This window comes from Nocardia sp. PLKS1-43, assembly GCF_059510335.1.
In genome coordinates, this window is the sequence record NZ_JCAJZQ010000020.1 from 1 (window position 1) to 56,787 (window position 56,787).

Sequence of the window (56,787 nt, forward strand, 5' to 3'; positions counted from 1 at the left end):
GCAGCAGCCCGCCAACGCGATCGCCAAAGCGTGTGCGCGGGAAGGTATTTCACCCGCCGACCTGGATGTGGTGGAGATCAACGAGGCGTTCGCCGCGGTCGGCGTGGCCTCGACGCGCAAGCTCGGCATCGACCCGGCCAAGGTGAACGTCAACGGCGGCGCGATCGCGATCGGTCATCCCCTGGGCATGTCGGGCGCCCGCATCGTGCTGCATCTGGCGCTGGAGCTGAAGCGCCGCGGCGGCGGGATCGGCGCGGCGGCGCTGTGCGGGGGCGGCGGTCAGGGTGACGCCCTGATCGTGAAGGTGTAATCCGGCACACTTCTTTCTCGGACAGCCGGGGTTCGTTCGGGTGGACCTCGGCTCGTCGGCCTTGTCGCGCGGGCGCGGCCGGCTCTCGATCCGGTGTGAGTTCCCAGATGTGGGAAGTTGCGAAATCTCTTCTCGTCGGCTGCCCCTAGGTTCGGACCGGCACGGTGTCGGGCGTGCGGGGGTGACTCCGGGGGCCGGACGCGACATGAGAGAGAAAAGGTTCAACTTTGATCAATACCCGAAAGTTCATTGCTGTCTGCGCTGCCGCCCTCGGGATTTGCGCGGGTACGGCAGCGCTCCTGCCGGCCACGGCCTCCGCCGCGGCGCCGTATGGCGGCCAGTGCGGCGCGGGCTTCGACGTCGTCGACAAGCATGAACTGAAGGCAGGCACGATCTTCCTCACCTACAACGGCAGGACCAACTGCGTGGCGACCGTGCGGGATCACCCGGGTGCCGCGATTCCGATGGGCGCGGCGGTCCGGCAGTCGAAGGACCACTCGGCGGTGGTGATCAACGACGGGCACAAGTTCACCGACTTCGCCTTCGCCAAGGTCGAGGCGCAGGGCAAGTGCATCGACTGGGGCGGCTACATCGGAGACGACCTCTGGCAGCAGTTCAACGTGCACTGCGGACGCTGAACCGTTTTCCTGAGAGAATCGGCACACCCACTACGAGGTGTCGTAGCCATTGGGCACAATGGGGAGTCATGGGCGAGATCTTCGACGTGAGCACCCTGGCCAAGCGGGTGCGGCTTTTCGGCATCCTCGAGGTGTGCGGGTGGGTGCTGCTGTTCGTCGGCATGTACTTCAAGCACGGGGTGACACCACCGGTCGAATGGCCGCTGATGGTGTTCGGCATGGTGCACGGGATCATCTTCCTGGCCTACGCGTTCAGCCTGCTGATGGCGTGGCGGGAGTTCGAGTGGCCGGGTCGCACGATCCTGCTCGGGCTCGTGTCGTCGGTGATCCCGTTCACCTCGGTCTGGTTCGAGCGGTGGGCCATCCGGTCGGGGCAGTTGGGCGAATTGAGCCCAACCCCGGCGCCTGCCGCCGCGGGCTCGTGACAAACTGGAAGCTGTGACTCGACCAGCTGCACGCCGTCCCTCGCCTGCCGTTGCCGCCGCCATGTCCGGTGCGGTGGATCTGTCCAGCTTGAAACAGCCTGCCGCCACGGATGTTCCGAGCGATCATGCCGTCACCGAGGCCAATTTCGAGACCCAGGTACTGCGGCGCTCGATGCAGGTGCCGGTGGTCGTGGTGCTGTATTCGCAGCGCAGCCCCGGCAGTGTGGAGCTGGTCAAGCTGTTCGAGCGGCTGGTCGGCGAGGCCGGTGGCGGCTGGGATCTGGCGACCGTCGAGGCCGAGCCGAATATGCGCATCGCGCAGGCGTTCGGTGTGCAGGGCATTCCGACGGTGATCGCGGTGGCCGGTGGTCAGCCGCTGGCCGATTTCCAGGGCGCCCAGCCCGAGCCGCAGGTTCGCCAGTGGCTCACCGCGGTGATGGACGCCGTTCGGGGGCAGCTGCCGGAGGGTGAGGGCAGTGCGCAGCCCGAACCCGAGGATCCGCGTTTCACCGCGGCGGAGGAGGCGCTGGACCGCGGTGACGTCGAGGGTGCGATCAGCGCCTACGAGGCGATTCTGGCCGCCGAACCGGCCAATGCCGAGGCCAAGGCCGCGCTGCGGCAGGTGCGCTTCTACGCCCGCACACAGGGGCTGCCGCAGGATGCGGTCGCCCGCGCCGATGCCGATCCCGCCGATATCGACGCCGCCTTCGCCGCCGCGGATATGGAACTGTTCGCCGGTGAGCCCGATGCGGCCTTCACCCGCCTGATCGACCTGATCAAGCGCACCGCGGGAGATGACCGCAATCGTGTGCGTACGCGGCTGGTGGAACTGTTCGAGCTGTTCGACACCGCGGACCCGGTGGTAGTCGCGGCCCGCCGGAAACTGGCGACCGCGCTGTACTGAGAGCCCGCCGGCCCGTCTCTCCGGAGTTCGGCGCGTCGTTGGGCGCGGGGACCTGGTGTCGGGCCGGCAGCAGGGTGATGGGGTTGCCTTATCTGGCGCGCCCAGTTACCCACGTTCGTGCGAATTCAGTTGTTGCGGGCACACGCAATGCGGTCCCGTTCCCGCGCCGGTGTGGCGTCGGATCAGGGGGTGGGCGGCGTTGCGCTCCGCGGCCGCGGCGGCCTGGCAAATTGGGTGAGATTTGTCACGATTTGTCGTCGCTGATGTCCGGCTGTTCCGGGGCGAGCCAGATCGCGCTGTTGGGGGCCAGGGTGATCGCGGCCGAGACCTGGTGGTCGTGCCAGGGGATTCCGGCGGTGTCTACGCCGCCGAGGTTGCCGATTCCGCTGCCGCCGTAGGGGATCGCGTCGGTGTTGAGGATTTCGTGCCAATGGCCCGGTCGCGGTAGACCGATGCGGTAGTCGCGGTGTTCGGAGCCGGAGAAGTTGTAGAGGCAGGCAATCGGCGAGCCATCGGTGGCGTAGCGCAGGAAGGCCACCACGTTGTGGTCGCGATCGTCGGCCTCGAGCCAGGCGTAGCCGCCGGGGGAGGTGTCCTGGGTCCACAGTGCCGGATGTGCTCGGTAGACGGCATTGAGATCGGCGACCAGGGTGTGGATGCCCGCGTGCAGCGGATTGTCCAATTCCTGCCAGTCCAGGCCGTGATCGTGGGACCACTCGCGGAACTGTCCGAAGTCCTGGCCCATGAACAGCAACTGTTTGCCAGGATGTGACCACATGTATGCCAGCAGGGCCCGCACGCCGCACGCCTTGGCGAAATCGTCGCCCGGCATGCGCGTCCACAGCGTGCCCTTGCCGTGCACGACCTCGTCGTGACTGATCGGCAGGACGTAGTTCTCGCTCCACGCGTAGACCGTGGAGAAGGTGATCTCGTTGTGATGCCAGCTGCGGTGCACCTGATCGCGGCCGAGATAACCGAGGGTGTCGTGCATCCAGCCCATGTTCCATTTCATGGAGAAGCCCAGGCCGCCGACGTCGGTGGGGCGGGTGACGCCCGGCCAGGTGGTGGATTCCTCGGCGATGGTGATCGCGCCCGGATGCAGCCGGTGCACCGTCGCGTTCATCTCCCGCAGGAATCGCTCGGCCTCCAGATTCTCCCGGCCGCCGTGGATATTGGGCTCCCAGCCCCCTTCGGGACGCGAATAGTCCAGGTAGAGCATGGAAGCCACGGCGTCCACGCGCAGGCCGTCGATGTGGAATTCGTCGAGCCAGTACAGCGCGTTGGCGACCAGGAAGTTGCGGACCTGGTTGCGGCCGAAGTCGAAAACGTAAGTGCCCCAATCCAATTGCTCGCCCCGGCGCGGGTCGGGGTGCTCGTAGAGGGGTGCGCCGTCGAAGCGGGCCAGGGCCCATTCGTCGCGTGGGAAGTGCGCCGGGACCCAGTCCAGGAGCACACCGATGCCCGCGGCGTGCAGGATGTCCACGAATGCGCGGAAGTCGTCGGGTGTGCCGAATCTGGCGGTCGGGGCGTAGTAGGAGGTGACCTGGTAGCCCCAGGATCCGCCGAACGGATGTTCGGCGATCGGCAGCAGTTCGACGTGGGTATAGCCTTGTGCGCGAACGTATTCGGCGAGTTGCGTGCCCGCCTCGCGGTAACCGGCCCCGGGTCGCCACGAGCCCAGGTGCACCTCGTAGATGCTCATCGGGGCACGGGCCGGGTCAGCCGTGCGGCGTGCGCGCATCCACTCCTGATCCAGCCAGCGGTGGGAACTTTCGGTGATGACCGAGGCCGTCGCGGGGGGCGCTTCGGTCGCGAAGGCGAGCGGGTCGGCGTGGTCGACGACGCCGCCGTGCGCGCCGTACACCCGGAACTTGTACTTCTCGCCCGGTCCGAGTCCGGGCAGGAACACCTCCCACACCCCCGAGCCGCCGAGGCGGCGCATGGGGGCGGTGTTACCGCTCCAGCCGTCGAAATCGCCGATCACGCTGACCCCGCGGGCATTCGGGGCCCACACGGCGAACGACGTGCCCGCCACTTCGCCGTCGAGGGTGGTGTACCGGCGCGGATGCGCGCCCAGGACCTCCCAGAGTCGTTCGTGCCTGCCCTCGCCGATCAGGTGCAGGTCCAGATCGCCGAGGGTGGGCAGGAATCGGTAGCCGTCCGCGTCCAGGACCGTGCGGCCGCCGGGGTAGGAGACCAGCAACCGGTAGTCCCAAAGGTCGGGGTACGGGACGACGCCCTCGAACAGGCCGTGTTCGACGTGCTTCAGCGGGTGGTCCTCGCCGCCGACGCGCGCGGATACCGAATTCGCATGCGGCCGAAGGGCTCTGACGACGGTGCCGTCGGGATGCGGATGTGCGCCCAGAACGGAGTGCGGGTCCGGGTGGGTGCCCGCGGCGAGCAGCAGCAGATCGCGCCGGTTCACCGGCGAAACCTCGGGTCGCGCTGCGGGTTCGGGTGCGCGGCGATCACCGGAACGTCCTGCGGTAGGCCAACTCGGTGCGGGCGGCCGCCGAGACCGGCGGCAGGGCGATGATGTGCGCGACCGCGCGAATCGGGTCCAGCCGGACGTAATTGGTTTGGCCCCAGTGATATTCCTCACCGGTGACCTCGTCCAGGACGACCGGATGGTCGTGCCATTCACGGCCGATCGCGGGCAGGTCTAGCGAGAGCATGCCGTCCTCGGCTCCGAACGGGTTCAGATTCACCACGATCAGCATCGCGTCGCCGGTGGCCGGATCCACCTTCGAGTAGGCCAGCAGGGCGTCGTTGTCCACGTGATGCACGTGCAGACAGCGCAACTGCTGCAACGCGGGGTGGGCGCGGCGGATCTCGTTGAGCCTGGTCAGCCAGGGCTCGAGCGATTCACCGCGCGCCGCGGCCTCGGTGAACGGGCGCGGACGCAACTCGTACTTCTCCGAGTCGAGGTACTCCTCGCTGCCCGGTCGCACGGCCTGATGTTCGAACAGTTCGAAACCCGAGTACACCCCCCAGGCCGGGCCCATCGTCGCGGCCAGCACCGCGCGGATGGCGAACATGCCAGGACCGCCGTGCTGCAGGCTCTCGTGCAGGATGTCGGGGGTGTTGACGAACAGGTTCGGCCGGGCCTCGTCGGCCTTGGCGGCCAGTTCCAGGGCGAATTCGGCGAGTTCGTGTTTGCCGGTGCGCCAGGTGAAATACGTGTAGGACTGGGTGAATCCGCGTCGGGCCAGGCCGTACATCCGGGCCGGGCGGGTGAACGCCTCGGACAGGAAGATCACGTCCGGGTCGGTGCGATGCACCTGTGCGATCAGCCATTCCCAGAAGTCGGCGGGCTTGGTGTGCGGGTTGTCGACGCGAAAGATGCTCACGCCCAGACCGATCCAGTACCGAACCACCCGCAGTACCTCGGCGTAGAGGCCGTCGGGGTCGTTGTCGAAGTTGATCGGGTAGATGTCCTGGTACTTCTTCGGTGGATTCTCCGCGAAGGCGATGGTCCCGTCGGGCAGGGTGGTGAACCATTCGGGATGTTCGGTGACCCACGGATGGTCCGGCGCGCACTGCAATGCCAGGTCCAGGGCGACCTCGAGGCCGAGTTGCCGTGCGACGCCTACGAATTCGGCGAAATCCGCGACATCGCCGAGGGCCGGATGGATCGCGTCGTGGCCGCCGTGCGCCGAGCCGATCGCCCACGGGGAGCCGACGTCGTCCGCCTCGCAGGTCAGAGAGTTGTTGCGGCCCTTGCGATTCACCTCGCCGATCGGGTGGATCGGCGGTAGGTACACCACGTCGAAACCCATCGCGGCGATGCGGTGCAGTTCCTTCGCGGCGGTGGCGAAGGTGCCGTGCACGGGATTGCCGTCGGCGTCCCGGCCGCCGGTGGAGCGGGGGAAGAATTCGTACCACGAGCCGTACAGGGCGCGACGGCGTTCCACCTGCACGGTGAATTGCGGTCCGCGGGTGACGAATTCGCGCAGCGGGTGCTCGCGCAGGATCTCGGCGACCTCGGCGCCGAAGGCGGGCGCCACCCGCGCGGGCAGCTGGTCGTCGCCGCGCAGGGCCGCCGCGGCGGCGCGCAGACGTTCCCACTGCTTCTTCGGAACCGCCTGTGCGGCACGGTCGAACAGCCGCGCGCCGAGTTCCAGATCGTTGGCCAGATCCGCTGCGCTCTGGCCGACGGCCAGTTTCGCCTCGACCGCCGCGCGCCACGAGGCGATCGGATCGCTCCAGCCCTCGATGCGATAAGTCCACGGGCCCGGCTCGGTGGGGGTGAATACGGCGTTGAACACATCGGGTTCGTAATCGGGGGACATCCGGATGCGCTGGGTGCGCGAGCCGCCCGGCGCGCGCACGGCCAGGGTCGCGGCGACGGCGTCGTGTCCCTCGCGCCAGACCACGGCGCGGACCGGGAACACCTCACCGACCACGGCCTTGGCCGGGTATCGCCCCGGTCCGAGGGCCGGGGCGGTGTCATCGATGGCGATGCGACCGGTCACGGCGTCAACCGTACCGGTAATCCGGACATGTTCGCGGCGATGGCGGCGGACGGGTGGCCGCCGGGTGGCGAGAAGCGATGTGGGACGGTAGGACCGAAGCGGAACGCTCGCCTCCTTTTCGGTGGCGGGCACGACGACGGCGAAAACACAGGAGGACCCACCATGACCGCAGTGCACGGCGTGTCGGTAGACATCCAGACTCCCGACGGCGTTGCCGATGCTTATGTGGCTCATCCCGACGACGGCGCCGCGCATCCGGGCGTGATCGTGTACCAGGACGCCTTCGGTCTGCGGCCCGCCCTGCGCGAGGTGGCCGACCGGATCGCTGCCAGCGGCTACACGGTTCTGGCGCCCAACGCGTTCTACCGGGCGGGCCGCGCACCGCTGTTCGACCTGCCGGACCCGATCGATCCGAAGTCACGCCCGGAGATCTTCGAAAAGATCCGGCCGCTGATGCAGGGGCTGACCCTCGATGTCGTGAAGTCCGATTCGGGCGCCTACCTGGATTGGCTGGCATCCTCCGAGCTGGTCGCCGACGGCCCCGTCGGTCTGACCGGATACTGCATGGGCGGGCGGCTGGTGCTGTTCACCGCGGCCTCGCACCCCGATCGCGTCGCGGCCGGGGGCTGCTTCCACACCGGCGGACTGGTCACCGACAGCCCCGACAGCGCACACCTGCTGCTCGAGCCGATCACCGCGGAGCTGTTCCTCGGGTACGCCGACAACGACCAGTCCGCGACCCCCGAGCAGATCGAGACGTTCGACAAGGCGCTGGACGCGGCCGGCATCACCCACACCACCGAGGTGTACGAGGGCGCGGTCCACGGCTACACCCAGGCCGACACCGAGGCATACAACGCCGAGGCGTCCGAGCGTCACTTCCGCGATCTGGTCGCGTTGCTCGATCGCACGCTGGGCTCGAAATAGTTTCCGGCGGGTCCCGGGCCGCCGCGCCGGTGGCGGCCAGGGACCCGATGAGTACAGGTCAGGGCCCCGCGGTGGCGCTGTACGGTGCCGCGCGCGGCTTGCTCGGCGTGTAGTTTCTACCCAATGAAGGCATTGCGTCGTTTCACCGTCCGTGCCCATCTGCCCGAGCGGCTGTCCGCGCTCGGCGAACTCGCCACGAATCTGCGCTGGTCCTGGCATGTCCCGACACAGGACGTGTTCGCCGAGCTCGATCCGCGGTTGTGGGTGGAGCTCGGGCGCGATCCGGTGCGGATGCTCGGCGAGGTGCCGGCCGAGCGGCTGGACGAGCTGGCCGCCGACGAGGACTATGTGCGCACGGTCGACGCCGCCGCGGCCGACCTGCGGGATTATCTGACCCGGCCGCGCTGGTTCGGCAGACAGGATCAGGGCCCGCGCTGCATCGCGTACTTCTCGATGGAGTTCGGCGTCACCGAAGTGCTGCCGAACTACTCCGGTGGATTGGGGATCCTGGCCGGGGATCATCTGAAAGCGGCCTCGGATCTGGGGCTTCCGCTGATCGGCGTCGGATTGCTCTACCGCTCCGGCTATTTCCGGCAGTCGTTGACCGCCGATGGGTGGCAGCGCGAACACTATCCGGACCTGGACCCGCAGGGGCTGCCGTTGCGGCTGCTGACCGCGGCGCGCCCGGAGGCGGCAGCGGAGCGCGGTCACGCCGGGGCCGCGCAAGCGCCGCCGACCGACACAGCCGACGGCTCGCCGGTGCTGGTGCACGTGCCGATGCCCGAGGGGCGGGTACTGCGGGCGCGGGTGTGGGTCGCTCAGGTGGGGCGAATCCCGTTGTTGCTGTTGGATTCCGATATCGCCGAGAACGATCCCGAGCTGCGCGCGGTCACCGACCGGTTGTACGGCGGTGATCAGGATCATCGGATCAAGCAGGAGATCCTGGCCGGGATCGGCGGGGTGCGTGCGGTGCGTGCCTACACGCGTGCGCACGGGCTGCTCGAGCCCGACGTGTTCCACATGAACGAGGGGCACGCCGGATTCCTGGGGATCGAGCGGATTCGCGAATTCATGGCCGGTGGACTGGATTTCGACTCGGCGCTGGCCGCGGTCCGGGCCGGTACGGTGTTCACCACGCACACCCCGGTGCCCGCGGGGATCGACCGGTTCGCCGGTGCGCTGGTCCGGCGGTACTTCGGCGGAGACCACGGTGAACGCGAATCTCCGTTGCTGCCTGGGGTTTCGGTGGACCGCATCGTGGCGTTGGGTCGCGAGGCCGATCCATCGGTGTTCAACATGGCCCATCTGGGGTTGCGGCTGGCTCAGCGCGCCAATGGTGTCTCGCGATTGCACGGTGAGGTCAGCCGGAGCATGTTCGCGCCGTTGTGGCCCGGATTCGATGCGGCCGAGGTGCCGATCGGCTCGGTCACCAACGGCGTGCACGCGCCGACCTGGGCCGCCCGCGAATGGATCGACAAGGCACGCGAATTCGTCGGCCCGGAACTGGTCGAGGAGGCGCGCGGCTGGGAACGGTTGCAGGACGTCGATCTGCGTGAGCTGTGGTCGACGCGGAACACGTTGCGCGGCATTCTCGTTGCCGAAGTGCGGCGCCGGGTGCGCGCCTCGTGGCTCGAGCGCGGTGCGGCTCCGGCTGAATTGGGCTGGGTGGATGAGGTTTTCGATCCGGGGGTGCTGACCGTCGGCTTCGCCCGGCGGGTGCCCACCTACAAGCGCCTGACGCTGATGCTGCGTGATCCGGAACGTTTGCGCGCGATGCTGACCGATCCCGATCGTCCGGTGCAGTTGGTGGTCGCCGGTAAGAGCCATCCGGCCGATGACGGCGGTAAGGGGCTGATCCAGCAGGTGGTGCGCTTCGCCGATGACGCCGGCGTGCGGCACCGCATCGTGTTCCTGCCCGACTACGACATGTCGATGGCCCGGTACCTGTACTGGGGATGCGATGTGTGGCTGAACAATCCGCTGCGCCCGCTCGAGGCCTGCGGCACGTCCGGGATGAAGGCCGCGCTCAACGGCGGTCTGAACCTGTCCATCCGGGACGGCTGGTGGGACGAGATGTACGACGGCGAGAACGGCTGGGCCATCCCCACCGCGGACGGAGTGCGCGACGATCACCGCCGCGACGATCTGGAGGCCGCGGCGCTGTACGAAACGATGGAACGTGCTGTGCTGCCGCGCTTCTACGAGCGTGACCACGACGGGGTGCCGGTGCGCTGGATGGAGATGGTCCGCCACACGCTACAGACACTCGGGCCCCAGGTGCTGGCCTCCCGGATGGTGCGGGACTACGCGGTGGGCTACTACGCTCCGGCGGCGGCCTCGTATGCCGCTGTGACACAGGACGATTTCGCCGGGGCGCGGGAGCTGGCCGACTATCGCCGCCGGGTCGAATCGGCCTGGCCGCAGGTGAAGGTGCTCCAGGTGGACAGTTCCGGCCTCGCCGACATCCCGGTCATCGGCAACGAACTGTCCCTGCGCGCCCGCATCGATCTCGCGGGCCTGGCCCCTGCCGATGTCACGGTTCAGGCGGTGCTGGGGCGGGTCGACACCGACGACGACCTGACCGAGGTCAGCACCGTCCAGATGACCCATGCCGGAAGCGATTCCGGCACGGAGTTCTACACTGTCGAGACGCCGGTTCCGCTGTCGGGCGCGGTCGGATTCACCGTCCGTGTTCTGCCGCATCACCGGTTGCTGTCCAGCCCGGCCGAACTCGGCTTGGTCGTCTCCCCGACCCCATAGGGCCGGTCCGCCTCTGCTTCCTCCGCCTCTCCGCGACTTCAGCGTGCCGTTGGGTGCCCGGGCCTCATGTTTCGGGGGCGGCGGTCGGGTCGCAGCGGGCTGTGTCCTGCTTGCGCAGCGTTCAACGGCGCATGGGTTGGGCCAGTAGGCGTTTGAGGATTTTGCCGGTGGCGTTGCGGGGAAGGGCGTCGAGGAAGACGACGTCGCGGGGGACCGAGAAGCGGCCGAGGCGGCGGCGGACGTAGGTACGGATCATGTCCGGGTCCAGGGCGAGGCCGTCGCGGGTGACGACGAAAGCGGCCAGCCGCTGGCCGAATTCGCGGTCGGGCACACCGACCACCGCGACCTCGCTGACCTGCGGCAGATGCGACAGCGCCTCCTCCACCGGCCGCGGGAAGACATTCTCTCCCCCGGAGATGATCATCTCGTCGTCGCGCCCGGCCACGAACAGCCGTCCCGAGGCGTCCAGATAGCCGACATCGCCCGTGTCGAGCATCCCGTCGGTCTCCGAGGGCGGGTCCGCGTCGGTGTAGCCGTCGAACAGCATGTGGTTGCCGATGTAGATGTGGCCGGTCGCGCCGATCGGCACGGGCCGCAGATCATCGTCCAGCACAGCGATTTTCGTGCCGAGCGGAGGGCGTCCGGCGGTGGTCGGAGCGATGCGCAGATCGGCCGGGTCGGCGATGCTCGCCCAGGACACCTCGGTGGATCCGTAGAAGTTGTAGAGGACGTCGCCGAAGCTGTCCATGAACTGCAGCACCGCTGCGCCGGGCAGCGGAGCGCCGCAGCTGGCCACCACGCGCAGACTCGAGGTGTCGTACTGTGCCCGCACCGAGGCGGGCAGATCCAGGATGCGGTGCACCATGACGGGCACGACGATCAGTGTGGTGACCCGGAATTCGGCGATCATGCGCAGGCAGTCCTGCGCGTCGAAATGTTCGGGCAGCACCACCGTCGCGCGCAGCGGGGTGCTGATCTGCAGGGCCGCCAGACCCCAGGTGTGGAACAGCGGCGCGGGGATCAGCATGGTCTCGTTCATCCGCAGCGGTATGCGCGACAGCACCGCCGCAACGGTGCCGAACCCCTTGGGATGCGGTCGCACCGCGCCTTTCGATCTCCCGCTGGTGCCCGAGGTCAGCACGACCAGCCGACCGTGCTCCGGTGGCTTGACGAACTCGCCGGTGCCCGAGGCGATCAGATGTTCGACCGTGGTGCGGCCGGGAAGCATGCCGTCGTCCACGGTGTGGTAGCACGGCAGGTCCGGCGGAAGGTAGCCGAGCAGGTCTTCCAGGTCCGGGTCGGCGAAAAGCATGGCCAGCCGCTGATTTTCGGCGATCTCGGCGATGCGCCCGGCCGGCAGCCCGGTGTTGAACAGCACCGCTTCCACGCCGAGTTTACTTGCCGCGGACATGATTTCGACCATCTCGGCGTGATTGCGGGACAGGACCCCGATGGCATCGCCGGCGCCCAGGCCGAGGTCGCCCAAGGCGCTCGCGAGGGCGTGGCTGCGGGTGTGAACCTCGCGGAACGTCCGCTCCCCGCGGCCGTCGATGATCGCGGTACGTCGCGGGGAGTGCGCGGCCGCGGCCGCATAGCCGCCCGCCAGCGTGAAACCCCAAGTGGCCAGGCCGCTGAGCTGTCTGATCGCCCGGTCCGGACGCAGCGTGCGCACCACGCCGGTGGCCAACATCTGCCGCGCGACCCCGGCCTGCAGCCGGATCGCGGAATTCTCGCCGTTGACCAGGATCGAGGTCGCGGCCCGGCCGGCGAGGTCGACGATGCGGTCGAGCCCGGCCCTGATCCATTCGACGACAGCCGCGTTCGACAACCCGCGCACCATCGGATGCACCCGGCCGGGGGCGAGGCAGGTGATGACGACGTTGGTACCGTCGGGCGCGTCGCGCAGCCGGATCGCGACGAAACTGCGCTGCGCCGGGCATTGCAGTTCGACTGTGTGCGCCTCGCGATTCAGGACCAAACGGACGTCGAGGACGCGGATCTCGGTGTCGGCACTGCCCACGCGCATGCGCCAACTCGGCGGGCCGTCGATGGTCTCCACCGGATCGCATGCCCCGATGCCGGGGAACAGCCGAGGATAGGTCTCCGGATCCGCGAGCGACTTCCACAGGACTCGGGGAGGGATTGCGAGATCGGCGCTCGCATCGACGATTTCGGTAACCACACGCTTGCACTTCTGGCTGGGCCGGGTCGACAACTCGGTTCGGCGGCTGACGTCTTTGTAACGGGCCGCGCACAACCGGTCAAGGAGAATTAAAAGTTAGGTGAATCGTGCGTTAAATTGCGGATAGGTTGCATGTGCACACAGGTTACAGATAACCCTCGGTGGGCGCGGTTGTCAACTGTTCGCTGGCGAGTCGCGGTGACTCGCCGAGGCGTCGAAAGCCGGTGTGCCGCAGCCCCGCCGCGCGGTCATCGACGCACGGGCTGCTGGGTCAGCACGCGTTTGAGAACGTTGCCGCTGGCGTTGCGGGGGAGCGCGTCGAGGAACGCGATGTCGCGCGGAACCCAGGCGCGCCCCAACCGGATCCGGATGTAATCGCGGATCGCGTCGGCGTCCAGCGCGAAGCCCGGCCGCGCGACGATGAACGCCGACAACCGCTGGCCCGATTCGCGGTCCGGTCCGCCCACCACCGCGCTATCGCTGACCTGCGGCAGATGTGCCAGGGCCTCCTCGACCGGGCGCGGGTAGACCCTCTCGCCGTCGCAGACGATCATTTCCTCCGCGCGTGCGACCACGAAAAGCCGTCCGGCCGCATCCACGTACCCCAGATCGCCGCTGTCGATCATGCCGTCGACCTCCTCCGGCGGCGGCGCGTCGAGATACCCCTCGATCAGCAGATGGTGGCCGATGAAGATGCGGCCGATGGCCCCCACCGGGAGCAGGCGCGACTCATGATCCAGCACAGCGAATTTCGCACCGAGCGGCGGGCTCCCGGCGGTGGTGGGCGAGACCCGCAGATCGGCCGGTTCGGCGATCGCGCCGAGCGAGATCTCGGTCGATCCGTAGATGGTGTAGAGGATTTCGCCGAAGGTCTCGGTGAACCGCAGCACCGTCGCCTCCGAAAGCGGTGCGCCGCCGCAGGTCACCACCTCCAGGCTGGACAGGTCGTAGCGTGCCCGCGCCGCGGCGGGCAGGTCCAGGATCTGCTCCACCATGATCGGCACGACGATCAGCGTGCGCACCCGGTGTTCGGCGATCAGGCGCAGGCACTCCTCGGCGTCGAACCGGTCCAGCAGCACCACCTTCGCGCGCAGCGGCAGGCTGATGTGCATGGCCGCCAGGCCCCAGGAGTGCGACAGCGATGCCGCGATCAGCATGGTCTCGTTCATGATGAACGGCAGGCGCGACAGCAGCGCGGCGATCGAGGAGAATCCGCGCGGCTGCGGGCGCACCGCCACCTTCGCCGGGCCGCTGGTGCCCGCCGTCAGCAGGATCTGCCGGCCGGGGTGGGCCGGTTTGCCGACATCGCCTCTGCCCGAGGCGATCAGCTCCTCCACCCCGATCTGGTCCGGCCGGGCCGGATCGCTGAACGTGCCGAAGTGCATCACGTCCGGCGGCACGTACGCCGTCAGATGTTCCAGCTCGGGATCGGCGAATATCGCTGCCATCCGGTGGGTTTCGGCGAGCGAGGCGATCCGCTGCGCGGACAGCCAGGTGGTCAGGAAGATGAGGTCGGCGCCGAGTTTGGCAACGGCCGTGACGATTTCGATCATCTCCAGGTGACTGCGGGCGAGCAGGCCGACGACATCGCCCGTGCCGATACCCTGTTCGGCCAGCGCGGCCGCGAGTCGCTGGGTGCGGGCGTGGATCTCGCCGAAGCTGCTCGCCCCGCGATCGTCCACCACGGCAACGCGTTTGGGTGAATGCCCGGCCATCGCCGCGTATCCGCCCGCGAGGGTGAATCCGTAGGTGGCCAGGCCGTTGATCTGTTTCACCATCCGGTCGGGCCGGATGCTGCGCATCACGCCGGTGGACAGGATCTGCATAGCGACCCCGGCCTGGGTGCGCACGGTGGAGTCCTCGCCGTTGAGCACCATCGACGTCGGCGCGCCGCGCACGAGATCGACCAGACGATGCAGTCCGAACGAGATCCATTCCGCCGCAGCGGCATTGGGGAGATTCGGCATGAGCGGGTGGACCCGGTCCGGGGCGACGCAGGTGATGGTGGCACGGGTGCGATCGGCACTGCCGGACAGCGCGACCGCGGCGAAACTGCGCCGCTCGGTGCACTGCAGCTCCAGGGCCCCCGCCGCGCGATCGCCGATCACCCGGACATCGAGCAGGTGAATTTCGGTGTCGCTGCCGCCGATCCGCATGCGCCACACGGGCTGTCCGTCGACGATGCCGTGCACATCGCACGCGCCGATGCCGGGAAATACCCGGGCGTAATTACGCGGATCGGTCAGCAGGTCCCACAGGACCCCGGGGGCGATCGCGAGATCGGCGCTCGCATCGACGATTTCAGTAACCACTCACTTTGCAATTCTCACGTGGCCGGTTCGACAGGCTCGGTTCGGCGGATAACGTATTTGTAACGGCCCGCTGTGGAACGGTCAATAACTTTGATATTCGAGGTGAATTCTGCATTTAATTGCCCGTCGGTTGCGTTCGTCGAATTTCGGTAGTGGTTCGGTGATCGCCGCGTCAGCCGTCTGTTCGCTGACCTGGAGCGGCGCCGCCGGAATCGATTGCCGTTGGTTCGCGGGACCGGAGATGCGGCGGCGTCACGCGGCATATAGCGTGCTCGAAAGGCACGTCCGTCCGGCCCATGTGGAGAAGCAGATGACAATCGACGCCCAGTCGGGTGCTGAGGGGCGTGTGGACGCCTACTTCGGGATCAGCAGGCTCGGATCGACCGTGAAGCGCGAGATCATGGCCGGGACCGTCACCTTCCTCGCGATGTCCTATGTGCTCGCGGTCAACCCCGCGGTGCTCGGTGATCACGGCACGTTGGGGGCCAAGGGAATTCCCACCCAGGCGGTGTTCACCGCGACCGCCGTCGCCGCGGTGGTCGGCACCCTGGTGATGGGGCTGTGGGCGCGCTACCCCATCGCGCTCGCGCCGGGGATGGGGCTGAACGCCTTCTTCGCCTACTCGGTGGTGCTCGGCATGGGCATCCACTGGCAGGTCGCGCTGTCGGGCACGCTGCTGTCGGGCGTGATCTTCTTCGTGCTCGCGATCACCAAGATCCGCGAGAGGATCATCGACGCCATCCCGATGCAGCTGAAACTGGCCGTCGGCGCGGGCATCGGCATGTTCGTGGCCTTCCTGGGCCTGAAGAACGCCGGGCTGGTGGTGGCCAGCGAGTCGACGTTCGTCCATCTGGGCGACTTCACCAAGGGCACCACCCTGCTGGCGCTGTTCGGCCTGCTGGTGACGGTGATCTTCCTGGTGCTGGGCTGGCACGGCGCGGTGCTGTACGGCATCGTCGCGACCACGATCGTGGGCATCGTCAGCGGGCTGGTCTCGCTGCCGCACGCGGTGGTGGCCATGCCGCACGGCCTGGACAAGACCTTCGGGCAGGCCATCGTCAATCTGCCGCACGCCTTCACCGGGCAGATGGCGATCGTCGTGTTGACCATGCTGTTCGTCGACTTCTTCGATGCCTCGGGCACGTTGATCGGCATCGCCAACCAGGCCGGGTTGCTCACTCCCGAGGGCAAGTTGCCGCGCGCGGCGCAGGCATTCGCCTCGGATTCGATCGGCACGGCGGCCGGTGCGATCATCGGCACGTCCACCACCACCGCCTACGTGGAATCCACCGCCGGCGTCAGCGCCGGGGGACGCACCGGCATCACGGCGGTTTCGACCGCCGGGTGGTTCCTGATCGCGATGTTCCTGTTTCCGGTCTTCGACGTCGTCGCGGGCGCGCCCTCGGTGACCGCCCCGGCCCTCATCGTCGTCGGCGTGCTCATGTCCCGGTCTCTGGGCGCCATCGACTGGGGCGAGCTGGAATACGCCATACCGGCGTTCATCACCGTGATCATGATGCCGCTGACCTACTCCATCGCCAACGGCATAGCCATGGGCCTGCTGTTCTATCCGATCGTGATGGTCGCCAAACGTCGCGGCCGGGAGGTCCACCCGGTCGTGTGGGTGTTGGCGGTGATCTTCCTGGCCTACTTCTTCTTCCTGGCCAACAGGTGATTTTCGCGATCGGGCGAACCGGCCGGCGCCCGATGTCGTGGTCTCGGCAGACGCGGTCCGCAACGCTGCTCCCGCCGACCATCGAGACCGATCGCGAGGATTCGAAATGACCGTCGACACCACCGCTCCACACGCTCCGCACATATCCGCCGTCGAGTCGCTGGGCACGGACATCGGCATGCTCGTGCTCCGGGTCGGCAGTGGTGGTCTGCTGTTCGTCACCGGAAGCGAGAAACTGCTCGGCTGGTTCCACGGCGCCGGATGGCAGCGGACCAATGAAAGTTTCGAACGGATGGGATACCAGCCGGGCAAGGTTTTCGGCACCCTCGCCGGGGTGTGTGAATTCACCGGCGGCGCCCTGCTCGTACTCGGGCTGCTGACCCCGCTGGCCGCGGCCGTCGTCATCGGGACCATGATCAACGCGGTGCACGTCACCTGGCCGCACGGCCTGGTCGCCGCCTCCTCGGCGGTGCTGCTGATCGTCGCGGCGACCGCCCTCGGCTTCGCCGGACCGGGGCGGATCTCATTGGACCACAACCGCTTTTGGGGTCGCCGGGGAATCGTCTGGGGCCTGGGAGCCGTCGCGCTCGGAGTCGTCGCCGCGGCGATAACCCTCCTGGTGAAGTAGGCCCTACTTCGCCGCGGCGTTCAACCGCCGCAGGGCCTTGACCACGACCTCCGGGTCCGCGGTCTCCCAGTAGGGCGGCAGCGAGGCGCGCAGGTAGGAGCCGTAGCGGGCGGTGGCCAGGCGGGAATCCAGGACGGCGACCACGCCGCGATCGTCGACGCTGCGCAGCAGGCGGCCGGTGCCCTGGGCCAGCAGCAGGGCGGCGTGGTTGGCCGCGATCGCCATGAAACCGTTGCCGCCGCGGGACTCCACCGCCTTCTGCCGGGCCACCAGCAGCGGATCGTCCGGGCGGGGGAACGGGATGCGGTCCAGGATCACCAGGCTCAGCGACGGGCCCGGGACATCCACGCCCTGCCACAGCGACAACGTGCCGAACAGCGAGGTCTCCGGATCGTCGGCGAATTTGCGCACCAGCGCGCCGGTGGCGTCCTCGCCCTGGCACAGGATCGGGGTGTCCAGGCGCTCGCGCAGGGCCTCGGTGGCCGCCTTGGCCGCGCGCATCGAGGAGAACAGGCCGAGCGTGCGTCCGCCCGCGGCGCGGATGAGCCGCTCGATCTCGTCCAGATACGCCGGGGCCAACCCGTCGCGCCCGGGGGCGGGCAGGTGTTTGGCGACGTACAGGATGCCGGACTTGGCATGGTCGAACGGCGAACCGACATCCAGCGAATTCCACCGCACGCTATCCGAATCCGACGGCGCCTCACCGCCGTTGGCCAGGGAGGCGTCCACCCGGTTCGCCGACTGCGCGGGCAGGCCCCAGGTGATCGCGAGCCCGTCGAACGAGCCGCCCACCTGCAGCGTGGCCGAGGTCAGCACCACCGTGGCGGTGCCGAACAGACGGCTTCGCAGCAGTCCGCCGACCGAGAGCGGGGCCATGTGCAGGGTGCGGCGGGCGATGCCGCGCAATTCGTCGGCGGCCAGCCAGATCACGTCCCGGCGTGCGGCCGGATCGGACTCCTCGAAGGTGGTCAGTGCACGCACCGCGGCGTCGTGCACCTCCTCCACCGCCGACAGGGCCATGTTGCGGGCGGCTACATCGTCCGGATCGCCTTGTGGCGCACCGGAACCCGGCGGCGCCAGGGCGGTGCGGGCGTTCCATGCCGCGTCGCGGATCAGCGCCAGCACCGGGCCCGCGCCGCCGGGCAGCTGATCCCAGCGGCCGGGCGGCAGATCCTCGAGCAGGTCGTGCCAGGCCTCCGCCGCGCCCTCGAGCCGATCGACCTCCTGCTCGTCGACGAGTTTGGCGCAGCGTTTGGCGGCCGCGCTGATGGCGCCCGTGGACAGCTCCGCGGTGGCGACGCCGGTGACCCGGTCGACGAGTTCGTGCGCCTCGTCGATCACCACGACGTCGTGTTCGGGCAGCACCTGCACACCGCTGATCGCGTCGATGGCCAGCAGTGCGTGATTGGTGACCACCACATCGGACTGGCCGGATTCGGCGCGGGCGCGCTCGGCGAAGCAGTCGGTGCCGAACGGGCAGCGCGACTTGCCCAGACATTCCCGGGACGACACGCTCACCTGCCGCCACGCCCGATCGGTGACGCCCGGGGCCACCTCGTCACGGTCGCCGGTCTCGGTGTCCGAGGCCCAGTCGTTGAGCCGTTGCACCTCGCGGCCCAGCCGCGAGATGGCGAACGCGTCGAAGAGTTCGGCCTCGGGTTCCTCGTCCGGAATCGCGCTGTTGATCTTGTTCAGGCACAGATAGTTGTTGCGGCCCTTGAGGATCGCGAATTTCGGCCGCCGGCCCAGCGGACCGGCCAGCGCCTCGGCCAGCCGCGGCAGATCCCGGTCCACCAGCTGTCGCTGCAACGCGATCGTCGCGGTGGAGACCACCACCGTGCGCCCGGTCTGCACCGCGTGCCGCAGGCTGGGCACCAGATAGGCCAGCGATTTGCCGGTACCCGTGCCGGCCTGCACGGCCAGATGCTCCTTGGTGTCGATCGAGTGCGCGACCGCGGCGGCCATGGTCTGCTGCCCCTTGCGCGCCTTACCGCCGAGCGCTTCGACGGCGGTCGTCAACAGGGTCGGCACGGGCGGGAGTTCGGGCACGCTGGCAGACTATCGCTGGACTACGACAAGTCCGTTGCCCGGCCCTCAGCTACGAATCCGGAATTCGGCCGAAGTTCCGGTGAAGGGGATGCGCTCGCCGCTGTGGCTTTCCGAATCGCCGTAGTAGCGGATCCGGTACCTGCCCTCGGGGGTGTCGGCCGGGCTGTTCCAGGTGATGGTGACCAGCGAACTCGAGGCCGGGCCGCGCTTCCAGCGGAAGGTGGTGGACCAGTCGCCGTCGTCGGCGACCGGGCGCCAGCGGCCCGCGTCGTAGCGTTGCACCATCAGGTACGTGCCGCCGCGATGCAGATCGCGGTTGGGGTGGGCGCCGGCGAATTCGACGACCACCTTCTGGCCCGCCCGGTAGGAATCTTCGGGTTCGGTGATCACATCGCCGAAATGTTTGCCCGCGGGCGGAAAGTCCGGCGGCAGCACGGTTTTCGCCGGTTTCTGCTGGTCGGCCAGATCGGGGGCGCAGATGCCGGGCGAGACGGGCTGCCCGTCTCGCATCGCGGTCGCCAGCCCGGACACCACCTGCTGCAGGGCCGGGAGTTCCCACCGCCCGAACAGCGTGCTGGCGCCCTCGTAGCGCTGCTCGTCGTACTCCTCGGGAGTGGTGATGTAGTGGATGTACGCGTTGGCGTACCCGGCGACCAGGACGTTCGGCAATTCCGCGCCCATGATCTCGGCCACCGTGCGCCGCAGGCGCAGACCTGCGGTGATGGTCACCTCACCGGGGATGCCGATCAGGAACAGCTCGCCGATCCGGACCAGCTGAACCGGTGCGATCGCCTGCACGTACGGTCCGCCGAAACGGTTCAGCAGGCTGCTCGGTGCGACGATCGTCTTGGGCGACTGCGCGTCCCGCAGCTTCGAGTTGAACCTGTACGCGATCCGGGACATCCAGTCCCACAACGGGTTACGTCCCTCGTGGAAGGTCTTCCAGTTGGTCGGGCCGTCGAAACTCGCACCGGCGAACGCGGATGCGCCCCCGGCGGGCTTGGCGGTGCGGTGTTCGGCGCCGTCGCCGGTGAACTCCGCGGAGACCGTCATCGCGGACAGATCGACGTGGATCAACCGGCAATCGATGTCCCCGGCCATGCGCGGCATGTATCCGTCGGAGAGTTTGGCGGCGGCCTCGTACTGCCGCAGGCCGATGATGCGGGTGTTCTCGACCTCGTCGTTGGTCGGGCCGTGACCGGGCGCGCCCTCCAGATTCGGCGAGACGTCGCCGGCATTGGTCTGCGCGAACGCCGCGACGAAATCCGGATCGTCCGAATCGATCAGATAGTCCACGCCCTCGACGACGCGTTCCCAGTGATAGGCCGCGTACCCCTTGTTGTCGCCGCTGATCAGCGTGTTGCGATTGGTCATCGAGGTGTTGTGCGCGGCGAACCAGTCGATCGCGCCGACCGGCTCGCCGTCGCGGTCGATGCGCAGCAGGGTGGTCTGCGGATCGATCGCGTCGGGGAAGAAATCCTTGTCCGCCTGCGGGTTTCGATCGAATGCCGCACGCGAGCGGTTGACGCTGGCATCGCGCAGTTCACCGTGCGCCAGGCGCAGGGTGGCCGGGGCCAGATCCTCGTGCGCGCGCTCGACCGCCTCCACGATGCCCTCGACGATCGCGCGGAACGTCGCGGGCCGGAACCCGTCGGTGGTGCGGTTGTAGAGCTGGTGATGCGAATAGCCGCCCGGCCCGCAGTGGGTGTGGGTGGCGGTGATCATCACGTTGGATTCGCTGTAGGTGTCGCCGAACCGGCCGGCCAGGCGGCGCAGCACCTCCTGGGTGATGCTGGAGAAGATCAGCGGCAGATCGTTGATGATCAGCAGCACCCGGTGATCGGTGATCGGATCGGCGAATACGAAGGCGCGCGAACGCAATCGGGTGTGGATGCCGGAACTCTTCTGATCGGCCATGCCGTATCCGAGCATCCCAGCCTCGGCCGGTTCGCCGGTGATATCGGCGATCGCGCGCCCGACCCGATGTCGGTCGGTCGAGTAGTTGGTGTCGGACATGACCTCGTCTTCCCTAGTGTTGGAACCGGCCTGTGGACCTGGTCCAGTCTTCAACACCGCCAAACTAGTCGTGCGAGGGGCTACCCGCAGAGCGAATGCCCACTCATGACTCGGCGTGTCCGGTGAGTTCGATTCCGGCGGTGCGCATCTGCCGCAGCGCGGTCTCGGTGGTAGCGGGTGAAACACCCGCGGTCAGGTCCAGCAGCACCCGGGTGCGCAGGCCCGCCGCGCGGGCGTCCAGGGCGGTGGCGCGCACGCAGTGATCGGTGGCGAGGCCGCAGATGTCGACGGTATCGATCCCCTTCTCGCGCAACCACTCCGCCAGTGGCCGGCCGGATTCGTCGGTGCCCTCGAAACCCGAATACGCCGCGGTGTACGCGCCTTTGGAGAACACTTCCTCGATCCGGGTGGTGTCCAGATCCGGGTGGAAGTCCGCGCCGGGCGTGCCGACGCGGCAGTGCGGCGGCCAGCTGTCCACGTAGTCGGGCTCGTCGGAGAAGTGCGCGCCGGGATCGATGTGGTAGTCGCGGGTCGCCACGATCGCGGCGTAGCCGCTCGCGCCGAGGTATTCGCTGATCCGCCCGGCGACCGCCGCGCCTCCGGTGACGGCCAGCGAACCGCCTTCGCAGAAATCGTTCTGCACGTCCACCACGATGAGTGCCCTGGTCATCTTTCGTACCTCGAATTCGCTTGCCGGTATGGGTGGGTCACCGCAGGAAGGTGGTCGGGATCGCCGGTTCGCCGGGCGAGAGCTTCAACCCCTCCCAGGGCAGGCTGACCAGGCCGGCGGCGACCAGGTCACGGCTGTCCGCCAGAGCCGGGCGGTCGTCGACGATCTTGCCGGCGCGCACCATCGGCGCCAGCAGCTCGCGCGCCTGGAAACCGTCGGTCTCCGGCGCGGGATCCGATGCGGGATAGACGATCTCCTCCACGATCGTGCCCGTCTGCCGGGACAGCCGCACCGCGCGCTTGGTGCCGCCGCGCGACTCCTTGTGGCTGCTGCGCTTGGCCACCGGCACCCCTTCGACCTCGACCAGTTTGTAGACCATTCCGGCGGTCGGCGCGCCCGATCCGGTCACCAGCGAGGTGCCGACACCGTAGGCGTCGACCGGCTCCGCGCGCAGTGCGGCGATCGCGTATTCGTCCAGATCGCCGGAGACCACGATGCGGGTGCGGGTCGCGCCGAGGGCGTCGAGCTGATCGCGCACCTGCCGGGCCAGTACCCCCAGATCGCCGGAATCGATGCGCACACCGCCCAATTCGGGCCCGGCCACCTCGATCGCGGTGGCCACGCCCTGGGTGATGTCGAAGGTGTCCACCAGCAGGGTGGTGCCGACGCCCAGCGCCTCGATCTGGCTGCGGAACGCCGCCGCCTCGTGCGCGCCGTCCGAACCACTGTGCAGCAGGGTGAACGCGTGCGCACTCGTGCCCGCGCCGGGAACCCCGTAGCGGCGCACCGCTTCCAGATTGGACGTCGCGTCGAATCCGGCCAGATAGGCCGCCCGCGCGCTGGACGGGGCGGCCAGCTCGTGGGTGCGCCGCGAGCCCATCTCGATCATCCGCCGTCCGGCCGCGGCGCTGACCATGCGCGCGGCCGCGGCCGCGATCGCGCTGTCGTGGTTGAGGATCGACAGGATCAGCGTTTCCAGCACGACGCATTCGGCGAAGGTGCCGCGCACCGAGAGAATCGGCGAGCCCGGGAAATACAGCTCACCCTCGCGATAGCCATCGATATCGCCGCGGAACTCGTAATCGCGCAGCCAATTCGTCGCGTCCGCGTCCAGGAATTTCGCGGCGACCTCGAGTTCGGGCTCCCGGAAACGAAATTCGGCCAGCGCGTCCAGCATTCGTCCCGCGCCCGCGGCGACGCCGTACCGGCGGCCGTGCGGCAATCGTCGTGCGAATACCTCGAAGGTGCATTGCCGATGCGCCGATCCGTCGGCCAGTGCGGCCGCGAGCATGGTGAGTTCGTACTGGTCGGTCAGCAGCGCGGTGCTGGCTGCGACATGTGCGGTGTCCACGTCGCCACTGTAGACAGAATCGGCGTGCGGATCCCGGGGCGAGTGCGCCGAAACGACGTCGGTCGGGTGTTGTTTCCCATGCGTCGAGTCGTACCCTGAGAGTTATGGGCTTGTGCATGAAGGACGCCGTCCGGGTCGCCGCCGATTCGGGCGGAGTGAACACGATGGCGGTGCACGGGGCGGGCCCGAGGGTGATGATGGCGGGCCAAGCCGTTCCCGAGGCGGTCGAGGCCAACGAGATCCTCGAGGCGGAAGATCGGCCGTGGGTGACGGTGGTCTGGGACGACCCGGTGAATCTGATGCATTACGTCACCTACATCTTCCAGAAGCTCTTCGGGTACAGCAAAGGCAAAGCAACCGAATTGATGCTCCAGGTGCACAACGAGGGAAAGGCGGTGGTGTCGTCGGGATCGCGGGACAGGATGGAACATGACGTGCAGCGTCTGCACGCCGCGGGCCTCTGGGCGACCATGCAACGTGACGAATGAGACGGGCGACTACCGTAATCCCGTGCGCAAGTGGAGCAGAAAGAACTCGCTGAGCGGGCTCAAGCTGCGGTCCGAGATGGACGCGCGGGAGGCCGACGTGCTTCGCTCGCTGGTCGGGGCCGTCACCGGACTGCTCACCGAACGAGCTTCCTCGGGTCCCGACGACGAGCTGGCCGCGCTGACCGGGCTACGGATCGGCAACGCCACACCCCCCGACGACCCCCGGCTGGCTCGCCTGCTGCCGGATTTCCATCGCCCCGAGTCCGGTTCGCCCGATGCCGACCGGGCCGACCTCAACAGCGCGCTGCGCAGCCTGCACGAGCCGGAGATCATCGATCGCAAGGTGGCCGCGGGTTCGGTGGTGCTGGAAACCCTGCCCCCGCGCGGCGGCAAGATCCTGATCACCCCGGAACAGGCCGATGCCTGGCTGACCGCGCTGAACGACGTGCGGCTGGCCCTGGGCACGGCCATCGGCATCGACGCCGACACGCCCGACCAGCTGCACCCGGACGATCCGCGCGCTCCGCATCTGGACGTATATCACTGGCTCACCTGGATGCAGGACTCGCTACTGAGCGCACTGGCCCCCTAGGAAATTTCCTGATTCGAATCTCATTGCGCGAAAGTATTGACATCTCCCGCGACCACCGGATTTCCCGGGGCGGTGCGGGAAATGCGGGGGCTGCGGCGCCGGACCTGGGAATAGCCGAATATTCTGGGCCGTTGAGGACAGCGTTCCGGCCCGCGCGGTACGGAAATCGCGGGTGTGGAACGGAAGGGATGCGACAGTGCTGGTGATCAGGGCCGACCTCGTGGACGCGATGGTGGCGCACGCGCGCGCCGATCATCCGGACGAGGCGTGCGGGATCATCGCCGGGCCGGAAGGTTCGGACCGCCCCGAGCGGTTCGTCGCGATGATCAACGCCGAACGCTCGCCGACGTTCTACCGCTTCGATTCCGGCGAGCAGCTGCGGGTGTGGCGCGAAATGGACGACCGGGACGAGGAAGCGGTCGTGGTCTACCACTCGCACACCGGGACCGAGGCGTACCCGAGCCGCACCGACATCTCCTACGCCTCCGAGCCGAACGCCCACTACGTGCTGATCTCCACGCGCGATCCGGAGCAGCACGAGCTGCGCAGCTACCGGATCCTCGGCGGCGAGGTCACCGAGGAACCAGTCCGGATCGTGCCCGCCTACGTCGGCGCGTGATCCCTCCCGACCAGCAAGAATCAAGGAGTCCCCATGCCGGTAACCGTGTCCATCCCGACCATCATGCGTCCCCTCACCGGAGGTGAGAAGCGGGTGCAGGCCACCGGCGCCACGCTCGCCGCGGTGATCGACGACCTCGAGGCCAACCACGCGGGCCTGCGCGACCGGCTGCTCAAGGACGGAAAGCTGAACCGGTACGTCAACATCTACGTCGACGACGAGGACGTGCGTTTCACCGGCGGGCTCGAGGCCGAGGTGCCCGAGGGCGGCACCGTGACGATCCTGCCGGCGGTCGCCGGCGGCGCGCGCTGAATTACCGTGGCGCGCTACGAATCGCTGATCGAGACCCTCGGCAATACGCCGCTGGTGGGTCTGCGTTCGCTGTCCCCGCAGTGGGAGGGCGAGGACCATGTGCGGCTGTGGGCCAAACTCGAGGACCACAATCCCACCGGTTCGATCAAGGACCGGCCCGCGCTGAAGATGATCGAAGAGGCCGAGGCGCAGGGCCTGCTGCGTCCCGGTTGCACGATTCTCGAGCCGACCAGCGGTAATACCGGTATCTCACTGGCGATGGCGGCCAAGCTCAAGGGTTATCGCCTGGTGTGCGTGATGCCGGAGAACACTTCCGTGGAACGTCGCCAGCTGCTGACCATGTTCGGCGCCGAGATCATCGATTCGCCGGCCGCGGGCGGCTCGAATCAGGCTGTGGCGCTGGCCAAGAAGATCGCCGCGGAGAATTCCGAATGGGTGATGCTGTACCAGTACGGCAATCCCGCCAATGCCCTTGCGCATTACGAGGGCACCGGACCGGAGATTCTCGCCGATCTGCCGGAGATCACGCATTTCGTGGCCGGGCTGGGAACCACCGGAACATTGATGGGTACGGGACGTTATCTGCGCGAGCACGTTCCCGATATCGATATCGTCGCCGCCGAGCCGCGTTATGGCGAACTCGTCTACGGCCTGCGCAATCTCGACGAGGGATTCGTCCCGGAACTCTACGACGAATCCGTGCTCACCTCTCGTTTCTCGGTCGGCCCCTACGATGCCGTACGCCGCACCCGCGAATTGGTCCTGCAGGAAGGAATTTTCGCGGGTATTTCCACCGGCGCGATCCTGCACGCCGCGCTCGGTGTGGCGGGTAAGGCGCGGAAAGCGGGCAAGCGCGCGGATATCGCCTTCGTGGTCGCGGACGGCGGATGGAAATACCTGTCGACCGGTGCTTACGACGGCACCCTCGAAGAGGCCGAGGACAAACTAGAAGGCCAACTTTGGGCTTGAATTTTTGGCCTCCGCTTCGCGCCGAAAACCTTTGGGGTTGGCGTCGTTGAGCCTTTCGCTTCGCGGGCGACTTCCAGCGGGACGCCAGGCGCTTCGCCGCTGGGCGCGTTTGGTCATCGCTTCGCCTCGCTTCGGCGGGAGTTTCGATCGGCGGGGGCATCGGGGAGTGCAGTTCGGGGGTGAGGTTCAGGGGTGCTTCGGGATCGGGGTGGGGCGGCGGGTCAGTCAGTACGCTGGTAGGGGTGAGGTTCGGATTCCCAACCGCTCTGCTCTTGCCGGGGTGTATCCGGATCTCGCCAGGAGGTGAGGTCCGATGACCGCGGGGATGGGATCGTCGTTCGATCCGGATCGGATCGCTGCCCTGCGCGGGCAATTGGACAAGAGGTCCGGCGGTGTGTCGCGCGCGGCGACGAAACAGTTGTGGGCGCGGGCCATCGCGATCACGCTCGGGTTCGTCGCGCTGCTGTACGTCGTCGAGGGGATCGACGTGATCGCGGGGCACGACCTGGACCAGGCCGGGATCCGCCCGCGCAGCGCGGCGGGGCTCGAGGGGGTGGCGTTCGCGCCGCTGCTGCACGCGAACTGGGCGCACCTGATGGGCAATACGTTGCCGGTGATCGTGCTCGGACTGCTGACGTTGCTGACCGGTATCGGCCGCGGGTTGGCCGCGACCGCGATCATCTGGGTGGTCAGTGGCTTCGGCGCCTGGCTGATCAGCGCTTCCGGGACGGTCACGGTCGGCGCGTCGGGCCTGGTGTTCGGATGGCTGTTGTATCTGATCTCGCGAGGGCTGTTCGCGCGCAACGTCTGGCAGATCGTGCTGGGCGTGATCGTGGGACTGCTCTACGGCGGGATTCTGTGGGGCGCGCTGCCCGGACAGGCCGGAATCTCGTGGCAAGCACATCTTTTCGGCGCGTTGGGTGGACTGATATCCGGTTGGGTACTCTCCGGAGATGAACGTCGTCATCGTCGCGGGGATAGTGTCGGCCGCCTCGCCTCGCCGTGACGACTGCGGAACCCGGCCGACGAGTTGGGGGATCCCCTCTTGACCAGTAGTGCAGCGTGGGAGCATGGGGGAATGCGCCTTACCGTCATCGGGTGCTCGGGCAGCGTGGCCGGCCCGGATTCCCCAGCGTCCGGCTATTTGCTGACCGGCCCGGAGATGACTCCGACGGTGATCGATTTCGGCCCCGGCGTATTGGGCGCATTGCAACGTCATCTGGATCCGGGCGAGGTCGACATCTTCCTCACCCATCTGCACGCCGACCACTGCTTGGATCTGCCGGGCCTGCTGGTGTGGCGGCGGTACCACCCGAATCCGCCGAGCGGGCACGCGATCGTGCGCGGTCCCTCGGACGCGCCGCTGCGGATCGGCAACGCCTCGGCCGAGGTCGGCGGGGAATGCGACGACTGGTCCGATGTGATCGACATGCGCGCCTGGAAAGAGGGCGAGTCGATCACCTTCGGCCCGGGGCACACCGTCACCGCGCGCCGGATGTACCACCCGCCCGAGTCGTACGGTCTGCGGATCACCACCAAGGCCGGGCGCACCCTGGTCTATACCGGGGATACCGCGCTGTGCCCGGCGGTGTTCGAGCTCGCGCAGGGTGCGGACGTCCTGCTCGCCGAGGCGTCCTGGACGCACGACCCCGGCAATCGTCCCGAGGGCATCCACCTGTCCGGTACCGAGGCCGGGATGGTCGCCGCGCAGGCCGGGGTGGGTGAGCTGCTGTTGACCCATATTCCGCCGTGGACCTCGCGCGAGGACGTCATCGCCGAGGCCAAGGAACAGTTCACCGGTCCGGTGCACGCGGTTTCGCCCGGTGAGGTCTTCGATATCTAGGTCCGCCTCGTGCGGCGCCGTCCGGACTCCCGGGGGGAGCGCGGATTTGGGGGAACGCCTACCACTAGGCTGCTGGCTGTGTCGAGACGAGCCGATGGCAGGGCGGACGATCAGCTCCGCGAGGTCCGCATCACCCGGGGATTCACCACGCATCCCGCCGGGTCGGTGCTGGTGGAGTTCGGGCAGACGCGGGTGATGTGCACCGCGAGCGTCACCGACGGGGTTCCCCCGTGGCGTCGCGACTCCGGATTGGGTTGGCTCACAGCCGAATACGCGATGTTGCCCGCGGCGACGCACACCCGCAGCGGCCGTGAGTCGGTGAAGGGCAAGGTCGGCGGCCGGACCCAGGAGATCAGCAGGCTGGTCGGGCGCTCGCTGCGCGCCTGCATCGATCTGGCCGCGATCGGGGAGAACACCATCGCCATCGATTGCGATGTGCTGCAAGCCGACGGCGGCACCCGCACCGCCGCGATCACCGGCGCGTACGTCGCGCTGGCCGACGCGGTGACCTATCTGGGGGCGGCCGGGCGGCTGGCCGACCCGCAGCCGATCTCGTGCATGATCGCCGCGGTGAGCGTCGGCGTGGTCGACGGCCGGGTCCGGCTGGACCTGCCGTACGAGGAGGATTCGCGCGCCGAGGTCGATATGAACGTGGTCGCCACCGACACCGGCACCCTGGTCGAGATCCAGGGCACCGGCGAGGGTGCGACGTTCCCGCGCTCCACGCTGGACAAGCTGCTCGATTCCGCGCTGTCCGGATGTGAGCAGCTGTTCACGGTGCAGAAGGAGGCGCTGGCGCAGCCGTATCCGGGCGTGCTGCCCGAGCCGGAGAAGAAGAAGTAGTGGCGCGCCGGGTACTGGTCGCCAGCCGCAACGCCAAGAAACTCGGCGAGCTGCGGCGAATTCTGGCCGAGGCCGGTGTCGAGGGGCTCGAGATCGTCGGACTCGACGAGGTGCCCCCGTACGAGGAGGCCCCCGAAACCGGCGCGACGTTCTCCGAGAACGCCCTGGCCAAGGCCCGCGACGGCGCTGCGGCCACCGGATTGGCTTGTGTCGCAGACGATTCCGGTATCGCGGTGGACGCGCTCAACGGTATGCCCGGTGTGCTGTCCGCGCGCTGGTCCGGCCGCCACGGCGACGACCGGGCCAACAACGATCTGCTGCTGGGCCAGCTCGCCGACGTCCCCGACGAGCGTCGCGGCGCCCGTTTCGTCTCCGCCTGTGCCCTGGTGGCCGGCGGCCGCGAGGTCGTCGAGATCGGCGAATGGCCCGGTCACATCGCCCGCAAACCGTCCGGCGACGGCGGCTTCGGCTACGACCCGCTCTTCGTCCCGGACGGCGGCACCGTCTCGGCCGCCGAACTCACCCCCGCCGAGAAGGACGCCGCGTCCCACCGCGGCCGCGCTCTGCGCGCCCTGCTCCCGGCCCTGGCCGCCCTCGCCGAGTGACTCTGGATCTTCTTCGACTCGATACCTCCATGTACAATATCGTGTACATGGAGGTGAATATGAAGGTCATGACGATGTCGGAGTCCAGGGCTGCCTATGCGGCCACACTCGATGCGGTGATCAACGATCAGGAGGAGGTCGTGATCACCCGCCCAGGCGGGGAAAATGTCGTGATGATTCCGCAGCGTGAATACGAATCATTGCGTGAGACAGCGTATCTGCTGTCCAGTGCTGCCAACGCTCGTATCCTCACACGCCGGATCGCGGAACTGCGCGACGGTGTCGGTGAGCGTCACGAGCTGCTCGAGGACGAGGCCGAATGAGGAAGGTCACCTTCCACCCCGAGGCGTGGGAAGAGTACCTGTACTGGCAGCGTGAGGATCGTCAGATCCTCCGGCGTATCAATCAGTTGGTGGCCGACACATGTCGCAATGGAAACGAAGGTATCGGAAAGCCCGAACCGCTCCGAGGTGATCTCAGCGGATTTTGGTCGAGGCGAATCAACCAGGAACATCGCTTGGTGTACACCATTACTGCAGACGAGATGGTGATCGTCGCCTGCAGATTTCACTACGGTCGTTGATTCGCGTCAGAAGTTGTAGGTCTGTTTGACCTGCTTGGCGTTGGTGTGTTCGACGAAGAAGGACAGCAGGGGGATGGTGCCTGCCAGGAGGGTGCCGATGGTGCGGCCGACGGGCCAGCGGACCTTGACGGCGAGGTCGGCGGTGACGATCAGGTAGACGAAGTAGACCCAGCCGTGGACCACCGCGATCCAGTTGGGGGTGTGCACGCCGAAGCCGTACTTGGCGATCATCTCGGCGCACAGCAACAGCAGCCAGGTACCGGTGGCCCAGGCCAGGACGCGGTAGCGCAGGAACGCCGGGCGGACCTTCGCCGCGGAAGCGCCGCGCGCGGGTGCGGCCGGGGCACTGGCCGCCGGTGTGCTCGCTGCGGCGGTTTCGATGTTGTCGCTGGCGCTCAACCGGCGCTCCTCTCGGTCTCGCGGGCGTCGAGCCCGGCCTCACGCATCTGCTCGTGCAGGTCCTGGGCGTGCAGTTCGGCCAGATACCTGTTGTATTCGGCGAGCACCGGATCCTGCTCGTGCCGCACGGTCGGCCGCTCGGGCAGGATGCCCGCCGGAATCTCGCGCTGCACAGCGGGTTTCACGATCTCGGGCCGCTCGGACTCGGGGGTGTCTGCCTCGCGTTCGAGACGGACGAACCGCACGTAGGCGAACACCACGAATCCGGCGAACAGCGGCCACTGCAGTGCGTAGCCGAGATTCTGCCCCGTCCCGGTCCCGGATTGGAATCGCCCCCACTGCCACCAGCCCAGTGCCAGGCAGGTCAGCGCCGCGACGATCACCAGAACGATCAGCGCGGGACGGCGGTGCGGAGCGGACACAGCTTCTACGGTACTCGTCTACTACACGTTCCGTAGGGGCAGGTCCGCTCCCGGCGGCCGATCACCGGTCACACCGGAAGTACGGCCGTGACCGGCGCGACAGCGGGGCTCGGGCGGGGCCGGGGCCACGATTCGATCAGAACGTGTAGTGCACACCGGTGAGCCGCTCGGATTCGTCCCACAGCCGGCGTTGCAGTTCCCGGTCCTGGGACAACTTGCTCGACGGCGACGCCTGCACCGGTCCCTGGCTGCCGAACAACCGGGTCGGGCCCCAGTACTGGTTCGGGTCGGCATCGGGCATGGTCGCCGCGAACAGGCTCGAGTGCGCGGCGCGGGCGGGGGAGTGCCCGATCAGCGCGACCGCCGGCTTGGCCACCTTGTCCATGAGCGTTTCGGTCCGGGTGAACAGATCGGTCGCCGAAACTCCCGGGTGCACCGCGTAGGAGCGCTTGGGCGATCCGGCCTCGCTCAGGCGGCGCTGCAATTCCCGGGCGAACATCAGGTTCGACAACTTGGACTGGGAGTAGGCGAGATTGCGCTGATAGCGGCGGTGCTCGTAGTTCAGGTCGTCGATCCAGAGCTTGGGCGTCTGGCGGTGCGCGATGCTGGCCAGGGTCACCACCCGGTCGCGAATCCGGTCCAGCAGCAGCCCGGTCAGCGCGAAATGGCCGAGATGGTTGACGCCCCACTGGGTTTCGAATCCGTCCTTGGTGCGTGAGAACGGTATGTTCATCAGCCCGGCGTTGTTGATCAGCACGTCGAATTCACCGGTGCGCTCGGCGAATTCACGGATCGAGGACAGATCGGCCAGATCCAGCGCCGCGACGGTGACCTCGCCCTCGATGCCGTCGGCGACCCGCTGCGCGGTGGCGGTGTTGCGGCAGGCCATGATCACGCCGGCGCCCTTACCGGCCAGCACTGCGGTGGTGTTCTTGCCGATGCCGCCGTTCGCGCCGGTGATGACGAATGTGCGACCGGTCAGGTCGGGAATTTCACTGGGTTTCCAGGCCATTGCGCGGACCTTTGCTGGTGTGGTCGTCCGGGCAGCGCCCTGCTGCCCCGCCGGGGATCTTACTTTGGAGTAAGGTCTCCGGAAAGGGATCGCCGAGAAGCGACTTTCCAGCGTGTCGCGGCAGTTCGCCGACGGCCGATCGTACCGGCCGCGGCTCGTGTCCTCCCTCTGGAACCGCCGATTCCGGCACATACTGTGCACATGACCGGTGCCCCCGCAGTCGTGGACGCCTCGGCTCCCGTGAGCCATACCCGTGCGAATGTCGTCTTCGTCACAGTCGTACTCGGTATGCTCATGGCCGCCCTCGATCAGACCATCGTCTCCACCGCCCTGCCGACGATCGTGGCAGATCTCGGCGGCGCGGGGCATATGGCGTGGGTGGTCACGTCCTACCTGCTCGCCGAGGCGGTGGCGACCGCGCTCGCCGGTAAATTCGGCGACCTGTTCGGCCGCAAGCTCGTCTTCCAGCTCAGCGCGCTGATCTTCATCATCGGCTCGATGGTCGCCGGGCTGTCCAACGGCATGCTGCTGCTGATCGTCGCGCGGGCCGTCCAGGGCATCGGCGCGGGCGGGCTGATGGTGACCTCGATGGCGCTGATCGCCGACGTCATCCCGCTGCGCGAACGCGGCAAATATCAGGGCGCGCTGGGCGCGGTGTTCGGCGTCACCACGGTGGTCGGCCCGACGCTCGGCGGGCTTTTCACCGATCACGCGAGCTGGCGGTGGTGCTTCTACGTCAACGTCCCGCTCGCGATCCTCATGATCGTCATCGCGGCGCGGGCGATACCGCGCGTGCGCACGGTGATCCGGCCGGTGATCGACTATGCGGGCATCGCCCTGGTCGCGGTGGGAGTGAGCTGTCTGATCCTCGGCCTGGAATGGGGCGGTCAGCAGTATCCGTGGGGATCGAGCACGATCATCGGGCTGTTCATCGCGGCCGCGATTGCGCTGACGGCGTTCGTCTTCGTGGAGTTGCGCGCGGCCGAGCCGATGCTGCCGATGCATCTTTTCCGCAGCAACGTCTTCACCGTCTGCTCGATCCTGTCGTTCATCGTCGGCTTCGCGATGCTCGGCGCGATGACGTATCTGCCGTCCTATCTGCAATATGTGGACGGGGTGTCGGCGACGGTCTCCGGAGTGCGGACGCTGCCGATGGTGGTGGGCCTGTTCATCACCTCGATCATCTCCGGTCAGGTCGTCGGCCGGACGGGGCGCTACAAGTACTTCCCGATCGCCGGGACCGCGGTCATGGCGCTGGGGCTGTATCTGATGTCCACGATGGGGCGCGGTACCGGGATATGGCTCGAATCGCTGTACATGCTGGTGCTCGGAATGGGCATCGGGCTGGCCATGCAGGTGCTCACCATCGTCGTGCAGAACACCGTGCCCTACGCGGATCTGGGCACCGCCACCTCCGGGGTGACCTTCTTCCGTACTCTCGGAAGCACTTTCGGCACCGCGATCTTCGGCACGCTGTACAACAACCAGATCGGGACCAGGTTGGCCGAGGCGCTGGCCCGCACGCCCGGAGTTTCCGCGCAGGTCGCGCAGAATCCGCAGCTGCTGCGCAAGCTGCCCGAGGAGCAGGCGGCCCCGATCATCGATGCGTACGCCACCTCGATCGATCACGTGTTCCGCTGGGTCGTGCCGGTGGCGGTCGTGGGCTTCCTGATCGCCTGGCTGCTGAAGGAGGTTCCGTTGCGCGACAGCATGCGCGCGGAGGCCTCCGATGTGGGCGGGGGGTTCTCGGTGCCGGACTCGGCCGATTCGGTGGCGCGCCTGGAGTACGCGCTGGCCAGTCTGATGCGCAAGCTGCGGGCCGACGAACTGCCCGATCCGATGATTCTGGCCGCCTCGGGCACCTCGCTGACCAGGGATCAAGCGTGGGCGATCGGGCAGGTGCAGATGTTGCGCAGGGCGCGCGGCGAGGCAACCCTGGACGCCATCGCCCACGCGCACTGGCTGCCTCCCGAGGTTCTGGAACCCGTGTACGACAAGGCCGTTCGGCTCGGAACGATCGAATTCGACGGCCCGCGAATGCGGCTCACCCCGGCCGGACTCGCCGAGTCGGATCGGATCAAAGCCGCGTGGCGCAGCTGGGTGTGCGGCCGGATCGACGACTGGGACTGCGCGAATCCGGACGACCGGGCGTTGTTCGACAAGGCCCTGGACAACATCGCCACCAAACTTCTCGACGAATCCGATCGTCCGGAGTTGCTCACCGCGCGGGTCTGAGCGGTTTCGGGTGGCCAGGCCGCCCGCCACCCGAAACCGCCCGTGGCACTGCGTGATTCAGGCCCGGATGAGTTCGGCTCGCTCGTTCACCGGTGCGTCCCAATCGATCACGTAGCCCTGCTCGCGACGCATGGTCTCCTCGATCTTCATCGCCTTGGCCGCCAGCGGCATCAGCACCGGCATCATCCGGCGCATCACCGGCCCCAATGTCTTGCCGTGGTTGATCTTCGCGCCGCGCTCGGCGATCCGCTCCACCCGCGGCCGGCGGATCCGCTCGTAGGTCGCGAAAGCCGTTGCCGGGTCATCGAAGTCGCGCAGGCAGCGGGCCAGCTGCACCGCCGACTCGATGGCCTGCGATGCGCCCTGCCCGGTGCTGTTCGACGGTGCGTGCACCGCGTCGCCGACCAGGATCATGCGGCCGCGATGCCAGTTCGGCACCGGCGGCATGATGTGCAGACCACCGATGACGGCCAGATCCTCCGGGGCGGTGTTGCGGGCGAACTCGCCGCCGGGGGTGTCCTCGCCGTAGGTATCCCGCAGAATGCGCAACCACTGTTCGCTGGGGATCTCGCGGGCCTGGGACATACTCAGGTATTCCGCGTGCGGCAGGTTCGCACCCCAGCCGATCCGGCCGTCGGGCATCGAGTTGTACAGGTAGTAGGCGTTCTTGCCGAACGCGAAGAACATCGTGTCCGGCGCGACGTCCACCGAGCATTCGACATACGCGCCGAAGCCCAGCATGCCGGTGTAGTTCGCCGCGGGCGCATTCGGATCGATGAGGGTGCGGACCTTCGATTTGATGCCGTCCGCGCCGATCAGGATGTCGGCGGTGGCGCTGGTGCCGTCGGCGAAGCGCGCGGTGACCCCGTCGGCGTGCTCGTCGACGGAGACCAGGCGCTTGTCGTAGCTGAAATCCACCCCGGCGGCGACGGCGTGATCGTGCAGTACCCGATGCAGCTCGCCGCGTTCGACGAGTTGCATCGGCTCGACATCCCCCAGGCTGGGCATCTCGATGTTCTTGCTGCCCACCGACATCACCTGATGCCGGATCGGCAGGGCGACCTTGCGCAGCGCGTCACCCGCGCCGATGACGTCCAGCGCGGCCAGGCCGTTGGCGGCGAAGCCGAGGGTGCTGCCGATGTTGTAGGCCGGGCCCGGATACGCCTCGAAGACGCGGCCCTCGATCCCGGCCATGCGCAGTGCCGTGGCGGTGACCGGTCCGGCGACACCGCCGCCGATGATCAATGCGGAACGAATTGCGGACATGAGTGTTCTCCCTGTGGATGGGTGTGAATGCCCGATCCGATTCGCGCGAGGGGAGCCCAGTTATCCTGTAGTTGCCACACTTGGGCCGGGTTCGCCCGCGCGGATGCGGTTCGAGACGGTAAGGGAATCGGGCTCGGAAAGGTGTTGCCGCACCTGACCGGGCTCGTTTTCTGTCATTTCTCGGTGCTGTTATTCCTGACTGCTGTCGGTGGACTGCTGGTATTCCCCCCTCTCCACCATGCCGACGACCTCCTGGGGGTCGATGTTCTCGGCGTGCATTCGGCGCCACCACTCGACGTCCGGGAACGTGCCGGTGGTGAGCTCCTCGCGTAAGGCGTCCACCCAGGCGACCTCGGCCTCGAGCATCGCGATGGTGAACTCGTTCTCGACCAGGAACAGCCGCGGGACCGTGCCCCGCACCTCGTCGAGTTCGGCTCGGTCCGCGGCGATCTGGCGGGCCAGGCGTTCGGTGCGCTGCTCGAGCAGCGTGATCACCTCGTCCGGGGGGATGATCGCGGCGACGGACAGGCCGGAGACGAACGGATGATGGACCGGTGCCGGGGTGCTGAGCAGCTCCCGCGTCCAATCCTCGGTTTCGGCGCGACCGGCCGGGGTGAGCGCGTAGATGGTGCGCTCGGGCCGGGCTCCGTCGCGCTCGCTGCCGACGATCTCCAGGAAGCCGTGCTTTTCCAGGTTCTGCACCACGGTGTAGAGCGAGCCCCATTTGACGTCCATATCGCGTTCCTTTCCGCGATTGCGCATCTTGGCCGCGATCTCGTACCGGTGCATGGGCCCCTCGACCAGCGTGGCCAGCACGGCCAGCGCCAGCAGGTTGCCGACCTTTCGCCGTTTCATCCGTGCTCCCTTCCGATGCTCGTTTACGAATATACGTTCACGAGTATTCGTACGCAAGTAGTGAAACCGGCGGAGGTGTCATCGCCTTGCCGGTCGAGGTGAATCCTGGAGGCGCTCAATAGACTCCTCGCGTGACGGCGCTGTGCGATCCGTGTGGTGCGACGGGGTGAGGTGGCGGACGTGGTGGAACGCGGCGCGGAGGGCGGCTTGGACCTGGTTCACCTGCGCACCTTTCTGGCGGTCTACCGCGCGGGCTCGGTGACGGCGGCGGCGCGGTTGGTCGGGTTGTCCCAGCCCACCGTGACCACGCAGCTGCGCCTGCTCGAAAAGTGTTTGGACAGGCAGCTTTTCGAGCGTCTGCCGCGCGGCGTCGCACCGACCGCGGCGGCCGGGGAACTGGCCGCGCGCCTGGCCGGGCCGATGGACGCGCTGGAGGCGATCGCCGGTGGCGGCGCGCGGGCGCCGGTCGCGCAACCACCGGTGCGATTGGCCGGTCCTGCGGAGATGCTGTCCGCGCTCGTGCTGCCCGCGCTCGCGCCGCTGGTCGCCCGGGACGTGCGGCTCACCGTGACCACCGGCCTGGCCGAGGACCTGCTGGCCGGCCTGCGCACCGGACAGTACGACCTGGTGGTTTCGGTGATCCGCCCGCGCGGGCGCACGGTTCACGCCGAGGTCCTGATGGACGAGGAATTCGTTCTGGTCGCCGCGCCCGCCGTGGCCGCGGGTATCGACACGCGGCGGCTGCGGTCGGCGGACCACACTGCCCTGGCGACCGTCCGCTGCTGAGTTACGCCACGGACCTGCCGATCCTGCGCCGCTACTGGCGGCACGTCTTCCATACCCGGCTCGATGCCGAACCGGCCGTGGTCGCCGCCGACCTGCGCGCCCTGGCCGCCCTGGTCGCCGCGGGTGCGGGGGTCAGTGTTCTGCCGCGTTATCTGATTGCGGCACAACTGGATTCGGGCGAACTGGTGACATTGCTCGACCCCGAGGAACCGCCGATCAACACCGCATTCCTGGCCCGCCGCATCGGGGCGCCCGCACTGCCCGATGTCGACGCCGCGCGGCGTGCCCTGCTCGCGGCGGGCCGACGTTGGTGAGCGAACCAGGGCGGCGCCCGAAGTTCGTCGGCGCGGCCGTGGGCGGCTCCCAAGAGTGGCTGTCCCAGCGACGTCGCCGGCGCGGACCGGGCACGAAAGCAACTGCTGCGAGGTGGCGGAATCGAACGCGAACGGCCGGTCTCGCGGTGGGAAGTCGATTGCCGCGGTGGGGTGGCGGGAGGCCGGCGGCGTCTGCGAACGAGTGGAACCGGTCAGTGTTCGGCGCGGTGGCGCAGGATTCGGGCGGTTGCCTCGTCGGCGGGCAGGAAGGCCTCGAGGTGGAGTTCGGACAGGGTGATGTCGGTGGCGGTGGCGAAGGAAGTGAGCGTGGTGATAAGTCGTAACTCACCTGCATCGGTGCGCAGGCGGAGCGGGACGGCGAATCCGAGGTAGTCCGGTCCGGGGGCGGTGGGCGGAAGGTAGCTCTCCAATTCGGCGGCGAGCGCATCCAGTTCGGGGTCGGGGCTGGCTCGGACCCGGTTGCGCAGCGCTTCGGTGACGTGCCGGCCCCACTCGGGGAGGTTGAGCACGCGCGGTGCGAGCCCGTCGGGATGCAGGGCCAGCCGCCGCACGTTGATCGGTGCGCGCAGCAGTTCGGGGGAGCAGCCCTCGAAGAACAGCTCGAACGCGGCATTGGACTCGACCAGGATGCTGTGGCGATCCACGACCAACGCCGGATAGGGCATGTGGCCGTTCAGGATCTGCCGCAACGCCGTGCGGATCGGCTCCAATTCCGTTGTCTCCATGCCGGATTCGCCGAAGATCGGCGCGTATCCGGCGGCGGCGAGCAGACCGTTGCGCTCGCGCAGCGACAGGCTCAGCGATTCGGCCAGCCGCACCACCATCGCCCGTCCGGGCTGGGAGCGGCCCTGTTCGAGGAAGCTCAGGTGACGCTGGGTGGTGTCGGCGCGGATCGCGAGGTCGAGCTGACTCCACCGCCGCAGCCGACGCCATCTGCGCAGCTCGCGACCGAAGGCGGGCGCGGCCAGAACTGTGGTCATGTTCCTCATGATCGACCTCGCGCCGCGACGCTGCCATTCCCTCCAGGGAATCGCGCACCGGCGTCCGGCGCGAAAGACTCTGCCGCACGAGCGACCGGGCCCCGCTCGGACATGCGAACAGCGGGCTCGCCGAGAAAGGACACACCGTGCGCAGCGCACTCACCGACAACGAACTGAAGCGCCTGGCCGACCGGTACCTCGCCCAGTGGAACGAGCCCGATCCGAGCACGCGTCGAGAGCTGATCCGCGAGGTGTGGGCGGCCGACTGCGTGCAGGTCCTGGTGAACCCGCCGGAGCAGATTCGCGACAGCGCGGCGAATCTCGCCATAGCCGCTCCGCCCCTGGAGGTTCGCGGTTACGACGCGATGGACCAACGGGTTTCGCGCGCCTACGAGATGTTCGTCGAGCCGGGGCAGTACGTCTTCGAGCTGGAGGGCGAGGTCGTGGCGCAGGCCGGGGCCGCGGTGACGCTGACCTGGGTGATGCGCTCGCGCGCCGACGGCGGCGTGGCGGGGTCGGGCTTCGAGGTACTGACGGTGGACGAGGCGGGCCGCATCCGCACCGACCACCAATTCGTCGGGTAGCGCATCGCCGTGGCGGTCGGGTTTGCGCCGAGACACGCGGGAATCCGGCCGTCCACCACTGGGTACGCGCGAGCTACGCCGTACCGCCGGGGCGGTGGCTAGGGTGGGGTGTGTGAAGATCTTCCTGGCAGGCGCGAGCGGTGTGCTCGGTAGCCGATTGACTCCGTTGTTGATTGCGGCCGGATGCCAGGTGGCGGGAATGACCCGGTCACCGGAGAAGGTCGAGATGCTGGCCGGATTCGGCGCCGAGCCGGTGCTGTGCGACGTCTTCGACGCCGCGGCGCTCGAGCGGGCGGTGACCTCGTACGCACCCGATCTGGTGATGCACCAGCTCACCGACCTGCCCGACCGTACCGAGGATCTGGCCGCCGGGCGCGCCGCCAATGCGCGGATCCGCAGGGAGGGCACCGCCAACCTGATCGCGGCGGCGCAGGCCGCGGGCGCGAAACGCTTTGTGGCGCAGAGTGTTGCGTGGGGCATGTCCGGAGAAGGCCAGGCCGCCAAGGAATTCCTGGAGTCCTCGGTACTCGGCCTCGGCGGCGTCGTGCTGCGGTACGGCCAATTCTACGGTCCCGGAACGTATTACCCGGATCCGGCCGAACTTCCCGACTCACCCCGGATCCATATCGACGAGGCGGCCGGCCGTACGGTTCTGGCGCTCGATCTCGGCAGCGGAATCTATGCGCTGACCGATGACGGAACCTCGGATTTCACACCGGTGGATTGAGGAGGAGGGCATGGTGAACGCCGATCTGCAGCACCGCTGGGTCACCGCGTTCCAGCGAAATATCGGCAATCCGATTCTGCGCCGGCTGCCGATTCAGACCATCCTCGAGACCACCGGTCGCGTCAGCGGGCAGGCCCGGCAGACGCCGATCGGCGGGGCCCGGCGCGGTGATTCGTTCTGGTTCGTTTCCGAATTCGGTGAGCGATCCCAGTACATCCGCAATATCCGGGCCGACAACCGGGTGCGGCTGCGGCTGCGCGGACACTGGTACACCGGGACCGCGCACCTGCTGCCCGAGGACGACGCCAAGGCCCGCATGCGCGAGCTGCCCAGGTACAACAGCGCCGTCGTCGGGGCGGTCGGTACCGATCTGCTGACCGTCCGGGTGGATCTGGACGTCGGCCGCGCGTAGGTCTCAATCCGAACTAGATACGGATCAGACCGTCCCCTGTGCCGCGATCTTCGTTAACGTGCCTGGTAAGTGGGCTTTCGATCAGCGGTTCAACTGGTGGACGAAAGGTTCCGGCTATGGCTTCACCCGAGAGCGGACAGGAGAACGAGCCGTCGGACGGCGAACGCGACGGTGGGAAGTACATGGCGGTGGCTGCCGTGGCCGTTCTCGCGGTGGCGGTGGTGGTGGGCGTGCTCGCCGTCCGATCGCAGCAGGATGTGCGGTCCGCGGCCGCCGACGCGACGGCCGCACCCAGTGCGGACCCCGTGGTCAGAACCGAGGGGGTGCCGGGCGCGGGCAAACCGCATCAGGAGGGGGACGACTGCTCGCACGATTACATCGCCGCGCGATGGCAGCAACGGGATGGCCGGTGGGTGTGTGCGCCGCCGGGAATCATGAGTTCGGTGCATCGGGTCGGCGAGGATTGCTCGCACGACGGCCAGGTCGCGCAGTGGGTGGTGGGCCCGGGACCGGCGTGGTTGTGCCAGACCCAGCGCCGAATGACCACCGGGGCCGCCCCGCCCGCGCCGGCCCCTGCCGAGACGACTCGTCCGCATACTGTCCAGCAGGCTCCGGTGCCCGTGCCGCCGCCCGAGCCGGCCCCGGCTCCGGTGATCACCCAGCCACCCGCGCCGCGTGCTGTGCCTGCTCCGGCTCAGGACCAGCGTGCTGTGCCTGCTCCTACTCAGGACCAGCGTGCTGTGCCTGCTCCTACTCAGGACCAGCGTGCTGTGCCTGCTCCTACTCAGGACCAGCGTGCTGTGCCTGCTCCTACTCAGGACCAGCGTGCTGTGCCCGCTCCCGCTCCGGCGCCCGCGCCTGCTCCGGCCCCTGCTCCGCGTCCCGCGCCCGCTCCGGTTCTGCCGCAATTGCCGCAGCTGCCGATCCAGCTGCCGCCGATGCCGTTCCCGATGCCACCGCACTGACCAGGCAAGATCCATCGATCTCCGGCGCGTGGGCAGTGCGTCCGCGACTCCGGTGGTCGTCCCGGCCCGTCATCCGGGGATGACATGCGATGTACCGGCCGCTACGACCCTCCGGAGACCTGTGAGCAGGGATTACGGTTCTCGCGGTAGAGCCGGGACGGTAGTTCTGAGCCGTTGCGGCCACGAGCGGCTCGGCGGGCGTACTAAGGTGTTCGGGATGCCTCGTGAACTCGCCGACCTGTCGTACGCTCGTTTTTTGGAAGCGTTCCAGGTGGAACTCGAGCCCGACTCCGACTACGAGAGTGTGCATATCGACGGCATCGACTTCGCCGATCCCGATGCGCGAGGCGTGCGGTTCAACGAGTCCGCGCTGACCACGGTCCAGTTCACCGGCGGTATGTTCCGGTACGGCCGGTTCGACGATGTCTGGTTGCGCGCGGTGCGTTGGATCGGTACCAATCTGGGCCAGAGCGGCTGGCTGAACTCGGAATTCGTCGAATGCGCGCTGTCCGGCGTGGAGGCGGTGGGTGCGGAGTTGCGGCGAATCCGGTTCGAGGGGTGCAAATTCGATTCGGTGAACCTGCGCAATGCCTCCCTGCAGGATGTGACGTTCAGCGATTGTGTGCTGCGCGATACCGATTTCGGTGAGGCGATGCTGCGCCGGGTGAGCTTTCCGGGGAGCCGCCTGGACGGGATCGCCCTGCACGGTTCGAGTCTGCACGATGTCGATCTGCGCGGCGCGACGACCTTGGACCTCACCGCCGGAATCGATTCGCTGCGGGGCGCGACGGTGAGTACGCCGCAGCTGTTGGACCTCGCCCCCGCGTTCGCGCGTGCGGCGGGAATCACAGTGCGCGACAACTGATTCGCCGAACGGCTCAGCGGGGTCAGGCCGCCGCTGGTACCGGTTCGCTTCGCGGCGCGGGAAAACCGGGGAGCGCGCGCCGGGTCAGCGGGATCAGCAAGTGGATCAGGGGGCCGATGCCGAATGCGTACACCACGGTGCCGATGCCGACACTGCCGCCGAGTAGCCAGCCGGTCAGCAGGACGGTGGCTTCGATTCCGGTGCGGATCGGCCAGACGGACCAGCCGGTGCGGGCGACCAGACCAGTCATCAGTCCATCACGCGGACCCGGTCCCATGCCCGCGCCGATATAGAGCACGGTCGCGACCGCGTTGAGCGCCACGGCCGCGACCATCGCGGCGACCCGCACCGCAGGCTGGTGCGGATGCGGCAGCCAGCTCAGGGCGTTGTCCACCGCGACGGCGATCACCACGACGTTGCTCACCGTGCCCAGACCCGGTCGCTGCCGCAGCGGAATCCAGGCCAGCAGGACCGCGACGCCGGTCAGTGCCGTGACGGTGCCGAAGCTGATCGGCACATGCCGGGCCACACCCTGGTGGAAGACGTCCCACGGATCCAGGCCGAGCCCGGCCCGGATCATCACGGCCATCGAGAATCCGTACATCCACAACCCGGTGTAGAGCGCGAGCAGGCGGCGAATCAGCATGTGCTCCAGCCTGCCCGAGGACTGGACCTGTAATACAGATCCAATCGGCGATTACTGGACCGGAAATCGAGCTTCGAGATGTTGCGCATAATGCGCTCGACCGTGCGGGCGCGCGGCGGTAATCTCGCCGCATGCGGAACTGTGCGCACCTCGCGTGGTGGCTGCCCTGAAGGGCGGCCGCACTTCCGTATGCGCAGGATCAGCACGGCCGCCCGAACCGGGCGGCCGTTCTCGTCCGCGTGAGGCGACGGTGGCCCGGCCGGGCGGCCTCATCACGAAAGGCACAAGCGCATGTCCCGGCGTATCACCGGTTTCACCCCCTCGGGTGAACTGCATCTCGGCAACTTCTTCGGTGCGATCGAACCTCTTGTCGCCCAGCAGATTCCGGGAGAGAGCATCATCTTCGTCTCCGATCTGCACGCGCTGACCCTGGACCACGATCCGGTCGCGGTGCGCAGGCGCACAATGGAATTCGCGACCGTCCTGCTGGCCGCCGGGGTCGATCCGGCGCGCAGCATCGTGCTGGTGCAGTCGCACGTCCCCGAGCACACCGAACTGCACTATCTGCTGGAGAGCGCGACCGGCTACGGCGAGGTGCGGCGGATGATCCAGTTCAAGGAGAAATCACGCGACAGCGATCGGGTCCGGGTGTCGCTGCTCAGCTATCCGGTGCTGATGGCCGCCGATATCCTGCTCTACCAGGCCGAGCAGGTGCCGGTCGGCGAGGATCAACGGCAACACGTCGAGTTGGCGCGCGATATCGCCGAACGCTTCAACACCGCCTACGGGCCCGTGTTCACCGTGCCGCGCATGGTGAACCCTCCGGTCGCCGCGCGCATCATGGACCTTTCCCGGCCGACGGCGAAGATGAGCAAATCGAGCTCGGCCGCCGGATCGCTGCGCCTGCTCGATTCGCCGGACACGTTGCGCCGCACGGTGATGCGAGCGGTCACCGATCCGGGTTCGGCGATCGAATACGATCCGGAGAACCGCCCCGGCATCGCCAATCTGCTGACCGTCCTGGCCGCATGCACCGGCGAGGATGCAGCGGAGGCCGCGTCCCGCTTCGGCGGCTACGCAGCCCTCAAACGCGCGGTAGCCGATGCCGTCATCGCCACGACCGACCCGATCCGCCGGAACTACGCGGAGCTGGGTGCGGATCCCGATGCGGTACGGAAAATATTGCGGGACGGCGCGATTCGCGCCCGATCGATCGCGGGCGATACCGTGGCGGCCGCGAAACGAGCCATCGGCTTGCTCCCGGCGCTGTGATGTGGATGGCGGTCCGCTGGCAGTGCTGGGTCCGCCCCACCATCGCGGTACCGAATCACCGCCGCGCAGACCGATAATTCCCGGGGGCCGTGCCGAACTCGCGTTTGAACGCTTTGGCGAAGGCGTACTCCGAGACGTACCCGACCCGCGCGGCGATGGCCCGCAACGGTAGGTCGTCCGTACGTAACATTTTGGCGGCCAATGTCATTCGCCACCACGTCAGATAGGTTTGCGGCGGCATGCCCACGGTTGCGGTGAAGCGTTGGGCGAAGGCCGATCTCGACATGCCCGCGAGGCCGCCCAGGCGCTGTACCGTCCACGGCGAGGCCGGGTCGCGATGCATCGCTTGCAGTGCGGGGGCGAGATCGGGATCGCGCAGGGCCGCGGCCCATCCGGTGTCGTCGTGGGCGGACCGGTCCTCGTGCCAGGCCCGCAGGATGTACAGCAGCAGCACCTCGAGCAGGGGCGGAAGTACGCCGGGCGCACCGGGCAACGGCTCGGCGTCCAGTTCGCGGCCCAGTAGATCGATGGCCCCGCGCAGGGTCGGGTGACGACCGACGCGTGCGGGCAGATGCACCACCTCGGGTAGTTCGGCCAGCAGGGGATGCGCCCTCGACTGATCGAGAAAGTATGCGCCACAGAGCAATACGGTGTCCGGTTCGCCGGTCGGCGCGGTAACCGGGGCATCCGGCTCGTGGAGCGGGGTGTCGAGCGAATCGGCGATGGCGTGGCCGAGTTCGCGCGGAATGAACGCCACGTCACCGACCACCAGGCGGATGGGATCGCCCTGCGTGGGGATCAGCCAGCACGCGCCCTGCAGGACGACGTGGAATCCCGCGCCACGCTGCGCCGGGAATCGAATGCCCCAGGGTGCGCGCAGTTCGGTGCGGTTGGAGTGCGGCTGCCCGATCCGCATGGCGGCGACCGCGTCGCTCAGTACGTCCACCATCTCACCGTACTGCGATTCACGTCGGTGCCGGACGTTCGGATATCTTCACCGGACTTTCCGGCATGGATCATCCCCGCCGATATTCCTTACGGTCGTGAGGTCGGCATACGGCCGACGCAGGATCATCACCCAGGAGTGTGCGATGCGGATTGCCGTGTACGGGGCCAGCGGATTCACCGGTTCGCTGGTGGCGGAGCAGGCGGTACGGCGGGGAATCGAACCGGTGCTGGTGGGCCGGGACATCGGCCGGTTGCGCAAGGCGGCCGAGGCGGCCGGGGTGCCCACCGCCGAGGTACGTGCCGCCGGACTGGACGAAACAGCGGAAATGACAGCGGTTTTCGCCGAGTGCGATGCGGTGGTCAATTGCGCCGGGCCGTTCACGCGATTGGGCGAGCCGGTGGTGCGCGCGGCGATCGCCGCCGGACGGCACTACCTCGACACCTCCGGCGAACAACAGCACATCCATCGATTGCTCGGCGAATTCGACGCGGCGGCAAAAGAATCGGCGGTCACGATCGTTCCGGGGGTAACCGACGACGGCGTCCCGGGAGATCTGATCGCGCACGTGGTCGCCGCGCGGGTGCCCGACGTCCGGGACATCCTGATCGCGGATCTTCGGCTGCCGGGCGGTGTTTCGCGCGGCACGGCTCGATCGATGCTCGCGGTGACCGGGAGTGCGGGGCTCGAATACGCCGACGGCCGGTGGCGTCCGGACGATGGTGGCGAATTCGACCCGATCATCCCGCCGGGACAGACCCGGCCCGCATCACTGCGCGCCTTCGCCCTGCCGGGGGTGGTGACGATTCCCCGGCATGTCGAGGCAGCACGCGTGCGCGGTGCGATCAGGTCCGAGGTGGCGACGCTGTTCGCGGGGTTGACCGAGGCCGCGGCCGAGACGGTTCCCGAGGTCGTGCCGATGCAGGCGCGCCGCGCCGGGCAGTGGCTGATGTTCGCCGCGGTGACCGGTGCGGACGGCAGCCGGATCGATGGCTGGGTCACCGGCCCCGACGCGTACGGCCTCACCGCGGTCATCGCCGTGGAGACCGCGCGCCGTCTGGTCGAGGTGGGCGCTCCCGGTGGCGCGCTGACCCCGGCGCAGGCTGTCGACCCGGAGGATTTCCTGAAGTTCTTGACCGCCGAGGGTGCGCGGTGGCAACTGCGCGAAGGCTGAAACCCCGGCTCAGAGTCCCGAGACGCCCGCCAGTTGCCCGATTCCGTAGGTCACCGCCATGGCCAGCGCGCCGCCGATGACCACGCGCACGACCGCGCGACGTGGATTGCCGCCGCCGAGGCGGGCGCTGACCGAACCGGTCAGGCCCAACGCGATCAGTACGGCCGCGAACGTCACCGGTATCCGCCACGAGACCGGCGGCAGCAGTATCGCCAGGATCGGCAGCAGCGCGCCCAGGGTGAACGACACCGCCGAGGAGAACGCCGCCTGCCACGGATTGGTCAATTCACTGGGGTTGAGCCCGAGTTCGGCCTCGGCGTGCGCGGTGAAGGCGTCGTGCGCGGTGAGTTCCTCGGCGACCAAATGGGCGGTCTCGGCGGACAGGCCCTTCCTCCGGTAGATCTGGGCCAGTTCCGCCAGTTCGAAATCGGGTTCCTCGGCCAGTTCCGTGCGTTCCTTGGACAGCAGGGCCCGTTCGGAATCGCGCTGCGTGCTCACCGAGATGTACTCCCCGACGGCCATCGAGATCGCGCCGGCGGTGAGCCCGGCGATACCCGCGGTCAGGATCTCCGCGGCGGTCGTGGTCGCGGCGGCGACGCCGACGACCAGGCCGGCGGTCGACACGATGCCGTCGTTGGCGCCCAGCACCCCGGCCCGCAACCAGTTCAGCCGCGAGGCCAGTCCGTTGCCGTGCGGTTCGTGCGGGTGCCGCGCGTTCCCGAAGCCGTCGGCCGTCCTGTTCACGATCAGCAGCGTACTGGGGTCCGGGCTCCCGGCGGTGGAGGCAGTCCACTGAGATGCCTGCCGGTCGCGGATACACTCCGGCGGTGCCGCTCACCTTTCCCTCGCATTCGCTGGCCGTACTCCCGCTCAAGCTGCGCTGGCCGCGCCGGTGGGACGGGGTCGCGCTGGTGGTGGGGTCGGCGGTGCCGGATGCGTCGTATCCGGTGGCGGGCTTCTTCTCCATGCCGGAGACCCATGCGCTCGCGGCGCTGCTGTGGTGGTGTCTGCCGGTGGGGATCGTGGGGACGCTGGTGATCCGGTGGGGCGCACCGTCGATCGCGGCGCATCTGCCGCGGCTCGGCGGGTTCGACCTGCCGGCCTACGGCGCACTCGGTGCGGTGCGGCATCGGTGGTACGTGACGGGATATTCGATCCTGATCGGCGCCGTCACGCACATCTTCTGGGACGGGTTCACCCATGACCCGGCGGGCGGGCACGGGTGGGCGGTGGCCCGATTTCCCGTGCTGTCGCAGCCGGGACCGTTCGGCAGGCCCTGGTGGTACCTGCTGCAACAGGCCTCGACCGTGGGCGGCGCGGTACTCGCGATCGCGGCGTTCTACTACATCGGCCGTCGCGGACTGATCCGCGCCTGGCACGGCGAGCCGCGGGCCGTCGCGCGGATGCCGCGGCGTTTCTGGTCGGCCGCGGGGCCGGCGGCCGTGCTGGGACTGATACTGATCTCGTTCATGCCCTTGGCGTTTCAGCCGTTCGTTCTGGGTGTGCGGCTGCTGTATATCGTGGCGATCGCCCTCTCGGCGGGTGCGGTGGTGACACGGATCGGGCGCACCACCCGCACCGGGGTAGCATCCGGGGCGTGAACCCGCTTGTCGCACGTGTGATGTCCACCGTCGCCGGTCAGCTCGGGCATCCGCACGGCCTGCTGGGCAAGGGAGTCGGGCGGTTACTCGATCGCACCAACCGATTCGTGATCCAGGAGTGTGTCGCCGCTGCCGAGCTGGCCCCGGGGGAGGCGGCGGCCGACCTGGGATTCGGTGGGGGCGTGGGGCTTTCGCTGCTGCTGGATCGCGTCGGTGCGGACGGCACCGTGCACGGCGTGGAGCTCTCGCGGGATATGTCGGCGCGGGCCAGGTCTCGGTTCACCCGGGAGATCGGCACGGGCCGGTTGCGGGTGCTCGAGGGCTCGCTCACCGAACTTCCGCTCGCCGATGCGAGTCTGGATGCGGCCATTACCGTCAACACGGTCTACTTCGTCGCCGAACTCGACCTCGCGTGCGCCGAGTTGGCCCGGGTGCTGCGCCCGAACGGGCGTGTCGTGATCGGCATCGGCGATCCCGATGCGATGGCCTCCCTGCCGTTCACGGCGCATGGTTTCCGGCTGCGTCCGGTCGCGGAACTCGCCGACGCCCTCGAACGCGTCGGCCTGACGGTCGAACACCGTGCGCTGCAACGCAAACCGTTGCCCGGTCACCTGCTGATCGGTCGCCGGGCGTAGCGGTATCGCTCGCCTGTCGTCCGGCCTCGGTGGGCGGTGACGAATCAGCTTGCCCCGCAGCGTCTTCGAGGTGGGCAGCTGGGAACGGCCCACGGTTGGGGCGGAACCGGGGCTCAGAGCTTTCGCGCGTCGGCAGGAACCAGTACGCCCCGCGCGAACCGGTAGATCTCCTCCGCGGCATCGAATTCCGTGGATGTGACGGTGTTCGGGCCGGTGCCCCACTCCGGGGGAGTCGGCCTGCCGGGCCAGGTGTGGCCGCCGCCGAACACCGTCCACGCGGTGACCCGGGTGCCCCCGGCGCCGCCCTCGACGGCATGCCTGCTGGATCGGTCGGTGGTGACGGTCGTGCCCTCGCCCGAGCATCGGTCGGCGGTCTGCCACCATGCGGCAGATTCGGCCAAACCCAATGTCCGGCCGCGCAACTCACCGTTCGGGCCACGGTGCCGGGAGTAGCCGCCGGTGATCGGCACCGCCTCGTCGGCGGTTCCGTTGATCAGCATCGCCGACACGGCGTGCGTGGGCTCGACATGTTCGAACGCGGCCGGCAGGCCCCCGGCGACCGCGCCGAACGCGGGCACCAGATCGCCGAGTTCGAGTCCCAGCCGGTGCGCCATGAACGCGCCGTTGGAGATCCCCGCGGGAATCGACCATTCCGGCCGCGTGCCGAATTCAGCTGCGCACCAGTGGATCAGCTCACGCAGGAAAGCGACGTCATCGACACCGGCCTCGTCGGCGAGGGTGACCCCGCGCCCGTCCGCCCAGCAGCGATCCCATCCGTCCGGATAGACGACGGCGATCCCCCAATCCGCCGCGTGCTCACCGAAACTGGTCCACTCGTCCATCATCAGGCCCGGCCGCCGTTGCTCCGACGGCAGCCGTGAGGCGTTCCCGTGCAACGCCAGTACCAGCGGCGCACCATCCTCGCGTGGCGCGCGCACCCCGAACGTGCGCACCCGCCCGTCGACGGTCAACTGACCCGCCATCGGTTCGTCGGCCACCGGCACCCTCTCCTCGTCGATTGCCCGACCAGGATATCCCCCCGACAGCCCGGGGGGCTCAGGCCTTTTCGCCGGATACCGCCGCACCGAGCCACTTGCCCGAGCCGGGCATTGCTACGCCGAGAAAACCGGACACCAGGCCGGCGGGCGAACGCGGCCGAGTCGATGGAACAGCCGGAGCGCCGAGCCGGAATTCCGCCGGAGTACGAGTGATGTGGCAGTCTCGTTCGGGCCCGCCGCAGGTGCCGTGGCTCGAGCCGGACATCGTCGATCACCTGGACTCACTCCATCCCGATCACCGCGAAGTCCGCGGGCACCTCGTGCCCCATCTCGGCGCGTCTGTTCACTGTTGATGCCGGCGATGTGCTGGCTTCACGTGCGTCGGGGTGGGCGGTGTCGGTGAGCCAGGGCGCGGCGGTGGCCGGTCATCCATTCGCGGTCGAAGGGCCGTGGGTGTGGCGCAGGATGGCGCGGGGCGTAGGTGTGGGAGCACGTCGAACACGCGATGCGGGCCGAGGTCACCCGGGTGCGCTGTCCGGCTGCTGTGACGTTGCGGCAGGTCGCGTTCGAGGAGCGGCGCCGGCGGCCCGCGCGTGGTTCGCCCGCTGTGCCCCGGATTGCCTCGCGGGCAGCATCATCGCGTGCACGCGGGCCGGCGAACGCGCCGGGAACCCTGGCCGGTGCGGGTGTGCGGGGGCGGTACTCTGGGCGCATGGCGATGCGATCGACGGCACTGATGGTGTGCGCGTTCGTCATCTCCGTGTGGGCCGCGGTGTTGTTGCCGGCGGGTGAGTCGAACTCCCTGGTGCTGATGGTGTGCGCGTTCGTCGTCACCGTGTCGGCTGCGGTGTTGTTGCCAGCGGTTGGGTCGAGTTCTCCCTTCCTGGCGGTGGGTGCGTTCGCCGCCGCCGTATGGGCCGCGCTGCTGTTGCCGCCGGGTGAGTCGAATTCCCTGCTGGCTCTGGGCGCAGCGGTCATGGTGGCATTGGCCGTAGTGGCGGCGCATTCCACTCGGGTGCGGTTGCTGCCGGTCGTCGCGCGCACCGGACCGCCGGTGTCGGCGCAGCGGCGGCGGCGCGGATCGTTCCTGCGGCAGAGCAATCCGGACACAGCGGGCCGGGTGCGGCCCAGGGCGCCGGGATACGGCGGCTGACCGCGTCGCGACGCGGTCGGCCGCCTCGCCGACCCTGTTCACCCATAGGCCCGTTCGCGGGTACCTCGCAGTGAGGTGTTGACCCATGCTCGATTTCGTGTACTACCCCCTGTCCGGCGTGTTGTGGTTGTGGCACACCGGATTCGCCGCCCTGCTGGGCCCGGCCAGCGGCCTGGCCTGGGCGCTGGCGATCATGTTCCTGGTGCTCACGCTGCGCGCCGCGCTGTACAAGCCGTTCGTGGCGCAGGTGCGGTTCCAGCGCACCATGTCCGTACTGCGGCCCAAGATGAAGGAGTTGCAGGAACGGCACGCCGACGACAAGGAGCGCCTCGCCGCCGAGATGCGCACCCTGCAACAGCAACACCAGTTCAACGTGTTCAGCGGCTGTCTGCCGGTGATCGTGCAACTGGTGATCTTCATCGGCCTGCTGCACGTGCTGAGTTCGTTCGGCCGCACCGGATCCGGATCGATCGTGCGCCTGCTGTGGCATCCGGTGCACGCCTCCGCGGCGCAGACCGCGGTGACCCCGAACTACTTCTTCTCGGTCACCCAGGTGCAATCCTTCCTGCACGCAAAGCTGTTCAGCGCGCCGCTGACCGCGACGTTGCTGACCTCCGGATCGGCGTGGGTCTCGGTCGCCGCGGTGGCCATCCCACTGGTCGTGATCGGCGCGGTGGCCACGCATTTCACCGCTCGCGCCTCGGTGGTCCGGCAGACCGAGACGAACACCCAGACCCGGCTGATCAACTTCATGACCATGTGGCTGTTCCCGCTGGGCACGCTCGCGGCCGGCCTGGTCATGCCCGTGGGCGTGCTGGTGTACTTCGCCACCAGCAACACCTGGACGTTCGTGCAGCAATACTTCGTGCACAAGCGGTTCGGCCCGATGGACGCGGAGGCGCGGCAGCTCCCGGCGGCCGAGCTGACCGACGGCTGAACCCGTTGCGGCGCAAGGCCGCAACTCATCCGTGCGTACCGGTCGGCTGGGCCGCGGTGGAGAGCGCCTCAGCGCGCCTGGTCGCCCGGACGGGCGGCACGACCGCCGCGTCCGGGCCCGCGGGGTGCGCGATCACCACCGACGCGACCGTGAGGATCTGCTCGATGTCGACCTCCTGCGCGGCCAGCCGGGCGATGATGCCCAGCCGACGTTCGGCGCTGTTCGGCCCGATCGGGATCTCCCGAGAGCCGTTCTGCGCGATGAACCGCTGCCAGCGCGCATCCCAGCGCGTCGGCAGCCCGTCGCGCACGGCCCGGTAGGCGTCGAGGTCGAGCCGGCGATGGCGAACCGGATCGATCATCAGGTCGGCGATGCGCTCCTCGGCCCTGGTGAGCATGGGGGAGCGCTGCATCGGTTGAAGATGCCGCGCCTGCACGACCAGTCGCCGACGGTAGTCCTCGACCGGTTTGCGCAGCAGCTCCCGATGCCGCTGTGCCTCGGCGACCAATTGGCCGTCGGCACTGTCATCGGACGTCGACGAGCGGAGCTCGGACATGGACACGCCTTTCCTAGGGTTGCGGATTACTTTGCGGTGCAACCTGATCGGCGTCCGATGGGTCCATTGTGCCCCAGGGGTACGACAAGTTCGGTGGGGCTGCGCGTCGCCGCGTGTGGTGTGAACGCCCGTCGTGGTTGCTCCGGGAGCTACTGCGCAGTGAGTGTATCGAACAAATGTTCGAACAGCTAGGGCTCGGCGGGTAATGCCGGGATGAATCGGCATGTCGCGGACCGCTCGCGGTCAGCCGGGATCGTTTGCCGCCGCGCGGTTTCGAGCGCCCACGATGCCGTACAGCAGCAGATCCTCCAGCGATTCGGCGAACCCGTCCAGGTCGCCGATGTCCCGGATGCACATGGCGAACAGCGCCGCGCCGGCGATGGTGTCCAGGAGGGTGTTCGGGTCCAGGCCGGGGCGGGCGGGGGTGGAATCGGCGGGGAGATATTCCGCCAACTCCTCGCGCGTGGGAGTGTCCAGGCGGGCCGAAAGTTTCCGGTACAGACTCGAGTCCGCGCGCATATCGGTCATCAGGCCGGGCATGGCCGCGCGTGCTTCGGCCGAGCCGAACAGCTGGATCGTGCCGCGGATGACCTTGCGTAACTCGGCGATCAGATCGGGTGCGACCTCCTCGGATCCGACGTCCGGGAATACCGCCTTGGCGATCAGATGCGCCTTGGACGGCCAGCGGCGGTAGATCGCCGGGCGGCTCACCCCGGCGCGGGTGGCGATCGCGTCGATGGAGGTCGCGGCGTATCCGCGTTCCACGAGCAGGTCGCGGGCGGCCTCGAGCACCGCGCGGTCCACCGCGGGATCGCGGTGCGGACCCAGGCGGTGGCGTGCGGTCACGAAATGCATCCTTGTCAGCGCGGGAGAGAGTCGTTACAGTCTGTCACATCTAAGTCGTTACACAGTGTAACTGCTGGACCGCTAGGAGGATTCGTGCCCGCCGACGCGCATGTCACCGAGCCCGCCGAGAGTTATCGCCCGGTGCCGCTGCTGCAGGACAAGGTCATCGTGCTCTCGGGCGTCGGACCCGGTCTGGGGCGATCGCTGGCCCTGGAGGCCGCGCACATGGGCGCGGATCTGGTTCTGGTCAGCCGGACCGAGCGGCGTCTGGAGAAGCTCGCCGAGCAGGTTCGGGCGCTCGGGCGCACCGCGGCCGTCGTGCCGGCCGATATCACCGACGAGGATCAGCGCGTCGCGCTGGTCGACCGCGCCCTGGGCGCGTTCGAGCGGATCGACTGCCTGATCAACAACGCCTTCGCCATCCCGCCGATGGATCCGATCAGCCGGATCGACCCGGCCGCGCTGCGCGTGGCGAACGAGACGAATGTCTTCGCGCCGCTGCGGCTTTCGGCCTTGTTCGCCGATGCCCTGGCGCGGTCCCGCGGCTCGATCATCATGCTCAACTCGTGCGTGTCCTACAGCTCGCAGCCCGAGTACTCCGGCTACAAACTTTCCAAAGGTGCTCTGGCCCACCTGGCTTCGTCGCTGGCCACCGAGCTGGGGCCGCGCGGGATCCGGGTGAACAGCGTCGCGCCGTCGTACGTGTACGAGGACATCAACAAGGCGTATTTCGACTGGCTCGCCGCGCAGGCCGGGGTGACGCACGACGACATCTACCGCGAGAAGGCCGCGCCCACCGATCTGAAGCGCCTGGCCGCGCCCGAGGAGGTCGCTCGCGCGGCGCTGTTCCTGGCCAGCGATCTGGCCACGGCCGTCACCGGGCAGATGCTGACCGTCGACTGCGGCGAATTCCACCGCTGAATCAGGAGGGGCCGTGTCCAACGACAAGAAGCGAATCGTGCTGTGGGGCACCGGCGTTGTCGGATCGATGGTGCTCGCCGAGATCCTGCGGCACCCGCGGTTCGAACTGGCCGGTGTGGGCGTGAGCAATCCGGAGAAGGTCGGAGTGGACGCCGGTGATCTGTGCGGAGCGGGGAAAACCGGTGTGGCGGCGACGAATTCGATCGCCGAGCTGATCGCGCTGCGGCCGGACGCGGTGGTGCACTACGGTCCCACCGCGCAGTTCGCCGAGGAGAACATCCGGGTGATCGGTGAATTCCTGCGCGCCGGAATCGATGTGTGCTCCACGGCCATGACGCCGTGGGTGTGGCCGTGGATGGACCAGCTGCCGGACGCGTGGCGCGATCCGATCGCCGAGGCCTGCGCCTCGGGCGGGACATCGTGTTTCACCACCGGCATCGATCCCGGCTTCGCCAACGACCTGTTCCCGATGACCTTGATGGGCCTGTGCGGTGAGGTCACCTCGGTGCGCGCCTCGGAGCTGCTCGACTACACCGACTACGAGGGCGACTACGAATTCGAGATGGGCATCGGCCATCCGCCGGAATTCACCGCGCTGCTGGAACATCCGGATCTGCTGATCATGGCCTGGGGTGCGACCGTGCCGATGATCGCGCACGCGGCCGGTATCGAACTGGACCGCATCACCACCACCTGGGACAAGTGGGTGACCCCGACCGACCGTCGTTCCGCCAAGGGCACGGTCGCGGCCGGCACGGTCGCCGCGATCCGGTTCACCATCAACGGCGTCCACCGGGACCGGGAGGTCATCACCCTCGAACACGTCAACCGCATCGGCCTCGACGCCGCCCCCGATTGGCCCGCGGGCACCCGCGACGACGTCTACCGCGTCGACATCCTCGGCTCGCCGTCCATCTCCCAGGAGACCTCCTTCCGCTTCACCGATGGGTCCGGCCGCACACCCGCGGTCGCCGGCTGCCTGGCCACCGGCATGCGCGCCCTGAACGCCGTCCCGGCGGTCAACGCCCTGCCGCCCGGCTGGGTCACCACGCTGGACCTGCCGCTGATCCCGGGCGCCGGCGTCATCCGATGAGTTCCCGGGCGCGCCGCTGATGCGCAAGGCGGCGCGCGCGACCGGCCCGCTCCGCCTGCTCGCCGCCCGGTCTCGAGCGCCCGGCCGTGCTTCGGGACAATGTGAGTCCTGCACGATGAGGTCCACCGGCGCGAGAACAGGAGTCCGTGATGAGTACTCGGCCTGCGGATGAGCAAGGTCCGGCCGCGACCGGTCCGGAGACGTTCGATGACCTCGTCGTCGCGCTGCGCTCCCGGATGCGCACCTTGTCCGCCGCGCACCGCAAGCTCGCGCAGCGGGTCCTGTCCGATCCCGAGGCGGTGGCGTTCATGACCATCTCCGAGTTGGCCGCCGCGGTCGGCGTCAACGAGGCGACGGTGGTGCGTTTCGCGACCGGGCTCGGATTGAAGGGGTATCCGGGGCTGACCAAACTCTGCCGGGAGCGGTTGCAGGAACAGGCGCAGCTGTTGCGCCGATTCGACAACCTCGAGCAATTGAACGCCGACGGCGCCGGATTGCTGGAGCAGACCGCGGCGCTCGACCAGTCCAATATCGTTCGCACCTTCGCGCGTGTCGATCAGGCGGAGTGGTCGGCCGCGGTCGACCGGCTGGCGCACGCGCCGCGCGTTCACGTGATGGGCCTGCGCAAATGCCATGCGCCGGCGTATCTGCTCGGCTACCTGCTGCGGATGCTGCGCGAGGACGTGGCGGTGATCGCGGGCTCGGCCGGGGCGCTGACCGATGAGCTGCGCCGGGTGCGCGCCGACGACTGTTTCGTGGCGGTATCCATCCACCGCTACAGCGTGGACACCGTTCGCGCCGCGCAGTGGGCTCGTGAACGCGGCGCGTACGTCATCGCCCTGACCGACACCGTCGGCTCGCCACTGGCCGAATCGGCGCACGAGACGTTCTACGTCGAGGCCTCCAGCGCCGGTGTGCTGCGGTCGATGACGGCGTTCACCGCACTGGTGCAGGCGATGTCGGGCGCGGTCGCGCACCTGTTGGGACATCAGGTGCGCGCGACCCTGCTCGAAGAGGAGAATCTGCTCGGCGAGTTCGGTGTCTACGTCGCGGAGTCGGTGGGTGAGCAGCGAGGCGTGTCGCGGGGTTGATCGGCGGCCGGCGCGGGCGGTGCGGCCGCGCGACGTCGATGCACCAGCCCGGCGGCGACGGCGATCCCCGTGACGGTGAGGGTCAAGGCGAGCGGGGTGCGGGTGCCGGCGGTGAAGGCCATGCCGACGATGATGGCGCTCAGCACGAGGCCGACCGCGTAGGACAGATACGGCGCGCCCCACATCCGCACCGGCAACCCAGCGGCCTGCTCCGGCGTCCGGCGCCGGTGGGCGCTGATCTGAGTCGCGCAGATGCACAGGTAGACCACGACCGCGATCGACCCCGACGAGCTGAGCAGGAAATTGAACACGGCTCCGGTAGGCAGGAAGTAATTCGCCACCACCGCGAGGAATCCGGCGCTCGAGGCGGCCAGCACACCCATGACCGGCACCCCGGCGCGGTTGGTCCGGCGCAGCGCGCGCGGTGCCTCGCCGCGCCGGGCCAGTGCGTACAACATCCGCGAGGAGGAGTACAGACCGGAGTTCAGGCAGGACAGCACCGCGGTGAGCACGATCAGGTTCATGATCGCCCGCGCGCCGGGGATGCCGAGGCGGGTCAGCACCGCGGTGTACGGGCTGGCGGTGACTTCCGTTGCGTCCCAAGGCAACAGCGTGACAACGACGAATATGGAACCGACGTAGAAGATCAGGATGCGCCCGGCCACGCTGCGCATGCTCGCCCGGACCGCCCGCACCGGGTCCCTCGCCTCACCGGCGGCGACGGTCACCATCTCGGTGCCGAAGTACGAGAAGAAGACCGTCAGCGCAGCCGTCAGTATCGCGGAGTAGCCGCGCGGGAACAGCCCGCCGTGCCCGAGCAGATTCGTCGTCCCCGGTGCGGGATGACCGCCGAACAGCCCGGCGATCGCGACGACGCCGACAGCGATGAACGCCACGAT

Annotated in this window: 57 protein-coding genes and 1 pseudogene (1 of these 58 only partly in view); 36 read left to right on the forward strand and 22 right to left on the reverse strand. The window is 68.3% G+C overall.

The window, feature by feature from the left end; genetic code table 11:
- The 4 genes and pseudogenes from AC5WS7_RS38385 to AC5WS7_RS38400 form a co-directional block, all read left to right on the forward strand.
- A pseudogene (locus tag AC5WS7_RS38385) lies at positions 1-310 on the forward strand (acetyl-CoA C-acyltransferase); the annotation flags it as partial.
- 227 nt (positions 311-537) lie between these two features.
- Positions 538-948: a hypothetical protein gene (locus AC5WS7_RS38390; protein ID WP_495959567.1), complete on the forward strand. Its 411-nt coding sequence runs from the start codon at positions 538-540 to the stop codon at positions 946-948.
- A gap of 68 nt (positions 949-1,016) precedes the next feature.
- A complete protein-coding gene (locus tag AC5WS7_RS38395) occupies positions 1,017-1,373 on the forward strand; it encodes a DUF3817 domain-containing protein (protein WP_495959568.1) in 357 nt (118 codons plus the stop codon).
- Between the two features lie 61 nt (positions 1,374-1,434).
- Positions 1,435-2,277, forward strand: a complete 843-nt coding sequence (locus AC5WS7_RS38400) for a co-chaperone YbbN (protein ID WP_495959653.1) — start codon at positions 1,435-1,437, stop codon at positions 2,275-2,277.
- A 244-nt stretch (positions 2,278-2,521) separates the two neighbouring features.
- On the opposite strand, the gene glgB is transcribed toward AC5WS7_RS38400, so the two are convergent.
- Positions 2,522-4,702: a 1,4-alpha-glucan branching protein GlgB gene (glgB, locus tag AC5WS7_RS38405; protein ID WP_495959569.1), complete on the reverse strand. Its 2,181-nt coding sequence runs from the start codon at positions 4,700-4,702 to the stop codon at positions 2,522-2,524.
- A 43-nt stretch (positions 4,703-4,745) separates the two neighbouring features.
- Positions 4,746-6,752, reverse strand: a complete 2,007-nt coding sequence (locus AC5WS7_RS38410; protein ID WP_495959570.1) for an alpha-1,4-glucan--maltose-1-phosphate maltosyltransferase — start codon at positions 6,750-6,752, stop codon at positions 4,746-4,748.
- Positions 6,753-6,914: 162 nt separating this feature from the next.
- Here AC5WS7_RS38410 and AC5WS7_RS38415 point away from each other — a divergent pair, with 162 nt between their 5' ends.
- Together AC5WS7_RS38415 and glgP are read left to right on the forward strand one after the other, a co-directional pair.
- Positions 6,915-7,679: a dienelactone hydrolase family protein gene (locus tag AC5WS7_RS38415; protein ID WP_495959571.1), complete on the forward strand. Its 765-nt coding sequence runs from the start codon at positions 6,915-6,917 to the stop codon at positions 7,677-7,679.
- Between the two features lie 123 nt (positions 7,680-7,802).
- Complete coding sequence (gene glgP, locus AC5WS7_RS38420; RefSeq protein WP_495959572.1) at positions 7,803-10,439, forward strand: alpha-glucan family phosphorylase; 2,637 nt, start codon at positions 7,803-7,805, stop codon at positions 10,437-10,439.
- 121 nt (positions 10,440-10,560) lie between these two features.
- On the opposite strand, the gene AC5WS7_RS38425 is transcribed toward glgP, so the two are convergent.
- Together AC5WS7_RS38425 and AC5WS7_RS38430 are read right to left on the reverse strand one after the other, a co-directional pair.
- Positions 10,561-12,621 carry an AMP-binding protein gene (locus tag AC5WS7_RS38425; RefSeq protein WP_495959573.1) on the reverse strand — a complete coding sequence of 687 codons (2,061 nt, stop codon included), beginning with the start codon at positions 12,619-12,621 and terminating at the stop codon, positions 10,561-10,563.
- A gap of 248 nt (positions 12,622-12,869) precedes the next feature.
- Positions 12,870-14,933, reverse strand: a complete 2,064-nt coding sequence (locus AC5WS7_RS38430; RefSeq protein ID WP_495959574.1) for an AMP-binding protein — start codon at positions 14,931-14,933, stop codon at positions 12,870-12,872.
- A 310-nt stretch (positions 14,934-15,243) separates the two neighbouring features.
- Between AC5WS7_RS38430 and AC5WS7_RS38435 the strand changes: the two genes are divergently transcribed.
- Positions 15,244-16,608: an NCS2 family permease gene (locus tag AC5WS7_RS38435; protein WP_495959575.1), complete on the forward strand. Its 1,365-nt coding sequence runs from the start codon at positions 15,244-15,246 to the stop codon at positions 16,606-16,608.
- Between the two features lie 106 nt (positions 16,609-16,714).
- On the forward strand, positions 16,715-17,236 hold the full coding sequence (locus AC5WS7_RS38440; RefSeq protein WP_495959576.1) for a DoxX family protein: 522 nt from the start codon (positions 16,715-16,717) through the stop codon (positions 17,234-17,236).
- A gap of 3 nt (positions 17,237-17,239) precedes the next feature.
- Here AC5WS7_RS38440 and AC5WS7_RS38445 read toward each other — a convergent pair whose 3' ends face one another.
- From AC5WS7_RS38445 to AC5WS7_RS38460, 4 genes are all read right to left on the reverse strand, one after another.
- On the reverse strand, positions 17,240-19,285 hold the full coding sequence (locus AC5WS7_RS38445) for an ATP-dependent DNA helicase (protein WP_495959577.1): 2,046 nt from the start codon (positions 19,283-19,285) through the stop codon (positions 17,240-17,242).
- Between the two features lie 45 nt (positions 19,286-19,330).
- Positions 19,331-21,301 carry a neutral/alkaline non-lysosomal ceramidase N-terminal domain-containing protein gene (locus AC5WS7_RS38450; protein ID WP_495959578.1) on the reverse strand — a complete coding sequence of 657 codons (1,971 nt, stop codon included), beginning with the start codon at positions 21,299-21,301 and terminating at the stop codon, positions 19,331-19,333.
- Between the two features lie 103 nt (positions 21,302-21,404).
- A complete protein-coding gene (gene pncA / locus AC5WS7_RS38455) occupies positions 21,405-21,971 on the reverse strand; it encodes a pyrazinamidase PncA (RefSeq protein ID WP_495959579.1) in 567 nt (188 codons plus the stop codon).
- Positions 21,972-22,008: 37 nt separating this feature from the next.
- On the reverse strand, positions 22,009-23,322 hold the full coding sequence (locus tag AC5WS7_RS38460; RefSeq protein WP_495959580.1) for a nicotinate phosphoribosyltransferase: 1,314 nt from the start codon (positions 23,320-23,322) through the stop codon (positions 22,009-22,011).
- A gap of 194 nt (positions 23,323-23,516) precedes the next feature.
- Here AC5WS7_RS38460 and clpS point away from each other — a divergent pair, with 194 nt between their 5' ends.
- The 11 genes from clpS (at position 23,517) to AC5WS7_RS38515 (ending at position 30,176) form a co-directional block, all read left to right on the forward strand.
- On the forward strand, positions 23,517-23,810 hold the full coding sequence (clpS, locus tag AC5WS7_RS38465) for an ATP-dependent Clp protease adapter ClpS (RefSeq protein ID WP_495959654.1): 294 nt from the start codon (positions 23,517-23,519) through the stop codon (positions 23,808-23,810).
- A 22-nt stretch (positions 23,811-23,832) separates the two neighbouring features.
- Entirely contained in the window at positions 23,833-24,402 is a 570-nt protein-coding gene (gene aosR / locus AC5WS7_RS38470) for an oxidative stress transcriptional regulator AosR (protein WP_495959655.1), read from the forward strand.
- A 196-nt stretch (positions 24,403-24,598) separates the two neighbouring features.
- On the forward strand, positions 24,599-25,021 hold the full coding sequence (locus AC5WS7_RS38475) for a M67 family metallopeptidase (RefSeq protein ID WP_495959581.1): 423 nt from the start codon (positions 24,599-24,601) through the stop codon (positions 25,019-25,021).
- 33 nt (positions 25,022-25,054) lie between these two features.
- Positions 25,055-25,333: a MoaD/ThiS family protein gene (locus AC5WS7_RS38480; protein WP_495959582.1), complete on the forward strand. Its 279-nt coding sequence runs from the start codon at positions 25,055-25,057 to the stop codon at positions 25,331-25,333.
- A 6-nt stretch (positions 25,334-25,339) separates the two neighbouring features.
- Entirely contained in the window at positions 25,340-26,302 is a 963-nt protein-coding gene (locus AC5WS7_RS38485) for a PLP-dependent cysteine synthase family protein (RefSeq protein ID WP_495959583.1), read from the forward strand.
- A gap of 313 nt (positions 26,303-26,615) precedes the next feature.
- A complete protein-coding gene (locus tag AC5WS7_RS38490) occupies positions 26,616-27,308 on the forward strand; it encodes a rhomboid family intramembrane serine protease (protein WP_495959584.1) in 693 nt (230 codons plus the stop codon).
- 72 nt (positions 27,309-27,380) lie between these two features.
- The gene (locus tag AC5WS7_RS38495) at positions 27,381-28,145 is read left to right on the forward strand and encodes a cyclic nucleotide-degrading phosphodiesterase (RefSeq protein WP_495959585.1); all 765 of its coding nucleotides are present in this window, start codon (positions 27,381-27,383) and stop codon (positions 28,143-28,145) included.
- A gap of 78 nt (positions 28,146-28,223) precedes the next feature.
- Positions 28,224-28,988 carry a ribonuclease PH gene (gene rph, locus AC5WS7_RS38500; RefSeq protein ID WP_495959586.1) on the forward strand — a complete coding sequence of 255 codons (765 nt, stop codon included), beginning with the start codon at positions 28,224-28,226 and terminating at the stop codon, positions 28,986-28,988.
- Positions 28,988-29,593 (forward strand): non-canonical purine NTP pyrophosphatase, encoded by a 606-nt coding sequence (locus tag AC5WS7_RS38505; RefSeq protein ID WP_495959587.1) that lies wholly within the window; start codon positions 28,988-28,990, stop codon positions 29,591-29,593. Before rph ends, AC5WS7_RS38505 begins: the two co-directional genes overlap by 1 nt.
- 29 nt (positions 29,594-29,622) lie before the next feature.
- Positions 29,623-29,916: a type II toxin-antitoxin system Phd/YefM family antitoxin gene (locus tag AC5WS7_RS38510; protein ID WP_495959588.1), complete on the forward strand. Its 294-nt coding sequence runs from the start codon at positions 29,623-29,625 to the stop codon at positions 29,914-29,916.
- On the forward strand, positions 29,913-30,176 hold the full coding sequence (locus AC5WS7_RS38515; protein WP_495959589.1) for a Txe/YoeB family addiction module toxin: 264 nt from the start codon (positions 29,913-29,915) through the stop codon (positions 30,174-30,176). Before AC5WS7_RS38510 ends, AC5WS7_RS38515 begins: the two co-directional genes overlap by 4 nt.
- 6 nt (positions 30,177-30,182) lie before the next feature.
- Here AC5WS7_RS38515 and AC5WS7_RS38520 read toward each other — a convergent pair whose 3' ends face one another.
- From AC5WS7_RS38520 to AC5WS7_RS38530, 3 genes are all read right to left on the reverse strand, one after another.
- Positions 30,183-30,557 carry a DUF3817 domain-containing protein gene (locus AC5WS7_RS38520; protein ID WP_495959656.1) on the reverse strand — a complete coding sequence of 125 codons (375 nt, stop codon included), beginning with the start codon at positions 30,555-30,557 and terminating at the stop codon, positions 30,183-30,185.
- Positions 30,558-30,571: 14 nt separating this feature from the next.
- Positions 30,572-30,997 (reverse strand): transcriptional regulator, encoded by a 426-nt coding sequence (locus tag AC5WS7_RS38525; RefSeq protein WP_495959590.1) that lies wholly within the window; start codon positions 30,995-30,997, stop codon positions 30,572-30,574.
- A gap of 136 nt (positions 30,998-31,133) precedes the next feature.
- Positions 31,134-32,009 (reverse strand): oxidoreductase, encoded by an 876-nt coding sequence (locus tag AC5WS7_RS38530; RefSeq protein WP_495959591.1) that lies wholly within the window; start codon positions 32,007-32,009, stop codon positions 31,134-31,136.
- A gap of 201 nt (positions 32,010-32,210) precedes the next feature.
- On the opposite strand from AC5WS7_RS38530, the gene AC5WS7_RS38535 reads away from it, so the two are divergent.
- Positions 32,211-34,244 carry an MDR family MFS transporter gene (locus AC5WS7_RS38535; RefSeq protein ID WP_495959592.1) on the forward strand — a complete coding sequence of 678 codons (2,034 nt, stop codon included), beginning with the start codon at positions 32,211-32,213 and terminating at the stop codon, positions 34,242-34,244.
- Positions 34,245-34,301: 57 nt separating this feature from the next.
- On the opposite strand, the gene AC5WS7_RS38540 is transcribed toward AC5WS7_RS38535, so the two are convergent.
- On the reverse strand, positions 34,302-35,510 hold the full coding sequence (locus tag AC5WS7_RS38540) for an FAD-dependent monooxygenase (protein WP_495959593.1): 1,209 nt from the start codon (positions 35,508-35,510) through the stop codon (positions 34,302-34,304).
- A 189-nt stretch (positions 35,511-35,699) separates the two neighbouring features.
- Positions 35,700-36,365, reverse strand: coding sequence for a PadR family transcriptional regulator (locus AC5WS7_RS38545; protein ID WP_495959594.1), 666 nt, complete (start codon positions 36,363-36,365; stop codon positions 35,700-35,702).
- Positions 36,366-36,521: 156 nt separating this feature from the next.
- Between AC5WS7_RS38545 and AC5WS7_RS38550 the strand changes: the two genes are divergently transcribed.
- Both AC5WS7_RS38550 and AC5WS7_RS38555 read left to right on the forward strand, forming a co-directional pair.
- A complete protein-coding gene (locus tag AC5WS7_RS38550; RefSeq protein ID WP_495959595.1) occupies positions 36,522-37,151 on the forward strand; it encodes a LysR family transcriptional regulator in 630 nt (209 codons plus the stop codon).
- Positions 37,152-37,174: 23 nt separating this feature from the next.
- Positions 37,175-37,465: a LysR substrate-binding domain-containing protein gene (locus AC5WS7_RS38555; RefSeq protein WP_495959657.1), complete on the forward strand. Its 291-nt coding sequence runs from the start codon at positions 37,175-37,177 to the stop codon at positions 37,463-37,465.
- Between the two features lie 212 nt (positions 37,466-37,677).
- Here the strand turns inward: AC5WS7_RS38555 and AC5WS7_RS38560 are convergent, their stop codons facing one another.
- On the reverse strand, positions 37,678-38,466 hold the full coding sequence (locus tag AC5WS7_RS38560; protein ID WP_495959596.1) for an MmyB family transcriptional regulator: 789 nt from the start codon (positions 38,464-38,466) through the stop codon (positions 37,678-37,680).
- Between the two features lie 146 nt (positions 38,467-38,612).
- Here AC5WS7_RS38560 and AC5WS7_RS38565 point away from each other — a divergent pair, with 146 nt between their 5' ends.
- The 5 genes from AC5WS7_RS38565 (at position 38,613) to AC5WS7_RS38585 (ending at position 42,019) form a co-directional block, all read left to right on the forward strand.
- Positions 38,613-39,050, forward strand: a complete 438-nt coding sequence (locus AC5WS7_RS38565) for a hypothetical protein (RefSeq protein WP_495959597.1) — start codon at positions 38,613-38,615, stop codon at positions 39,048-39,050.
- Between the two features lie 112 nt (positions 39,051-39,162).
- Positions 39,163-39,777 carry an NAD-dependent epimerase/dehydratase family protein gene (locus AC5WS7_RS38570; protein ID WP_495959598.1) on the forward strand — a complete coding sequence of 205 codons (615 nt, stop codon included), beginning with the start codon at positions 39,163-39,165 and terminating at the stop codon, positions 39,775-39,777.
- 10 nt (positions 39,778-39,787) lie between these two features.
- Positions 39,788-40,189 (forward strand): nitroreductase/quinone reductase family protein, encoded by a 402-nt coding sequence (locus AC5WS7_RS38575; RefSeq protein WP_495959599.1) that lies wholly within the window; start codon positions 39,788-39,790, stop codon positions 40,187-40,189.
- 116 nt (positions 40,190-40,305) lie between these two features.
- Entirely contained in the window at positions 40,306-41,154 is an 849-nt protein-coding gene (locus AC5WS7_RS38580) for a hypothetical protein (RefSeq protein WP_495959600.1), read from the forward strand.
- 217 nt (positions 41,155-41,371) lie between these two features.
- Complete coding sequence (locus AC5WS7_RS38585) at positions 41,372-42,019, forward strand: pentapeptide repeat-containing protein (RefSeq protein WP_495959601.1); 648 nt, start codon at positions 41,372-41,374, stop codon at positions 42,017-42,019.
- Positions 42,020-42,041: 22 nt separating this feature from the next.
- Here the strand turns inward: AC5WS7_RS38585 and yczE are convergent, their stop codons facing one another.
- A complete protein-coding gene (yczE, locus tag AC5WS7_RS38590) occupies positions 42,042-42,665 on the reverse strand; it encodes a membrane protein YczE (RefSeq protein ID WP_495959602.1) in 624 nt (207 codons plus the stop codon).
- 291 nt (positions 42,666-42,956) lie between these two features.
- On the opposite strand from yczE, the gene trpS reads away from it, so the two are divergent.
- The gene (trpS, locus tag AC5WS7_RS38595) at positions 42,957-43,937 is read left to right on the forward strand and encodes a tryptophan--tRNA ligase (protein ID WP_495959603.1); all 981 of its coding nucleotides are present in this window, start codon (positions 42,957-42,959) and stop codon (positions 43,935-43,937) included.
- 55 nt (positions 43,938-43,992) lie between these two features.
- Here trpS and AC5WS7_RS38600 read toward each other — a convergent pair whose 3' ends face one another.
- Positions 43,993-44,883 (reverse strand): AraC family transcriptional regulator, encoded by an 891-nt coding sequence (locus AC5WS7_RS38600; protein ID WP_495959604.1) that lies wholly within the window; start codon positions 44,881-44,883, stop codon positions 43,993-43,995.
- A 145-nt stretch (positions 44,884-45,028) separates the two neighbouring features.
- On the opposite strand from AC5WS7_RS38600, the gene AC5WS7_RS38605 reads away from it, so the two are divergent.
- The gene (locus tag AC5WS7_RS38605) at positions 45,029-46,057 is read left to right on the forward strand and encodes a saccharopine dehydrogenase family protein (protein WP_495959605.1); all 1,029 of its coding nucleotides are present in this window, start codon (positions 45,029-45,031) and stop codon (positions 46,055-46,057) included.
- A gap of 9 nt (positions 46,058-46,066) precedes the next feature.
- Here the strand turns inward: AC5WS7_RS38605 and AC5WS7_RS38610 are convergent, their stop codons facing one another.
- The gene (locus AC5WS7_RS38610) at positions 46,067-46,801 is read right to left on the reverse strand and encodes a VIT1/CCC1 transporter family protein (protein ID WP_495959606.1); all 735 of its coding nucleotides are present in this window, start codon (positions 46,799-46,801) and stop codon (positions 46,067-46,069) included.
- Between the two features lie 83 nt (positions 46,802-46,884).
- On the opposite strand from AC5WS7_RS38610, the gene AC5WS7_RS38615 reads away from it, so the two are divergent.
- A complete protein-coding gene (locus AC5WS7_RS38615; protein ID WP_495959607.1) occupies positions 46,885-47,658 on the forward strand; it encodes a DUF4184 family protein in 774 nt (257 codons plus the stop codon).
- A gap of 20 nt (positions 47,659-47,678) precedes the next feature.
- A complete protein-coding gene (locus tag AC5WS7_RS38620) occupies positions 47,679-48,293 on the forward strand; it encodes a class I SAM-dependent methyltransferase (RefSeq protein ID WP_495959658.1) in 615 nt (204 codons plus the stop codon).
- 113 nt (positions 48,294-48,406) lie between these two features.
- Here the strand turns inward: AC5WS7_RS38620 and AC5WS7_RS38625 are convergent, their stop codons facing one another.
- Entirely contained in the window at positions 48,407-49,291 is an 885-nt protein-coding gene (locus tag AC5WS7_RS38625; protein ID WP_495959608.1) for a CE1 family esterase, read from the reverse strand.
- 58 nt (positions 49,292-49,349) lie between these two features.
- Complete coding sequence (locus AC5WS7_RS38630) at positions 49,350-49,556, reverse strand: hypothetical protein (RefSeq protein ID WP_495959660.1); 207 nt, start codon at positions 49,554-49,556, stop codon at positions 49,350-49,352.
- Positions 49,557-50,003: 447 nt separating this feature from the next.
- Between AC5WS7_RS38630 and AC5WS7_RS38635 the strand changes: the two genes are divergently transcribed.
- Both AC5WS7_RS38635 and yidC read left to right on the forward strand, forming a co-directional pair.
- On the forward strand, positions 50,004-50,444 hold the full coding sequence (locus tag AC5WS7_RS38635; RefSeq protein WP_495959609.1) for a DUF6412 domain-containing protein: 441 nt from the start codon (positions 50,004-50,006) through the stop codon (positions 50,442-50,444).
- 85 nt (positions 50,445-50,529) lie between these two features.
- Entirely contained in the window at positions 50,530-51,381 is an 852-nt protein-coding gene (gene yidC, locus AC5WS7_RS38640; protein ID WP_495959610.1) for a membrane protein insertase YidC, read from the forward strand.
- A 25-nt stretch (positions 51,382-51,406) separates the two neighbouring features.
- Here the strand turns inward: yidC and AC5WS7_RS38645 are convergent, their stop codons facing one another.
- Entirely contained in the window at positions 51,407-51,937 is a 531-nt protein-coding gene (locus AC5WS7_RS38645; protein WP_495959611.1) for a hypothetical protein, read from the reverse strand.
- A gap of 243 nt (positions 51,938-52,180) precedes the next feature.
- Positions 52,181-52,783 (reverse strand): TetR/AcrR family transcriptional regulator, encoded by a 603-nt coding sequence (locus AC5WS7_RS38650; protein WP_495959612.1) that lies wholly within the window; start codon positions 52,781-52,783, stop codon positions 52,181-52,183.
- Positions 52,784-52,876: 93 nt separating this feature from the next.
- Between AC5WS7_RS38650 and AC5WS7_RS38655 the strand changes: the two genes are divergently transcribed.
- The 3 genes from AC5WS7_RS38655 to AC5WS7_RS38665 all read left to right on the forward strand — a co-directional run bounded on the left by AC5WS7_RS38655 (position 52,877) and on the right by AC5WS7_RS38665 (position 55,888).
- Positions 52,877-53,704: an SDR family oxidoreductase gene (locus AC5WS7_RS38655; protein WP_495959613.1), complete on the forward strand. Its 828-nt coding sequence runs from the start codon at positions 52,877-52,879 to the stop codon at positions 53,702-53,704.
- A gap of 13 nt (positions 53,705-53,717) precedes the next feature.
- Positions 53,718-54,797 carry an NAD(P)H-dependent amine dehydrogenase family protein gene (locus AC5WS7_RS38660; RefSeq protein ID WP_495959614.1) on the forward strand — a complete coding sequence of 360 codons (1,080 nt, stop codon included), beginning with the start codon at positions 53,718-53,720 and terminating at the stop codon, positions 54,795-54,797.
- Positions 54,798-54,946: 149 nt separating this feature from the next.
- Complete coding sequence (locus tag AC5WS7_RS38665; RefSeq protein WP_495959615.1) at positions 54,947-55,888, forward strand: MurR/RpiR family transcriptional regulator; 942 nt, start codon at positions 54,947-54,949, stop codon at positions 55,886-55,888.
- Here the strand turns inward: AC5WS7_RS38665 and AC5WS7_RS38670 are convergent.
- A protein-coding gene (locus AC5WS7_RS38670) for an amino acid permease (protein WP_495959616.1) crosses the window boundary here: on the reverse strand, positions 55,840-56,787 show its 3' portion. It continues 489 nt past the right edge of the window; only the last 948 of its 1,437 coding nucleotides appear in the window; its start codon lies off the right edge, out of view; the stop codon is at positions 55,840-55,842. The genes AC5WS7_RS38665 and AC5WS7_RS38670 overlap by 49 nt on opposite strands.

Bases quoted from the DNA above. Each gene is read 5' to 3' on its own strand.
- AC5WS7_RS38395 (WP_495959568.1), top strand. From the start codon at position 1,017: ATGGGCGAGATCTTCGACGTGAGCACCCTGGCCAAGCGGGTGCGGCTT.
- AC5WS7_RS38400 (WP_495959653.1), top strand. From the start codon at position 1,435: ATGTCCGGTGCGGTGGATCTGTCCAGCTTGAAACAGCCTGCCGCCACG.
- AC5WS7_RS38415 (WP_495959571.1), top strand. From the start codon at position 6,915: ATGACCGCAGTGCACGGCGTGTCGGTAGACATCCAGACTCCCGACGGC.
- glgP (WP_495959572.1), top strand. From the start codon at position 7,803: ATGAAGGCATTGCGTCGTTTCACCGTCCGTGCCCATCTGCCCGAGCGG.
- AC5WS7_RS38435 (WP_495959575.1), top strand. From the start codon at position 15,244: ATGACAATCGACGCCCAGTCGGGTGCTGAGGGGCGTGTGGACGCCTAC.
- AC5WS7_RS38440 (WP_495959576.1), top strand. From the start codon at position 16,715: ATGACCGTCGACACCACCGCTCCACACGCTCCGCACATATCCGCCGTC.
- AC5WS7_RS38450 (WP_495959578.1), bottom strand. From the start codon at position 21,301: ATGTCCGACACCAACTACTCGACCGACCGACATCGGGTCGGGCGCGCG.
- pncA (WP_495959579.1), bottom strand. From the start codon at position 21,971: ATGACCAGGGCACTCATCGTGGTGGACGTGCAGAACGATTTCTGCGAA.
- clpS (WP_495959654.1), top strand. From the start codon at position 23,517: ATGATGGCGGGCCAAGCCGTTCCCGAGGCGGTCGAGGCCAACGAGATC.
- AC5WS7_RS38480 (WP_495959582.1), top strand. From the start codon at position 25,055: ATGCCGGTAACCGTGTCCATCCCGACCATCATGCGTCCCCTCACCGGA.
- AC5WS7_RS38490 (WP_495959584.1), top strand. From the start codon at position 26,616: ATGACCGCGGGGATGGGATCGTCGTTCGATCCGGATCGGATCGCTGCC.
- AC5WS7_RS38495 (WP_495959585.1), top strand. From the start codon at position 27,381: ATGCGCCTTACCGTCATCGGGTGCTCGGGCAGCGTGGCCGGCCCGGAT.
- AC5WS7_RS38510 (WP_495959588.1), top strand. From the start codon at position 29,623: ATGTACAATATCGTGTACATGGAGGTGAATATGAAGGTCATGACGATG.
- AC5WS7_RS38515 (WP_495959589.1), top strand. From the start codon at position 29,913: ATGAGGAAGGTCACCTTCCACCCCGAGGCGTGGGAAGAGTACCTGTAC.
- AC5WS7_RS38530 (WP_495959591.1), bottom strand. From the start codon at position 32,009: ATGGCCTGGAAACCCAGTGAAATTCCCGACCTGACCGGTCGCACATTC.
- AC5WS7_RS38535 (WP_495959592.1), top strand. From the start codon at position 32,211: ATGACCGGTGCCCCCGCAGTCGTGGACGCCTCGGCTCCCGTGAGCCAT.
- AC5WS7_RS38540 (WP_495959593.1), bottom strand. From the start codon at position 35,510: ATGTCCGCAATTCGTTCCGCATTGATCATCGGCGGCGGTGTCGCCGGA.
- AC5WS7_RS38545 (WP_495959594.1), bottom strand. From the start codon at position 36,365: ATGAAACGGCGAAAGGTCGGCAACCTGCTGGCGCTGGCCGTGCTGGCC.
- AC5WS7_RS38560 (WP_495959596.1), bottom strand. From the start codon at position 38,466: ATGACCACAGTTCTGGCCGCGCCCGCCTTCGGTCGCGAGCTGCGCAGA.
- AC5WS7_RS38575 (WP_495959599.1), top strand. From the start codon at position 39,788: ATGGTGAACGCCGATCTGCAGCACCGCTGGGTCACCGCGTTCCAGCGA.
- AC5WS7_RS38580 (WP_495959600.1), top strand. From the start codon at position 40,306: ATGGCTTCACCCGAGAGCGGACAGGAGAACGAGCCGTCGGACGGCGAA.
- AC5WS7_RS38585 (WP_495959601.1), top strand. From the start codon at position 41,372: ATGCCTCGTGAACTCGCCGACCTGTCGTACGCTCGTTTTTTGGAAGCG.
- yczE (WP_495959602.1), bottom strand. From the start codon at position 42,665: ATGCTGATTCGCCGCCTGCTCGCGCTCTACACCGGGTTGTGGATGTAC.
- trpS (WP_495959603.1), top strand. From the start codon at position 42,957: ATGTCCCGGCGTATCACCGGTTTCACCCCCTCGGGTGAACTGCATCTC.
- AC5WS7_RS38605 (WP_495959605.1), top strand. From the start codon at position 45,029: ATGCGGATTGCCGTGTACGGGGCCAGCGGATTCACCGGTTCGCTGGTG.
- AC5WS7_RS38620 (WP_495959658.1), top strand. From the start codon at position 47,679: ATGTCCACCGTCGCCGGTCAGCTCGGGCATCCGCACGGCCTGCTGGGC.
- AC5WS7_RS38630 (WP_495959660.1), bottom strand. From the start codon at position 49,556: ATGTCCGGCTCGAGCCACGGCACCTGCGGCGGGCCCGAACGAGACTGC.
- AC5WS7_RS38635 (WP_495959609.1), top strand. From the start codon at position 50,004: ATGGCGATGCGATCGACGGCACTGATGGTGTGCGCGTTCGTCATCTCC.
- yidC (WP_495959610.1), top strand. From the start codon at position 50,530: ATGCTCGATTTCGTGTACTACCCCCTGTCCGGCGTGTTGTGGTTGTGG.
- AC5WS7_RS38645 (WP_495959611.1), bottom strand. From the start codon at position 51,937: ATGTCCGAGCTCCGCTCGTCGACGTCCGATGACAGTGCCGACGGCCAA.
- AC5WS7_RS38665 (WP_495959615.1), top strand. From the start codon at position 54,947: ATGAGTACTCGGCCTGCGGATGAGCAAGGTCCGGCCGCGACCGGTCCG.